The following is a 40,498-nucleotide window of genomic DNA, read 5'->3' on the forward strand; positions in this document are numbered from 1 at the left end:
ACGCCGTGCGCGGCGCGGTGGAGTCCGCGGCCGGCTTCGTCGGCGGCGGCGGGGCCGGCACGGTCGACTGGGACGGCGCGGGCTGGCGTCAGGTGCGCGCGTCCGTGCCGGTCGGGGCTGCGGCCCGCTGACCCGCCCCCGGCCCGTCCCCGTCGAGGACGAGCGCCGCGGCGGCCAGCACCTCGTCGATCCCGATCGCGGTCAGCGCGGGGTCCGGCTCTTCCCCGAACCGGTCCCCGCGCCGCAGCTCGGCGTGGGTGAGGCTGCGGTGCGGCCCCGGCGGCGGGCCCCAGCGTCCCGGCCCCACCGGCCCGAACAGCACCACCGACGGCGTCCCGTACGCCGACGCCACGTGCGCCACCCCGGTGTCCCCGCAGACGACGAGGACGGCCCCGGCGACCACCGTGCAGAGCTCGGTGAGCGACGTCCGCCCGGCCAGCACCCGCTCCGCCGGGAGTCCCGCCGCGGCGGCGACCTCCAGCGCGAGCTCCCGCTCCGGCGCCGTGCCGGTGAGGACCACCGGGGCCCGCCGCTCCAGCGCACGCGCCACCGCGGCGAACCGACCCGCGGGCCAGCGCTTGGCGCCGAAGGCCGCGCCGGGATGCACGACGATCACCGGTGCGCCCAGGCCCGGCGGGGGCAGCCGCAGGTCGTCGGGGTCCGCGGGGATCCCGTGGTGTTCCAGCAGGGCGCACCACAGCGCCCGCTCGTGGGGGTACCGCGCGGACGCCTCGGCGTAGGTTGGTCCGGTCCAGCCGTCGACGCCGGCGCAGCGGAACCCGATCCGGTGCGACGGCCGGGTCGCGTCGAGGGCCCGGTGGCTCTGCGGGCCGGCCCCGTGCAGGTTGACGGCCACGTCCGGCGGCCCGGAGGGCGACGTCGGAAGGTCGGCGGGGGACGTCACCGGCAGCACCTCGTCGACGGCCCCGCTGGCGAGGGCGAGCGGGGCGAGCGGGCCCGCGGTCGCGAGCAGGACCCGGTGCCCGGGATGGGCCCGGCGCAGCGCGCGGAGCGCGGGCACCGCGACGAGCAGGTCGCCCAGGGCGAGGGCGCGCAGCACCAGCAAGGTCGGTGCCGGCACGCCGCCTCCTCCCGCACGGACCCGGTGTCCGCCGTCAGGGGACTGGTACCCGGGTGCCCGCGGATCACACCTGGCGCCGTTTCGCCGGGACCGGCACGGGTACCGCGACCGGTGGAGCCGCTCCGGGCGCCGCCCGGGGCACGACGGCCGGGCCGTCCGGCGGCCCGGGAGAGGGAGATCCGATGCGACTCGACTGGTTGCGCACCGTCGCCGAGCAGAGCGGGCCCTGCGGCACGGTCCTGCTCGACGCCACCCACGAGACCCACGACGCGGAGCACATCGACCGCGTGCAGTGGCGTGGCATGCGGGAGACCCTCACCGGTCAGGGCGCGGACGACGCCACCGTGGCGGCCCTCGACCGCGCCGTCACCGAGTCGGATCCGCCGTCCGAACCCTCCGGGCGGGTCCTCGTGGCCGCCGGCGGCGGGGTCGTCCTCGACACCTCCACACCCCGGCGGCCGGACCCGCAGGAGGCCGTCTGGGGGCCGATCGCGGACCTGATCCGGATCGTGGCCAACGTCCCGGAACCGGTGACGACCGTCGTGGTGCGGATCGACGAGACGGGCGGGGAGATCCTCGCGCCGGACACCGACGGCGTGGAGGCGGTCGAGGGGCGCGACCGCCCGGTCCACAAGGTCCGTGGCGGCGGGTGGTCGCACATGAACATGCAGGAGCGCGTCGAGGAGTCCTGGCGGCGCAACACCGCCCAGGTCGCGGAGCGGGTCGACGAGCACGTCCACCGCACCGGCGCGCGCCTGCTGGTGATCGCCGGGGAGACCCGCTCCCGGTCCCGGCTCGTCGACGCCCTGTCGGAGCGCTCGGCAGGGATCGCGGTGGAGGTGGAGCACTCGGCCGGCAGCAGCGTCGACGAGCTGCACGACGTCGTCGACCGCGCCGTGGAGGACTTGCGCCACCGGGACCGGCAGGCCGCGCTGGAGCGGTACCGCGAGCTCGAGGCGAAGCCGGACGGCCTGGCCGCCGCGGGCCTGCGCACCGCGGCCGCCGCCTTCCGCGAACAGGCCTGCGACACGGTCGTCGTCGATCCCGAGGTCCTCCGCGGCGCGCGGCTCTGGGCGGCCGGGCCCACCGAGGTCGCGATCACCCGGGACGAGCTGACCGGCCTCGGCCTCGAGCCCGTCGAGGTGGACGCCGGATCGGCCCTGGTCCGGGCGGCCGCCTGCTCCGGCGCCGAGCTCGTCGTCCTCGACGAGGCGCTCCGGGGGGAGAATCCACCGGTCGGGGACGGCGTCGGCGTGGTCCTGCGGCACGCCCTCTGACTCCGGCGGATGCGGCCGGCCGGCGAACGGGCGATTGGCCGGCGCCGCGGTGGGTACCGGCACCGACATGCGACGTCAGCTTCTGCGCGGGGCGGCGGCCGGCGCCGCCGGCACGACGGCCCTGAACGCGGCGACCTACCTGGACATGCTGGTGCGGGCCCGGCCCGCGAGCACCACCCCCGAGGAGAGCGTCCGCCGGCTCGTCGAGCGGGGTCACCCGACCGCGCTGTCGGCGAAGGGCCCGGACAGCGACGAGGCCGCCAACCGGCGGACTGCGCTGGGGGCGTTGATGGGGATCGCGACCGGGGTCGGGGCGGGAGCGGTGCTCGGGGCGGTCCGGCCGCTCCTGGGCCCGCGCCGGCCCGTGCGGGCGATGGTCGTGGCGGCGCTCGCGGCGAACCTGGGCGGCGTGCTGCCGATGTGGGCGCTGGGGATCAGCGACCCGCGCGAGTGGTCGGCGGAGTCGTGGCTCTCCGACCTCCTGCCGCACCTCGCCTACGGCGTCGTCACCGCGGTGGTCTACGACCAACTGGACCACGACGGGCGCGGAAGGCGTTCGGCGGCCCGGTCAAGGCTGCGGCGGATCAGTCCATGACCAGCACCGCGCCGGCGAGCTGGCGCTCGGGACCCACGAGCGGGGTGACGGTGACGGTGACCTCGACCGTTCGGCCCCGCCGGTTGACCGCCTGGAGCGTGATCTCCGCGCCCGTGCCGGCGTCGCCGAGGGCGTCCCGCACCACCGGTCTCAGCTTCTCGAGCGGGAGCCCGATGTCCAGGTTGAGCAGGTGCTCGCCGCGCACCTCCTCCCGGCGCAGTCCCCAGAGCTCCTCCGCCCCGGAGTTCCAGACGGTGACGTGCATCTGCGCGTCGACGACGACGACGGCGGAACGCAGCGAGGTGAGGATGGACTCCAGGAAGTCGTTGACGCCGTCCAGCTCACCGCTGTGTTCCCGGACGTCGTCGTTGATGCGCTGGAGCTCGTCGTTGGTCGACCGCAGCTCCTCGTTCATCGTCTCCAGCTCCTCGTTCGTGGACTGGAGCTCCTCGTTGGTGGTCTCCAGCTCCTCCACGGTGGACTGGAGCTCCTCGTTGGTCGTCTCCAGCTCCTCGCTGGTGGACTGGAGCTCCTCGTACGCCGACTCGAGCTGCAGGTTGGCCCGTTCCAGGTCGACGAAGAGTCGGTGCGCGGCGGTGACGTCGTGGAAGACGACCGAGACGCCGAGGAGTTTGCCCTCGGCGGTCGCCAGCGGGCTGACGTGCACCTCGAACCAACGGACGTCCCCGTCGGCGCGTTCCAGCCGGACGTCGGTCAGCCGCTGGGCCCGCCGTTCGATCCGGACCTTCTCCACGACGGAGCGCAGCTCGACCGGCCGGTAGGAGAGTTCCAGGTCCCGCAGCGGCCGCCCGACGTCCCGGGCCCCGACCCCGAGGAGCTCCTCCGCCTGCCGGTTGGCCAGGGCCACGACGTCGTCCCCGGTCAGGACGATGTGGGGCACCGGGCCCGCGCTGAAGGCGTGGTCCCGCAGCCGGTCGATGTTGCCGGCCCCGCCCCGGCTGTCCAGCACGAACTCCGGCGAGAACGACGTGGCCCCGGCGACCGCCGCGCCGGTCTTCCGGAAGATCCGCCGCCTCAGGTCGATCGGCTCGAACGAGCGGGCGTGGCTGAGCAGCATCTCGGCCTTGCCGAGGACGAGGACGCCGTCCGGGGCCAGGGCGAACCGGAACCGGCTCAGCGTGCCGGCCTGGGTCTCGGGAGTGAAGTACATCAGGGTGTTGCGGCAGGTCAGCAGGTCGATGCGGGAGATCGGAGCGTCCCGGACGAGGTCGTTGCGGCCGAAGATGACCGAGCGGCGCAGGTCCTTGCGGAAGGCGAAGCTGCCGGCCGCCGGTTCGAAGTACCGGCGTCGCAGGTCCTCCGGGACGCCCTCGACGTCACGCTCGCTGTACAGGCCGGCCCGGGCGTGGGCCAGGGCGTCCTCGTCGACGTCGGTGGCGTAGATCTTCACCCGCTCGCGGAACTCGTCCGCGCCGAGGAGCTCGGCGAGCACGATCGCGACGGTGTAGGCCTCCTCACCGGACGCGCAGCCGGCGCACCAGACCCGGATCGGCGCCCCGTAGGGCCTGCCCTGCAGGAGCGCCGGCAGCACGTCCGCCCGGAGGTGGTCCCAGGTGTCGGGGTCCCGGAAGAAGGCCGTCACGTTGATCAGGATGGTGGTGAACAGCGCGGTGAACTCGTCCGGATCCACCTGCAGGCGGTCCAGGTACTCGCCGAAGTCCCGGACGCCGACCTGCTCCATCCGCCGGCGTACCCGGCGGCGCAGGCTGGCGCGCTTGTAGCCGGTGAAGTCCGAGCCGCGGGACTCGCGCAGGTGTTCGAGCAGGGCCTCGAAGCCGTCGTCCGGCTCGGCCGGCCCGGGGCCCGGCTCGTCGACCTGGTGCTGGCTCACACGCCAACGCTACCGAGGCGCGTCGCCCGCGGCGGCGTCACGGTGGGCCCGGTGTCCCGGGGAGGATCGCCGGGAGGTCGAGCGGGCCCTCCGGGCCGCCCGGGAGCGGGACGACCGCCCAGACGACCTTGCCCCCGTGCAACCTCGGGCCGTGTCCCCATGCCCGGGACAGGCCGTCGACCAGCCCGACCCCGCCCACCTCCTTCGCGTGCTCGACGAGCACCGGGGGGGTCGGGTCGTCGTCGTACACGGCGATGGACAGCCCGGTCGGCCGGAGCTCGAGCCGGACGGTGAAGTCCACGCTGGCCGCGTGCACGACCGTGTTGGTGACCAGCTCGGAGACGACGACCAGGGCCTCGTCGCACACCGGGAAGTGCCAGTGCGCCAGTCGTTCCCGGGTCCAGACCCGGGCGGCCGCGGGGCTGGCGGGCTCGGCGGGCAGCGTCGTCTCGGCACGGCGCCGGAGCACGCGGGAGCCGACGACGGCGAGCGCCTCGTGGACAGTGCGGAGAACCGGGACGAACCGGGGGACCGCGCTGCGGTGCAGGAGCGCGGAGAGCTCGGCGCCGGCTGCGGCGAGGGCCATCGGGATGTCCGGCCAGGACGAGATCCGCAGCCACACCGTCGGGAACACCGAGAGCGTCGTGACCCGGTCCGCCGTGAGCCCGGAGAGGTCGACCACGAGCGCGTCCGGGATCTCGGCGGCGTGTTTGAGCAGGGTGTCGCGCAGCTCCGGATAGGCGCGCACGTCGAGCAGGCCCTCCGGCCGGACGACGGCCGTCCGCCCCGCCGCCTCGTGCGTCACGCTCAGCAGGCTCATGAGGCCTCGTCCCGGTCCGGCATGACGACGCGGTGCGGCGGGAGCCCCGAGAGCAGCAGCTCGCGCAGCACCTCGGCGGACTCCGCGGCCTCTCGCGCCGTGCCGGCGTGCCGGCGCTCCATGGCGGGGATGCGGCTCTCCGCCGCCGACTGCTGCATGCGACGCGCGAAGCTCGACTTCTCCTCCAGCAGCCGGTAGGCGGTCCACAGTGCCCGTTCCAGCTTGTCGTGCTGGGCGTCGAGCAGGGCCTCGGCGGTCCACGCGTGGCCGACGCGGCAGCGGAACCGTTCGGTGTCCCGCAACGCGACCAGGGCCCCGTCGCAGTCCGGGCAGCCGAACCCGGCCACCTCACCCAGCGCCGCGAGATCGTGACCGGTGCCGCTGTCCCCGTTCATCGCGATGTCCGCCTCCGCCTCGTCCAGCTCCGACACCTGACTCGGGCCGGCCGCGACGTCCTCCTTGGCCAGCGTGCCCAGCAGCGGCCCGAGCTCGTTCGCGGGCACCAGGTGGTCCGGCTGCAGGAACCGCAGGACCGCCTCCGGCATCGCGGGGTACAGGGCGTCCGTCGGGTCCTGCACGACGACGGTGCCGCCCGCGGCGGCGATCGCCACCATCCCGGCGGCGCCGTCGTCGAGGACCCCGGAGAGCTGGACCCCGATGGTCCGGTGCCCGTGGGCGCGGGCGGCGGACCGGAAGAGGGCGTCGATCGCGGGACGGTGCCCGCTCTCGGTCGGCCCGTGGGACAGGACCGTGGTGCCGTTCCCGACCAGGAGATGATGGTCCGGGCGGGCGACGATGATGGTGCCCGGGGCCAGTTCCGCGCGGGGCTGTGCGGCCGCGGCGGGGAGCGGACCGGAGCGGTCGAGGATCGTGCCGAGGGCGCTGGTGCCCCCCGCCTTGAGGTGCAGCACCACCAGGACGGCGGCCGGCAGGTCCGCGGGCAGGCCCGCGACCATCGCGCGGAGCGCCTCCACCCCTCCGGCGGACGCCCCCACCACGATCAGATCGCGTCGTGCCACGCTCACCGCCTCCCCGCGCCGTGTCCGGATTCCGACGGGTTCCCGCGTGGGCTATTCGTACACCCGCGACCCTCAGATGTGCGCCTCGCCGTTCGCCAGGCTCTCCGCGATCACGGCGAGCTTGATGTTGAGCGACTGCGACGCCTCGCGGAGGATCGCGAAGGCCTCGTCCTCGCCGACGCCGCGGCGCTCCATGAGGAGCCCCTTGGCCTGCCCGATCACGTCCCGACTGCGGATCGCCCGGCGCAGCTGGGCCTTCTCCCGCTCCGCGGCGTTCCGGGCGAGGACCGCCGCCAGGGCGATCGAGGTGTGGGCGGCCAGGACGACGGCCCGGTCCAGGTCGACCGGCTCGAGGTCCCCCGGCCGGATCCGGTGTATGTCCAGGATGCCGAACGCGCCGATCCGCGAGCGCCGGAGCAGCTCCAGCGACAGGACGGAGCGGGCCCGCCGATCGGCCGGGTCGGGCGTCCGCCAGCTCTCGCCGTCCGCGTGGACGCTCATGCTGACGTGGTCGGCGCCCGGCACGACGCTCGGGGCGGCCGCGACGATGCGCGCGAGCACGTCGTCGACGGTCGAGGCGTCGAGCAGGTCCCGGGCGAGCCCGACCAGCCCGGTCAGCGGCTCGTCCGGCACGTCCGCGGGGCCGGCGGCGAGCGCGTCCTCGACGGTCTCGTGGACGGTGAACAGCTCCTGCACCCGGGCGAGGGCGAGGACCCGCCCGACCACACCGTCCCCGAGCCCGACCAGGTCGACGTCGCACGCGCCCGCCCGCGCCCGGTCGCGGAGCCGCATCAACGCCCACACGCCGGCGGAGGAGAAGAAGGTGACGCCACCGAGGTCGACCACCACCCGCTCGGCCGAGTCGGCGGCGTCGACGAGGGTCTTCAGGAAGCGTGGAGCCGTCGCCAGGTCGATCTCCCCGCAGGGCATGACGACGGCCACCCCCGGGCACGGGCGGCGCAACCCCACGCCGGGACGACAGGGGGCGACGGGTCGCCGGGAAGTGGCCATCGCTCGTCCTCACCTACCGGGGCAGGGGTCCAGGTCGTGGCGCTGGAGGTTCAACGTCGTACGCACCGTAACGCCGAACCTGCCTGCGGGGCAGGGTCGAGGGCGAAGTGGGCCCGTTCGCGCGGCCACCGGTGCGGCCGCGCGCACGGATCCGGCTCAGGCGACGCCGACGGCGTCCTTCGCGAGCGCGGCGATCCGGGTCTGGGCGGCAGACACGACGCCGGAGCGGTTCTTGTGCTGCTCCTCGTAGCGGAGGACGGCCTGCAGGTCGTCCGGGGAGTCCAGCTTCTTCACCGCGGCGACGGCGTCCTGCACCGACAGCTCGTCGTAGCGGCGCACCGGGAGCTCGTCCGCGGACAGCGCGCCGAGGTCCCGGCGGGCGGTGTGCACGGCGCGGGCGGCGTCCCGGCCGGCGTCGCGGCGGGCTACCCCCTCGGCCCGCTCCAGGGCGGCGTCGATGCCGGTGGTGACGACGTCCCGGGTGTCGGCGGCGAGCCGGCCGACCTGTCCGGCGACCTCCTCGACGCGCCGGCGGGCGTCGTCCCGGGCGCGGGAGACCTCCTGTGCGGCGCGGTTCACGCCGCCCACGGTGAGCCGGGTGGGCAGCTGGACGGCGCGCGTCACGCCTGCGGTGACGGCCTGCAGCGGTGTCGCCCGCAGGGCTGCGGGGCCGCCGAGGGCCTCCTCGGCGAGGACGGTGGTCAGCCAGTCGACGGTCGCGGTGTGCGCGGTGACGAGCTGCTCGGCGAGGCGGTGCACGGACGCCGGCCCCCCGCGGTCGGTGAGCGCGAGCAGGTGGCGGGCGCGGTCGAGGAGCCGGTGCTCGAGGGCGAGGTCGCCCAGCAGCGCCTCGTCGAGCGGCTGGGCCTGCTCGACGGTGCTCTTGACCAGGGCGGTGGCCCGGCCGACGACCGGCGCGACGACGTCCGGCACGGCGTCGAGATCGCGCAGCGCCGCGGCGAGGCGCTCGGCACGGCGCTCGGCGTTGTCCCCGTTCTCCTCGAGCTCGCGGCGTACGGCGTCCGTGCGGGCCTGCGCGACGCGGATCCGGGCGATCCGGATCTCGGTGCGGGTGAGCTGCTCGAGGGTGCGGAGCTGGGCGATGACGGCGGCGGTGTTCGCCATGGGCATGTCGACCTTCCGGTGGGTGGTGCGTGCCTGGTGCGTTCTCCGTAGGGGCTTCCCGCCACCGGGGGAGGCGCACACGGCCTTGTGACCGCAACCACGGTAGGAACCGAGGTTTGACGCCGGACGCCGCGAGGTAGCGACCGTACGGGGGCAGCGAGCTGCCCGCTCGCCGTCGAGACGAAGGACGCGGTCATGTTCCTGATCTCCCCGCCCGGGGTGTACCGGGCCCAGAGCGACACCGCCGTGATGGCGGGGGTCCTGTCCCGTGCCGGTTATGCGGCCGGCCGGCACGTCCTGGACGTCGGGACCGGCTCCGGGGCGCTCGCCCTGGCCGCGGCCCGCGCGGGCGCCGCCTCCGTCACGGCCGTGGACCTGTCCCGGCGCTCCGTCGCGGCCACCTGGCTCAACGCGCGGCTGCACGGAGCCCGGGTGGACGTGCGCCGCGGCGACCTGTACGGGCCGGTCCAGGACCGGCGGTTCGGTCTGATCGTGGCCAACCCGCCGTACGTCCCCGCCGAGACCACGACACTGCCCCGGTTCGGCGTCGCCCGCTGCTGGGACGCCGGTCTCGACGGCCGGGCCCTGCTCGACCGCATCTGCGACGGCGCCGAGTCCCGGCTGACCGACGACGGCCGGCTGCTCCTCGTCCACTCCGCCGTGTGCGGGGCGGACGCGACGGTCGAGCGGCTCGCCCGGCGCGGGCTCGTCGCCGAGGTCGTCGAGCGGGCGCGGATCCCGTTCGGCCCGGTCATGCGGGCCCGCGCCGCGATGCTGGAGGCCCGGGGGCTGATCGAGCCGGGGGACGACGTCGAGGAGCTCGTCGTGGTCGGGGCCCGCCGTGCCCGCTGAGCGGCGCCAGGTGGTGCTGACCGACGAGGGCCCGGTCCTGGTGTCCGGGCCGGTCGAGCTCGTCCTGCCCGGCGGTGAGCGCGTCACCTCGGACCGGCCCGTCACCGCGCTGTGCGTCTGCCGGCGCAGCCACCGCTACCCGTTCTGCGACACCAGCCACCGCCGCAAGGTCCGCACCGGCCAGGGAGAGGGGTCCTGATGCTGGGCACCGCACCCGTCCGGCCCGTCGAGTCGGCGGCGGTCCCCGAGCCGCGGGGCCCGCTGTCGGCCGCGGTGGTGACCGCGTTGCGGGGCGGGCCGGTGGGCCTCCCGGCCGTGGACGGGGCCGATCCCTATGGGGACGACCTGCAGCTCGCCCTGCACTGCTGCTACGAGCTGCACTACCGCGGCTTCGTCGGGGTCGACCCCGAGCTCGAGTGGGACCCGGACCTGCTCCGCCTGCGCCGCGATCTGGAGCGGGTGTTCCTCGCCGCGCTCCGCCGGGACGTCGAGCCCGGGGACGACGTGGCCGCGGAGGTCGGCGCCCTGCTCGTCGAGCCGGTGGGACCGGACGTCGGCGGCGTGTCCCACCACCTGCGGCGTGACGGCGAGCTGTGGCAGCTGCGCGAGTACGTCGCGCACCGCTCGATCTACCACCTCAAGGAGGCCGACCCGCAGGCCTGGGTGATCCCGCGGCTGGCCGGGCCGGCGAAGGCCGCCCTGGTCACCGTGGAGCACGACGAGTACGGGTCGGGCGATCCCGACCGGATGCACGCCCGGCTCTTCGCGGACATGATGCGCGAGCTCGGCCTGCCCGACACCTACGGCGGCTACGTCGAGCACGTGCCCGGCGCGACGCTCGCCGAGGTCAATCTGATGTCGCTCTGCGGGCTGCACCGCAGCCTGCGCGGCGCGTTGGTGGGCCAGTTCGCGATGGTGGAGCTGACGTCGTCGCCGGGGTCGGAACGGCTGGTCAGGGCCATGCGCCGGCTCGGCTGCGGACCCGCCGCCATCCGGTTCTACGACGAGCACGTCGAGGCGGACGCGGTGCACGAGCAGATCATCCGGCGCGGGGTGCTGGACCCGATGCTGGCCGCCGAGCCGGACCTCGCCGCGGACGTCGTGTTCGGGATCCGGGCGAGCCTGATGCTCGGCGACCGGCTCCGCGAGCATCTGTTGGGCCACTGGAGCGCCGGCCGGAGCAGCCTGCGCCGGCCGCTGCCGGACCTTGCGTGAGCGACCTCCGGACCTCGCGCACCTGAACCGGCGCTTCGGCGCGGACTTCCGGCCGGACCGGTTCGTGCCGCGGGCCCGCCACGAGCCGGTGGGCACGGCTGTCGAGGGGCGACACCCTGCGCGAAGTGCGGGGCTGGTTCGCCGACGCCCTGGAGCAGGATCGCCGCGGCCCGGCCGCTCTACCGGACCTGACCGGCTCTACGGGACCTGGTCGGCGGGGTCCGAGCCGTCCAGGTCGGGGACCAGACGGAAGAGGCTGTCCACAGCCGTGATCTGGAGAGGCCGCAACACGGCCCGATTGCCCGGCCCGGTCACGACGGTCAGGGCCGCGTCCGCGTCGTCCGCCGCGCGCTGCACCCGCACCAGGGCAGCGATGCCGCGGGACGCGAGGAACGTGACCCCGCTCAGGTCCAACACCACGGACCGGTGCTCGTGCAGCAGCTCGATCGCGGCGTCCTGGAACGCGGTCGCCTCCGCCTCGTCGATCTCGCCGGACACCGCGAGCACCCGGGTCGGGGTGTCGCGGGTGCTGGGACACACGGGTGGGATCTCCGTCCTCGACGCGGTCGGTCGGTGGGCAGCGGTGGGAAACGTGGGAACGAGGGTACCGGGGGAGGTGGACATCGGAGCAGGGTTCTCGACTCGGACGATGACCTCGACGACCGTAGCGGGCCGGCACGCGGTCCGCGCGCCGAGTCGACCGCCGAGCCGGGCGTCGGGGCGTCAGCCGCTGGTCGAGCGGCCGGTGTACACCAGCACCCCGCCGACCGGCCGGCCCTCGGCCAGCTCCGCCACCCGCTCGCAGAACGTCGCCCAGACGTGGGTCTGCATCACCCGGGCCAGCCCCAGCCGGTCGTAGAGGAGGTCCGCCCGCCGCCCGCTGCTCCGCGCCCAGGACTCGATCTCGAACCCCAGGTCGTCCCCGAGCCGGCCCGCCCGGAACCGGATGAGGCCGGCCTCGGGGTGCCCGCGGCGGGTCGCGAGCAGGAGACACGTCGGGGTCCGGGCGGCCACCCGGACCGGTCCGTCCCACGGCCCGGGCAACCGCACGACGTAGTCGTCGCCCACCTCCGGCTCGCCGGGCCGCCCGCTCTGCCGGTGGAACGCGGCGACCTCCCGCGGGGAGAGCGAGTGCAGGTCGTCGACGACCGCCCGCATGAGGCGGGCGGGCCCGAAGGGGCTGTGGCGCAACCGGATCCGGTACCGGCGGTGGAACAGCGGGCCGGTGCCCTCCTCGGCGCGCTGGATGTCCGGCCCCGTGAGCGGGACCGGCGGCATCTCGACGTCCGTGACGTCCGCGTCCACGAAGTGCAGCGGCAGCGGCCGCCACAGGTAGCGCCAGGCGGCCAGCGCCGTGCCCGCCGGGTAGCGGAACAGCCAGTTCGTCGCGGAGGGCAGCACGGTGCCGGGTGCCCACGGCGTGCGCCACCGAACCCTGCTCCGCCCTCCGGGGGTCGGCCGCGCCCCGAACGGCGGCGGTTGACGGCCGCGACAGCGGGAATCCTGCGAACTCCAGCCGACGACGAGAGCGAGCGCATGACCACGACACGGACGACCGGAGCTGACCGCGAGAAGACGACGGTCCCACCCGGTGACGACGCCGACACCCCCGCCCAGATCCCCCCGCGGGGCTGGATCCAGGTGACGAAGCGGGCCTTCGCCGAGGCCAAGTCGGACAACGTGCCGATCCTCGCGGGCGGGGTGGCGTTCTTCGCGTTCCTCGCCCTGTTCCCGGCGATCATCGCCGCGTTGACCCTCTACGGCATCGTCGCCGATCCTGCGCAGGTCGCGTCGCAGGTGCAGAGCCTCACCGCGCTGCTGCCGGAGACGGCCCGCCCGCTCGTCGCGGACCAGGTGAACGCGGTGACGGCGGGGAGCGACGGCGCACTCGGCGTCGGGCTGATCGTCTCCCTGCTCGCGGCGCTGTGGAGCGCGTCCGGCGGGACGATGAACCTGATCAAGGCGACGAACCTGGCCTACGACGAGGACGAGACCCGCGGCTTCCTGAAGCTCCGGGGCACGGCCCTGGCCCTCACCCTGGGTTCGGTCGTGTTCGTGCTGCTGGCGGTGGCGCTGGTGGCCGGCGTCCCGGTGCTCTTCGACGCCCTCGGCCTCGGCGGGATCGGCCTGGTGCTCGCGCAGGTGCTGCGCTGGGTCCTGCTCGTCGGGCTCGTAGTCGGCGCGCTCGCCGTCGTCTACCGGGTGGCCCCGGACCGGGACGCCCCGCGCTTCTCCTGGGTGAGCGTCGGCGCGATCGTGGCCACGGTCCTCTGGGTGATCGGCAGCGTCGCCTTCAGCCTCTACGTGTCGAACTTCGGCAGCTACAACAAGACCTACGGTGCGCTGGCCGGCGTCATCGTGCTCATGCTGTGGCTCTACCTCACCAGCTACATCGTGCTGCTCGGCGCCGAGATCAACGCCGAGAGCGAGCGGCAGACCAGCCGGGACTCGACGAAGGGCCCGGCCGAGCCGCTGGGCGAGCGCGGCGCGGCCGCGGCGGACTCAGTCGCGGACCGCGGCTGAGGACGAGGACTCCCGCATCAGCCGCTGCCGGGCCTGCTCGCGGTGGCTGTACGCCGCGTCCCGGACGGCGGAGTCGTCCTCGAGCCCGCGCCCACCGCGCCCGCCACGATGCCGAGCACCGAGGCCATCAGCGGGACGCGCAGGAACTCGGCGACGCCGACAGGTTCGGCGATCGTCCTGGACAGCAGGGCGGGAGGCACCACGACCAGCGCGGCGACGATGTTGAACGCGAACAGGGCTGTCGTGAACAGCGGCGCGCCGAGCCCGATGGTGATCAGCGTGGCGAGGTTGAGCAGCCGGGCGTGCCCGCCCGCGGCGGTCCGGCTCTCCCACAGCCCGTGGCCGAAGACGAGCCAGACGATCAGCAGGGCGACGGCCCCCGCGCATGCGGCGGTCAGCCGGACCGGGCCGAGCGCGGCCCCCAGGGACCAGATGCTCGTGTAGAGCAGCCCGAAGGCGCTGCCCGCCGCCGCGGCGGCCAGCGGCTTCGACAGCCCGAGCGCGAGCCGCCACGGCCGCACGGTCCGCACGAGCCCGGCCAGCAGCCGGCCCCGCCCGCCCCGGCGCACTGCCAGCTCGACGTCCACGTCGTCGTCGGACGGCGCCACCCGGTGCAGCGCGCGGACGCTGCGGCCGTGGGCCCGCTCCCGGCGCGGCCGGTCGGTGCCGACGACGGTCGCGGGGCCGTGCAGGACCGGCAGCAGCTCGCCCACCAGGGCGGCGATCAGGTCCACCGTGCGGCGGCGCAGCGTGAGCCCGCCCAGCGCCGGCAGCGAGCACAGCGCGGTGCGGTGCCGCAGGTCGACGGCCGCCGCGAGCACCCGTTCGACGTGGTCACGGGCAGGTCGACGAGGCAGACGGCCATGTCCCAGCCCGTCCCGTCGACCCGGGCCCGCGCCTTGTCCATCAGCCGTTCGTGGTCCGGGGCCGTCTCGACGGGCTCGGCGTGGGTCCGCACGACCCACCGGAACCGGCCGTCGACGCGCTCGTCGAGCACCTGTGGCAGCCGCTGCGCCGCCTTCCGGGCGACGTCGGCCGGCAGGCTGGGATCGGTGAGCAGGCCGACGACGATCGTCGGCGGCTCCGGGATCACGTGGCGGGGTACCTGCTCGCGGCGAGCAGGCGGGCGAGGTGTACCGCGTTGGCCGTCATCGTCGACATCGTCGTAGCGACGGGGTCCGGGATCTTGTCCAGGTCCTTGTAGTCCGTGCCGCTCATGGCCTCGCCGTTCCAGTACACGCCACCCTGTGCGGCCACGCTGAACCCGATGTCGTTGAGGGACTGGAAGAGATCGGCCGTGATCTTGTGACCGCCGTCCTCGTTGCCGACGACCGCCGTGATCGCGACCTTGCCGAAGATGAACGGCAGGCCCTCGTCGTCGGTCTCGCCGATCTCGGCGTCGAGCCGCTCGAGCACGCGCTGGGTGACGCTGCTCGCGTGTCCCACCCAGGTCGGGGTGGAGATCAGGAGGATGTCCGCGGCGAGGATCCGCTCGCGGATCGCCGGCCACGCGTCGCCCTCGCCCATGTCCTTCTGCACACCCGGCTTGACGTCGTGGTCGACCACCCGGACGAACTCGCCGGTGACCCCGTGGCCGGCCAGGGAATCGAGCACCTGCCGCGCCATGAGGTCGCTGCTGGACTCGGCCGGGACGGGGACAGCGTGCAGACGAGGGCGAGGGCGCGGAGGTCCGGTGTGGAGTCCCCGGGTGCGGAACTGGTCATGATTCCCGGATACCCGGGTGCGGCGCCGGCCACGCCTGCCGTGGGACACACCACCGCCCCGGCCGTGGACACCGCCGCCCATCCCCTCCGTTCGGTCGGTGCCAGGGAGCGCGCGCCGCTGCATGCTGGCCTGGTACGCCCGGCCGAGGGTACGACCGGAGACGTTCGGACGAGGAGGACCCGATGCCCGCTTTCCCGGCCATCGCCCACGTGGCGATCACGGTGACGGACCTGGACCGGAGCACGCGCTGGTACACCGCGCTGTTCGGCGCGGAGCCGGTGCTCGACGAGGACGAGACGACCGGCGGCTTCCACCACACGGTCTTCGCCCTCGACGGCGGCCAGCTGTTCGGCCTGCACACCCATCCCGCGGGCCCCACCGGCGGGGACTTCGACGAGCGCCGGACGGGCCTCGACCACGTCGCGTTCGCCTGCGCGGACCGGGCCCAGCTCGAGGAATGGGTCGCGAAGCTGGACGAGCTGGGGATCAAGCACGGCGGGATCGTGGACGCCCACTACGGCTCGGGCGTCTCGTTCCGGGACCCGGACAACATCGCGCTCGAGTTCTTCGCGCCCCCGGCCTGATCGTCCGGGCTGATCAGCGCGTCACGATCACGGCGTCCAGCGCGCGGCATCCCTGGCCGGCCGGCAGGACGAGCAGCGGGTTCACCTCGACGGACGCCAGGTCCGCCCGGTGGGCCGCGGCGAACTCCGACACGGCGACGACGGCGGCCGCCAGCGCGTCGACGTCCGCCGGGTCGGTGCCCCGCGCCCCGGTGAGCAGGGTCGCGCCCCGCAGCGCGGTGACCATCGCCGCCGCCTCGTCCCGGGTGACCGGGGCGGGCCGCAGCACGACGTCGCGCAGGACCTCGACGAACACCCCGCCGAGACCGAGCGCGACGACCGGCCCGAACACCGGGTCGATCCGCGCGCCCACGATCGTCTCGACGCCCAGCGGGGCCAGCGGCGTGACCAGCACGCCGTCGATCCGGGCGGCCGGTGCCTTCTCCCGCACGGCGGCGAGGACCGAGCGGTGGGCGGCGCGGACGGCGCCCGCACCGGACAGCCCGAGGGCGACGCCGCCGACGTCGCTCTTGTGCCCGATGTCCGGGGACACGATCTTCAGCGCCACCGGGTGGCCCAGCTCCTCGGCGGCGGCGACCGCGCCGTCGACGTCCGGCGCCAGGCGCTGCGGCAGCGTCGGCACGCCGGCCGCCGCGAGCAGCGAGGTGGCCTCCACCTCCGTGTAGGCCCGGCGCGGCAGTGCCCGGGCGGGCGGCAGGGGAGTGGGCAGCGGCCGGTCGAACGTCGCCCCGAGCCGCGCCAGGGCGGCCACGGCCCGCACCGCGCGGTCCGTGTCCTCGAAGACCAGGAACCCGCTGCGCTCGTACTCGCGCACGGTCTCGGGCTCGGCGACGAAGCTCAGCACGACGAGCCGGTCCCCGCGGTCCGCCGTGCCCGCCTCGATGCTCTCCCGCAGCCGGCCGGCGAAGTTCGCGGACAGCGGCATGGTGGTGAAGAAGCCGACGAGCGCGTCGAAGCCGCCCTCGGCCAGCATGACCTTCCAGGCCGCGACGAACACGTCCATGTGGTTCAGCGCTTGCGCGGTGCAGTCCACCGGGTTGGCCGCGGATGCGTACGGGATCAGGTCCAGGACCGCGCGCTGCGCCTGGATCGGCATCGGCGGGACGGCGAGGCCGTGGCGTTCCGCGGAGTCGGCGAGCTGGATGCCCACCCCGCCGGAGACGGTGACGATGCCGAGCCGGTCGCCCGCGCGGGGCCGCGCGTGCGCGCAGGCGTAGGCGATGTCGAGCTGCTCCTCCGTGCTCTCGGCGCGGTGGACGCCGTAGCGGGCGAGGACCGCGTCGTAGACCTGGTCCGAGCCCACGAGCGCGGCGGTGTGCGAGCGGGCGGCCTCGGCGCCGACCGCGGAGCGGCCCACCTTGAGCAGCACGATCGGCTTCCGCGCGGCGTGCGCCACGCGGAGCGCCTCGAGGAACCGCGGCCCGTCCTTGACGCCCTCGGCGTAGGCCAGGATCACGTCGATCTCGGGCCGCCCGGCCATCCACAGGAGAGCCTCGGCGAGGTCGACGTCCGGCTCGTTCCCGGTCGTCACCAGGTAGCGGACGCCGAGGCCGCGCTGCCCGGCGAGGTAGGCGACGTGGGCGCCGTAGGCCCCGGACTGGCTGACGATCCCGACGGACCCGGCGGTGGGGATCGCTCCGTCCAGGGCGGTGGCGAAGGTGGCGGCCAGCCCGGTGCCGGAGTTGAACGCGCCGATGCAGTTCGGGCCGAGCACCCGGACCCCGCCGGTCCGCGCCGTGGCGAGCAGCTCGTCCTGCAGCCGGGCGCCCTCCGGCCCGGACTCGGCGAACCCCGCGGAGAGGACGACCGCGGCCCGGACCCCGACCTCGGCGCACTCGCGCATCGCCTGCACCGCGGCCCGCGCCGGGACGGCGAGCACGGCGAGCTCCGGCACCTCGGGCAGGGACGCGAGGTCCGGCCAGCACCGTTCCCCCTGGACCTGCGCGCGGCGCGGGTTGACCGGGTAGACGCCGCCGGTGAAGCCCCAGTCGCGCAGGTAGCGCAGCACCCGGCCGGACACGCCTGCCCGGTTGTCCGAGGCCCCGACCAGGGCCACCGACCGTGCCTCGAGCACCGCCGCCACCCCGGATGTCGCCCGCTCCGCCATCGACGCCTCCTGCCTGTCGCCCCGGTCCGGACGCTACTCGGCGTCGTGCACGGCCTCGCCCCCGATGATCGTCGCCCGGACGCACCCCGGGTCGAGGACCTCGAGGGCGTCGTCGAGCGGGCGGTCGAGCACGATCAGGTCCGCCGCGGCCCCTCGCTCCACCCGGCGGGCCGGTCCGCCCGCGCCGGAGCCGGGCGGCTCCTGTCACCGCCTCGCGGACCGCGTCGAGGCGCGCGTCCACGGCCCGTGCGTCGGCGCCGGGATCGAGCTGCCCGCCTTCGCCGGACGCGTCGTCGCGGCCCCGGACACGACGTTCCGGCTGCCCGAGATCGGCATGGGCCTCATCCCGGGCGGGCGGGACCGTGAGCATCCCGCGCCGGATCGGGCGCTGGCGCACCCTGCACCTGGCGCTGGGCGGCGGCCCGCTCGGCGCCGCGGACGCCCTGGAGTGGGGACTCGTCGACGCCGTCGGGGCCTGGGCCGGCCCCGACGCCGTCAGCCGCGCAGGAAGGCCGCGACCAGCTCGGTGAACTCCGCGGCCCGCTCGATCTGGGTCCAGTGCCCGCACCGGGCGAAGACGTGCAGGTCTGCGTCCGGCAGCAGGTTCACCATCGTCCAGGACACCCCGGGCGGGACCACCTTGTCCTCCCGGCCGTGGACCAGCAGCGACGGCGTCCGGATCCCGCGGACCTGCTCCTCGGTGATCGAGAGGTCGTTCCCGGCGTGCTTCGGGTCGAAGAACATCGCCCGGTACGCGTCGTAGGTCTCGACGCTGGCCTCGTACCGGATCCGCACCAGCTCGTCGGTGATGATCGACCTGTCGACGGCGAAGTAGTCCAGCAGCAGGGCCCGCATGTTCTCGGGGGAGGGCTCGTAGGCCCGCAACGCCTTCAGCCCGTCGGTGATCGTCATGCCGACGCCGGGGGAGCCCATCAGCACCATCCGGGAGACCCGGTCCGGGTGCTGCTCGGCCAGCGCGAGGGAGATGCGCCCGCCCAGGGAGTTCCCGACCAGCGACGCCCGCTCGATCCCGAGCGCGTCCATGAACCCGACGACGTGGTCCGTCCAGGTCTGCAGCGAGTACCGGACGTCGTCCGGCCGGGAGGTGGCGCCGTACCCCACGATGTCCGGCGCGAGGACCCGGAACTCCTGGGCGAGGCCGGGGATCGTCTTCTGCCAGTTCGCCCACCCGGAGACGCCCGGCCCGGAGCCGTGCAGCAGCAGGACGGGGTCGCCCGCGCCGGCGTCGAGGTAGAAGGTGTCGATCGGCCCGACGGCGATCCGGTGGCCCGTGCTGATGTCCGTGGTGGCGGTCACGACTGCTCCCCGAAGACGGCGAAAACCTTGTTGGAGTTGAAGACGTCGGTCTCCACGAAGGTCGACCAGTCCAGCGTCATGCCGAGCTCCTTCATGGCCCCGACCAGGCAGAACCAGTTCAACATCTCGTGCTGGCCGGCGTCGACGATCGCCGGCCCGGTGACGGCGCGCCAGGTGTCGGTGTCCCCGCGCACGAACGCGTCGTAGAGGCGGCGGTCCGCCGCGGTGTCCGGGCGGAGGTGCCAGTCCTTGTCCACGAGGAACGCGTGCGACCAGCTCGACGACGCGACGAGCGCGACGCGCTTCTCGGTGCCGGCGAGCGTCCGCGCGACCGCGGCGCCGAGGTCCATGCACCGCGCCGGCGACGGGCCGACCGGGTCCAGCTGCTCGTCCCTGATCTCGGCGAACCGGGCCAGGCCGCCGCGCCGGGCGATGGCGTGCTGGCCGTAGCAGTTCACCGTGATCGGGACGATCGGGTACGGGAACTCGGTCCCGGCGTTGTCGTAGTCCAGGAACAGCTGGGTGTTGGCGATGGCGTGGGGAAACGGCGCGTTCTCCCGCTTGGCGTAGGAGTACGCGACGTCGAAACCCTCATGGAGCAGGCCGTCGGCGAGCCGGCGGGACACGCCGCGGTCGCCTTTCAGCGTGAACGTCATGTGGTCCGGGCGGCCCCAGGCGTTGGGGCTGCCCCGGTTGTTCATCAGCTCGAACGGCTCCACCTCGGTGTCTCCGTAGGCGAGCACGCAGAACGGCGGGACGACCTCCTCGCGGAAGTTCTCGTACTGGTCGTCGCCCCAGACCAGGACGAAGTCCGGCCGGAAAGCGTCGAGCTCCTTGCGGGTGCGGGCCAGGCCCTCCCGCAGCTCGGCACGGTGCCGGGCGGCGGCCGCGACCCCGCCGTCGTCACCCCACTCCTGCTGCATGCGCGCAGGCCAGGTGGCCGGGTCCTTGAGCTCGGCCGGGATGTCCGGGTCCGTCAGCGTCCAGCGCAGCAGGCCCGCCATTTGCTCGTCCGTACCCGCCAGCAGGGGATAGTGGGTCAGTCCCAGTCCGAGGAACTCCGCCATGACCGCCTCCTCGTCCCCGACGTCGTCGCCGGGACCCCTGCGACCCTAGACAAACCTGCATACAGGTTTCAAGGGTGGCCCGGGATCAGACCGGCGAGCGGGACGGGTCCTCCGCGCGCACGAGGTCGTGCCGGTGCAGGCTCATCAGCTTCGTCAGGGCCTCGCGGTCGCCGTCCCGGATCGCGGCGACGATCTCGCCGTGCACGGCGATGCTGTGCGCGTACATCTCCTCGTGCCCGGGGATCAGCTCCACCCGGGTCAGGGTTCCGGTGATGATCGCGGCGATCGCCTCGTACATCCCGGCGAGCACGGGGATCCGGGCGGCGCGCGCGATCGCGAGGTGCAGCCGCATGTTCGCCTCCAGGAACGCCCGGGCCCCGGCCGCCGCCCGCATCTCCTCGACCGCCCACTCCATGTCCCGCACGTCCGCGGGCCCGGCGCGGTCCAGCGCCACCGAGGTGAGGGTGTCCTCCAGGTGCGTCCGGGCCTCGAAGAGGCCGAGGGGATCCGTGCTGCTGCCGGAGAACCAGAGGTCGAGGGCGCCCAGCCGGACCTGCGGCGGCCGGCTCGATACGAACACGCCACCGCCGGGCCCGGGCCGCACGATCACCAGCTCGCGGTCCCGCAGGATCCGCAGTGCCTCGTTCATCACGGTCGGGCTGACCCGGTGCCGCGCCATGAGGTCCGTGCGCCGGCCCAGCGAGGTGCCGACCGGGGTGCGCTCGGCCAGCAGCGTGTTCTCGATGTCGGCGGCGACCTGCTGGGCGCGTGACGGCATGGCGGGAGCCTACACGGGAGAAAATGCAATGTCTTGAATCATGTGTGCAGGATTGTTAGCGTCACACCGCCCTGACGCCGACGTCCCCGGGGGTCGAGAAGCCCATGCCCACCACGATTCCCGAGGGCGTGATCGACGTGCACACGCACGCGATCGCGGACCGGCTCCCGGACCTCGCCGGGCGCCCCGGCCGCTGGCCGTCGGTGGAGCGCACGGCCGAGGACAGGGCGAACATCCTGCTCGACGGCCGCATCTACCGGGAGATCGACGACCGGTGCTGGTCCGCGGCCCGGCGGCTGCGGGACATGGACGCCGAGGGCGTCGCCGCGCAGGTGGTCTCGCCGATCCCGGTGACGCTGTGCCACGACCAGCCCGCCGACGGGGCGGCCGTCCTCGCCGCCGCCCAGAACGACTTCCTCGCCTCACTGGTGGCCGAGGCGCCGGGCCGGCTCCTCGCCCTCGGCGCGGTTCCGCTGCAGGACCCGGAGCGGGCCGTCGCCGAGCTCGCGCGCTGCGTCGACGAGCTGGGCTTCCTCGGCGTCGAGATCGGCACCCGGGCCGGGGACACCGAGCTGAACGACCCGTCCCTCGACCCGTTCTTCGACGCCGCCGCCGAGCGCGGGGCGTTCGTCCTCGTGCATCCCGTGGACCTCACCCTGGACCCGCGGCTCGCCGCGCTCGGCATCGGCTTCGGGCTCGGCATGCCGGTGGAGACGGCCACCGCGGCGGCCGGGCTGCTCACCGGCCGCCCCCGCCGGCCCGGCGTGCGGCTGTGCCTCGCCCACGGCGGGGGAGCGCTGCCCGCGATCCTGCCCCGGCTGGACCGCGGCGCGGTGCTCGCCGGGCGCGGGGACGAGCCCCTGCCGAGCGAGCGGGCCCGCGAGCTGTGGTGCGACTCGCTGACCTACGAGTCCGCCAGCCTCGACCTCGCCGTCACCCGGTTCGGCGCGGAGCACGTCCTGCTCGGCACGGACTACCCGTTCGCCGCCCGCGAGGCCCCGCCGGGCGCCGTCCTGTCCGGCGTGGACCCGTCCCTCGCCGCGGCGGTCCGCCGCGCCAACGCCCTGGACGTGATCGACGCCGTCCACCCCCTCCTCGCCTGATCCCGCCCCTGAGCCGGCCGAACTGGAGCCCACCATGACCGCGACGTTCGACCCCACCCGGCAGCTGGCACCGTCCGGCCCGCTCGTCGAGGAGGACCGCGAGCACCACCGCTTCAGGGTGCACCGCTCGACCATGACCTCGCCGGAGATCCACGCGCTGGAGCTGGAGCGGGTCTTCGGGCACAGCTGGCTCTACGTCGGGCACGAGTCAGAGATCCGGGAGCCGGGGGACTACGTGCGCCGCCCCGTCGGCAACCGCGCCGTGTTCATGGTCCGGAACAAGGCGGGCGAGGTGAAGGTCTTCCACAACAGCTGCAGCCACCGCGGCGCGGTGGTGTGCCGCAAGGACTCCGGCAACGCCAAGGTCTTCCAGTGCTTCTACCACGCCTGGTCGTTCGACACGGACGGGAAGCTGGTGGGGGTCCCGGACCGGGAGGCCTACGGGGACGGGCTGGACTTCGGCGCGCTGGGCCTGCGGCCGGTCGCGCGGGTGGAGAGCTACCGCGGCTTCGTGTTCCTCAGCTACGACCCGGACATCATGGGCCTCGTCGACTACCTGGCGGGCGCGGCCGAGTACCTCGACCTCGTCGTCGACGCCACCGGGGACGCGGAGATCATCCGCGGTACCAACGAGTACGCGATCGACGCCAACTGGAAGCTGTTGGCGGAGAACAGCATCGACGGCTACCACGCCGTCCCGACCCACGACACGTACTTCAAGTACCTCGTCTCGCTCGGGACGGACCTGTCCGGCGGGGTCGCGGGCACGGCGAAGTCGCTCGGCAACGGCCACGCGGTGCTGGAGTACGCGGCGCCGTGGGGACGGCCGGTGGCGAAGTGGGAGCCGCTGTTCGGCGAGGACTCGCGCGAGGAGATCGGCCGGCTGCGGGCGGACCTCGTCGAGAAGTACGGGGAGGCGCGGGCCCGGCGGATGGCGGACACCAACCGCAACATGTTGATCTACCCGAACCTGGTGATCAACGACATCATGGCGATCACCGTGCGCACCTTCATGCCCACCTCCGCGGACCGGATGGAGGTCACCGCCTGGGAGATGGCGCCCCGGGACGAGCTGCCCCAGCTGCGCCAGCGCCGCCTGGACAGCTTCCTGACCTTCCTCGGCCCGGGCGGGTTCGCGACCCCGGACGACATCGAGGCCCTGGAGTCCTGCCAGCAGGGCTTCCACAGCGGGGGCCTGGAGTGGAACGACCTCTCCCGCGGCATGGCCCGGGATCCCCTGGCGAACGACGAGGAACAGATGCGGGCCTTCTGGCGGCAGTGGAACTCCCAGGTCACGGGGGTCGAGCGATGACCGCGCTCGAGCCCGCACCCGTCGTGACCGGCGTCCGCGACGTGACCCGGGCCGACGTCGAGGACTTCCTCTACGCCGAGGCCGAGCTGCTCGACGCCTGGGAGCTCGACACCTGGATCGCCCTCTTCACCGCCGACTGCCGCTACGTCGTCCCCTGCAACGACACCCCGGAGGGCGACCCGACCCGGGACCTCGTCCTGATCGACGACAACGCGCTGCGGCTCCGCTCCCGGGTGGAGCGGCTCAACAGCCGCAAGGCCCATCGCGAGTACCCGCACTCGACGACGAGCCACCAGGTCTCGAACGTGCGCCTGCGGCCGGTCGAGGGGGAGGAGCTGCCGGTCGTCGCGGAGTTCACGGTGTGGCGGTTCCGCGGTGAGCGCTCGACCACCTACGTGGGCCGCTACGCCTACCGGCTCCGCGTCGTCGACGGGCACCTGCGGATCGCCGCGAAGCGCGCGACCCTCGCCATGGGCTCGCTGCGCCAGGTCGCCGACGTGGCGATCATCCTGTGACCGATCATCCTGTGACCGGGCATCCTGTAAGCGGGCATCCTGTGGGCGGGCCGCTCGACGGGCATACCGCGATCGTCACCGGCGGCGCCACCGGGATCGGCCTGGCCATCTCCCGGCGGCTGCTCGCCGACGGCGCCCGCGTGCTGGTCGCGGCCCGCACCGAGGCCGAGCTCAAGACCGGCCTCGACGATCTCGACGGCCCGGTCGCGGGCTTCGTCGGCGACCTCTCCGTAGCGGGGACGGCCGAGGACATGCTCGCCGCGGCCGTGGAGGCGTTCGGCGGGGTGGACGCGCTGGTCAACAACGCCGGCGGGGGCGTCATCCTCCCGACGTTGCAGCACACCGAGGAGACGCTGCGCGCCACGATCGACAACAACCTCTGGACGACGCTGCGGGCCACCCTCGCGCTGCTGCCGCACCTCGTCCAGCGCGGCGGCGGCCGGATCGTCAACATCGGCGCGGAGTCCGTCCGCAACGGCCTCACCGCGCACGCGGTCTACAACGCGGCGAAGGGCGGCGTGCACGGGCTGACCAGCGGGCTCGCCCGGGAGTTCGCCGGGGCCGGGATCTCGGTCAACACCGTGGCGCCGTCGTACGTCGAGACGCCCGAGATCGCGGCGGCCGTCGAGGCCGGCACGCTGCCGGAGGCGCTGCGCCCGGTGCTGGAGGACGCGGTCGCCCTGATCCCGTACGGCCGGGCCGGCACGCCCGACGAGGTCGCCGGCACCGTCGCCTACCTGCTGCGGCCCGAGGCGGCCTTCGTCACCGGGCAGGTGATCAGCGTCAACGGCGGCAGCAGCATGGGGTGACCGGCCTCCCGAGCTCTCCCAGGCGCCCCGGAGTGGCGTCGGGGGCCCGCACACGACACCCTCAGGCGGTGATCCGCGCTCACGGCAAGTCCCTCCTCGTCCGGACCGCGATCGTCGTGGAGGGCGTCGTCGACGGCCTGGTGACGCTCGTCGTCCTCCTGCGCGGGCGGCGCCGGCCGCTGGTCCTGCCGTTCGTCGGGCACGGTTCGCCGCAGCGCATCCGGGTCGGCGCGCGGGTGGTGCTCGGCCGCTCGGAAGCCGTCCCGGACGCGATCCCGGCCGGGGAGCCGGCCCGGCCCGCCGCGAAGCGGCGTTCCCGGCGGGCCGTGTTCCTGGCGAGCGTCAGCCGGTTCTTCACCATCGAGCTCCCGCGCGCCGCGGTCGTCGTGCGGACCCCCGCCCGGGCGAGCGAGTTCCGCGCGGACCGGGACGGGTACCTCGACGTCGTCGTCGACGACCCGGGGTTCGAGCCGGGCTGGCACGACGTCGAGCTGGCCCTGGACGACGGGACGTCCGCGACCGCGCCCGTGCTGGTCGTCGATCCGCGGGCGGACGTCGGGCTGGTCAGCGACGTCGACGACACGATCCTCGAGACCGGTCTGACCCGAGGGCTGGCGTTCCTCCGGGCGACCCTGCTCACCGAGACCGCGGACCGGGCGCCGCTGCCCGGCGCCGCCGCGCTGTACCGGGCGCTCGTCGCCCCGCGGGGCGGTGTGGGCCGCCCGGTCTTCTACGTCTCGACGAGCCCGTGGAACCTGCACGCGTCCCTGCTGGAGTTCATCGCGCTGCGCGCCTTCCCCCTCGGCCCGCTGCTGCTGACGGACTGGGGACCGGGCCACGGCAGCCTGTTCCGGATCGGGGCCCGCGAGCACAAGACCGGGCTGATCCACCGGATCCTGGAGGAGCACCCGGGGCTGAAGCTCGTGCTGATCGGGGACACCGGGCAGCTCGACCCGGAGATCTACGCGGCGGTCGCGCAGGCCTTCCCGGACCGCGTCCGGGCCGTCTACGTCCGCCGCGCGGGTCCCTGGGAAGCGCGGCGCGACGCCGAGGTCCAGGCCCTCGCCGCCCGGGTCACCGCCCAGGGGGTGCCGATGCTGGTGGTGGAGGACAGCACGGCGATCGCCGAGCACGCCGCCACGATCGGGCTGCTGGAGGGCGGCGCGATCGACGCCGTCCGGTCGGAGACGGGGTCGTAGGAGCCTCCCCGCCGGGGCCGCTCAGCTCTGCCGGCCCCGCGCCGCGCCCGCCAGTTGTCGCCCGAGCCGGGCCCGCTGCCGGGCGGTGAGCCCGGGCAGGTAGGCGGTCGCCAGCGCGTTGCCGATGGCCGGCAGCCCCGCGGGATCGGGGTAGGCCAGGAACCACGGCCGGTACTCGGGCTGGAACTTCGCCTTGAACGCCAGCAACGAGCGGAAGCCGTAGACGGGTTCGAGGGCGCGACCGGTGCCGTCGAGCAGGCGCTGCAGCCCGTCGGGGGCCGCACCGCGGTCGAGCCTGGCCAGAGGTGCGCCGGACAGCGAGAGGAACTCCAGCCCGTCGTCCTGGCAGCGCCGCACGGTGGACGCCACGAGGAACTCGACGACGCCGGCGGACCCGCCGGCGCGGCGGCGCATGAAGTCCATGGTGTAGCCGACGACGGCGCCGTCGCGGCGAACCGGGAGCCAGCTGGTGACCCCGTGCAGCAGCCCGTCCGCGTCGACCGCGAGCATGAGCCGCACGTCGTCGTCGGCGAGCTCGTCGAGGCCGCCCAGGGTGAACCCCAGCTCGGGCAGGTCCTTGTCCGAGACCCACTCCTCCGACAGCGTCCGGATCTGGGCGACGGTGGACCGGGAGCACTCGCCGTACCGGGTCCACACAGGCGTGATGCCGCTCCTCGTGGCGCGGTTCAGCGCCGTCCGGACGTCCTGCCACTTCTTGCCGGTGAAGGCCAGCCCGGGCAGGGACAGCACCGTCTCCTCGGCCACCTGCACCGTCGACCAGCCGAGCCCGCGGGCGATGTCCGCGACCTCGGCTCCGACCGAGTACAGGCACGGCGTCCAGCCCTGCTCGTGGCAGAAGCGGACGAACCCGTGCACCGCGGCGGCGCGGTGGGCGGGCTCGCAGCCGGGCTCGCCGACCGTCAGCGCCGTCCGGCCGACGACGTGGAAGCCGATCACCGCGAGGTCCCGGTCCGGCCCGCCGGGGACGTCGGCCCCGCGGAGGAACCAGTACGACCGGCCGGGCCACGTGATCATGTGCGACAGCGAGGAGCCGCCGGTGTGCGCGAGCACGCGGCGGGCCCGCCCGAGGTCCGAGCCGCTCGACGCGGGTGCGGCCCGGCCGAACGTGCGGACCGCGACGGCCAGCACGACCGTCCAGAACACGACGCCGGTCCAGCCGTACAGAGCGGTGGCCACGGCTCCGACGGGCCGGAACGGCACCTCGACGCCCCGCAGGTAGCCCGGCGGGAGGAAGCGCTCGGGCAGGCCGCGCACCAGCTCGACGAGACCGGGCGGCCGGTCGTACTGCGCGCCGGCGGCGAGACTGCCCAGCACGTACACCGTGCACACCGCCACGCCGGTGCCCAGGATCTGCGCCGCCCGGCGCCGCAAGGCTTCCGTGGCCCGCCCGGCGCTGAACGCGTGCCGGGCCGCGACGAGCGCGCCGACGACGGCGAGCGGCTGCAGCGCCGGGAGCACGAGGGCGAGCCATCCGTGCAGGTGCGACGGCGTCGTCGAGCGCGCCACGAGGAACAGGCCGAGGGCCCCGAGGGCGGTGTTCAGGGCGACGGCGGCGGTCCACGCCGCCCGACGTCCCCTGCGGAGGCCCTCGGCGGCGGCGAGCAGGAGGAGCACCGGCATCACCGACATGATCCCGGGGCCGAGGCCGGACAGCCGCAGCCGGGCGTGCGCGCGGGCGCACTCCCGCGCGGTCCCGCCCGCGCACGCCTCGGCGAGGTTCGCCGGGTCCGGTGCGGGCTCGACCACGAAGCGGAGCACGGACAGCGGCCCGACCCGGGTCTGCGCGACGGCGGCGATCAGCGGGCCGACGGCCGAGGCGGCGACGATCAACGCCAGCAGCACCCGCGTCTCGGGCCGGGACGGCGCCGACGGCCGGGAGCCCGGCGGGAACAGGATCCGGCCCACGGCCAGCCCGGTCACGCCGACCACGAGGCGGAGCACGTCGGGCAGCAGCCCGGAGTAGAGCGCCATCGTCGCCAGGCCGACCAGCGCCAGGAGTCGGACCCGGCGGCGCCAGAGCACCGGGAGGGCGGCCGAGCCGGCGAGCGCGGCGCCGATCACCGCCGCTCCCGGACCGACGGCGACGGAGGCGGCGAGCTGGTCCGACCACCGGCCGCCGGAGAGGCGGAGAAACGCGACCGCGCCGATCCCCGCCGTGGAGCCGAAGACCTGGACGAGTAGGAGGAGTGCCGCGGTCCGCCGGCTGCCGAGGCGCCGTTCCAGGACCGGCAGCACACCCACCAGCACAAGGGTGGCGGTGGCGTAGGCCCCGGGCCCGGAGGCGAAGAAGGGTGCGGTGAGCAGGAACCACCAGCGTCCGGCCGCGGCCGGGCCGAGGCCGGCGCCGACCTCGGCGAGCAGGTTCCGGGAGGGGCCGTGGGCCAGCGACCCGGTCAGCGCCCCGGCTCCCCAGAGCGTGAGCAGCAGGGCGACGGTGAGCGGAAACCTGCGCAGTGTTTCCCACGCGGCGGCGGAGCGGGAGGGCTCGGGCGGCTGTGGAGCCGCGGTCACCCGAGGCGTGTCGTCGGTCAGGTTCACGGTGTCGGCCCGATCCGGGTGCCGAGCCAGGGCAGGGCGGCATCGAGGCCGGGACCCCAGACCCTCCAGGCGAGATTCGCCTGGTTCGCCGGCGGCACGCCCAGCGCGGCGCCGACCGGCGGGAACTGCCCGTAGTAGCGGTTGACCCCCGATGCCGCGGCGACGACGACGGCCGCCGCGGCGAGCCCCAGCCCGAGCGCCCGGCCGACCGCGGCCGCCCGGGACCGTCGTCTCCCGGTGAGCCGCTGCGCCAGGAGCGCGAGGGCGAGGGCCGTGACGCCGAGGTACACCAGCGCGTCGACGGGCAGCGGGTCGGGGAACGGCCGCCAGATGCGGTCGACGACGACCGCGGTGGCCACGGGCACGAGCAGCGCGACCAGCACGGCGCGCGGGACGCTCCGGCTCCACCACGTCGCGTCCCGGCGCGCGAGCAACGCGACCAGCCCGGCGGCGCCGAGCACCGTCAGCGTCGCCGGGACGGCGCCGGTCAGCACCGACCACCCGAGCACGGCGGAGGTCACGGCCCGGCGACGTTCTCGTGCTGTTCCACGGTGACGGCCATGGCATCCCCCTCGGCGTCCGCGACGCGGATCCGGCTGCCCCGAGCGCTTGCCCGAGGGGAGTCCGGCGCGGCCGACGACGACCCGCGCGGCTCCTGCACCAGGCTCGCGCGGGGGCCGTCCGGGGACCATCGTGCGCACCCCCGGGACGGGGAGAGCACACCCCACTCAGGGCGTAGGGCGTGCACCCCCGTCCCGCGAGGTCCGCGGGCCGGGCGCGGCCGCGCTCAGTCCGCCGCCGTGAACCCCTTCGCCCGGCCCGGGTCCTGCGGCCCCCAGAGCGTGCTGAAGACCTCCCGGCGGACCAGGGGCGCGACCTCCTCGGCGAAGCGCGTCAGCACCTCCTGCTGCTGCGCCCACGGGAGCACCGGGTTCACCGAGACCGACTGGACGTCGTGCCGGTAGGTCTTGTGGTAGTCGAGGATCTTCGCCGCGACCCGCTCCGGGGTCCCGACGAGGGCGGGCCCGTGGGCGACGGCGTCCTCGATCGTGGTGAACGCCATCGTCTTGCCGGCGCGGGCGTCCCCGGCGTGCGCGGCGGCGAGCTTGGCGGCCATGAACTCGTAGAGCGGCCGGTACTGCGTGATCGCCTCCTCGTCGGTGTCGGCGAGGAAGAGGCCGCCGGAGCCGGAGCCGACGTAGCCCAGCGCAGGATCGTGCCCGTGCGCCGCGAGCTGCTCGCGGTAGCGGTCGATCAGGACCAGGTAGTTCTCCCGCGGCTGCAGGGCGTTCGCGGTGAAGATCGGGTCTCCCCACTTCGCGGCGAGATCGACGGCCGCTGTGGAGGTCGCCGAGCCGTGCCAGATCCGGAACGGGCCGTCGAACGGGCGCGGGAACGTCGTCGCGGCCGTCAGATCCGCGTGGTGCGTCCCCTCCCAGGCCACGTCCTCCTCGCGGAGCAGTCGGCGCAGCAGCTCGTAGTTCTCCGTGAGGTACTCGTACTGCTCGCCGATGTCCAGGCCGAAGAGCGGGAAGTGCTTGTCCTCGTTGCCCTTGCCGATCACGATCTCCAGCCGGCCGCCGGAGAGCTGGTCGATCGTCGCGTAGTCCTCGGCGACGCGGACCGGGTCCAGCAGGGACAGCACGGTGACCCCGGTGCTCAGCAGGATCCGTTCGGTGGCGTTGGCGAGGGCGCCGAGCAGGACGGTCGGGGCCGACGACACGAACTCGCCCGCGTGCCGCTCACCCACGGCGTAGGAGTCGAAGCCCAGCCTCTCGACGAGGACGGCGGTCTCCACCACCCGTTCCAGCCGCTCGTGCACCGAGATCAGCTCCCCGGTCACCGGATGCGGGGAGTGGGGGACGATGTCCAGGACCTGGAACCTCATGAGCCCACTCCGGGGATGGCGTCGGCCGGGGGCCGCGCGTCGCCCAGGCCGAGGTGGTCGCGCAGGGTGGTGCCCTCGTACTCGGTGCGGAACGACCCGCGCTCCTGCAGCAGCGGGACCACGGTGTCCGCGAATTCGTCGAGGCCGCCCGGGGTGAGGTGCGGGACGAGCACGAAGCCGTCACTGGCGTCCGCCTGGACGAACTCGTCGAGCGCGTCCGCGACCTTCTCCGGCGTCCCGACGAACGACTGCCGGCCGGTGACCTCGATGATCAACTCCCGGGTCGAGAGGTGCTTGGCCTCGGCCAGCTCGCGCCACTGCCGGGCCGTCGCGATCGGGTCCCGGTACATCCGCACGCTCGCCCGGCCGCGGGCGATGGTGTTCTCCCCGACGAGCGGGTCGGCCTCGGGCAGCGGGCCGTCCGGGTCGTGGTCCGACAGGTCCCGGTTCCAGAGCTGCTCGAGGAACTTGATCGCGGTCTGCCCGCTGACCTGCTGGTGCCGGATGACGTCCGCCTTCTCCTGCGCCTCGGCGTCCGTGTCCCCCAGGACGAACGTGGCCGCCGGGAGGATCTTCAGGTCGCCGGCGGCGCGGCCGTACTTCGCCAGCCGCCCCTTGACGTCCGCGTAGAACTCGCGGCCGGCGTCCAGGGTGCCGTGCCGGGTGAAGATCGCGTCCGCGCTCGACGAGGCGAACTCGCGGCCCTCCTCGGAGTCCCCGGCCTGCAGGATCACCGGACGGGTCTGCGGGCTGCGGGGTACCGAGAACCGGCCCCTGATGTCGAACTGGTCGGACGAGACGTCGAACCGGCCGGCGTCGGGGTCGGCGAGGAAGACGCCGGACTCCTTGTCCGCCACGATCTCGTCCCCGCGCCAGGAGTCGAACAGCGCCCAGGTGGCGGCCAGGAACTCCTTCGCGCGCAGGTAGCGCTTCTCCTGCGGCAGGAACCCGCCGCGGCGGAAGTTCTCGCCGGTGAACTCGTCCCAGGACGTGACGACGTTCCACGCCGCCCGGCCCGCCGACAGGTGGTCCAGCGAGGCGAACTGGCGGGCGATCTCGTACGGCTCGTTGAACGTCGAGTTGATCGTCCCGGCCAGGCCGAGGCGCTCGGTGACGGCGGCGAGCGCGGCCAGCACGGCCATGGTGTCCGGCCGGCCGACGACGTCCAGGTCGTAGATCTGCCCGTTCTGCTCGCGCAGCCGCAGCCCCTCGGCGAGGAACAGGAAGTCGAACTTCGCCCGCTCGGCGGTCTGCGCGAAGTGCACGAACGACCGGAAGTCGATGTGGCTGCCCGCCGCCGGGTCGCTCCAGACGGTGGTGTTGTTGACGCCGGGGAAGTGCGCGGCGAGGTGGATCTGCTTCTTGGCCATGATCGTCGTCCCCTCAGACGGCCGCGTAGCGGTTGGCGGGCCGGGTCAGGCCGAGCAGCCCGCGCAGGGTGTCCGCCTCGTAGGCGGTGCGGAAGGCGCCGCGGCGCTGCAGCTCGGGGACGAGGCCGCGGGTGATCTGCTCCAGGTCGTGGGGGAGGCCGCCGGGCCGCAGCCGGACGCCGCCGAGCCCCGCCTCCCGCCACTCCAGCACCAGGTCGGCCAGCTCGACCGGAGTCCCGACGAAGATCCGCGCGTCGCTGATCAGCTCCCGGCCGAGCAGCGCGTCGAGCCGCGCCTTGCGGTCCGCGGCCGCGGCCGCGTCGTCGTCCAGGAAGACGACGACGTCCCCGAGCACGTGCACAGTCTCGTCCGCCCGGCCGGCGACGGCCTGCTCGGCGCGGACCTCGGCGAGGATCGCGCGGGCGTCCGCGGCGTCCCGCGGGGTGACGAACCCGAGGTCCGCCGAGCGGCCGACGAGCCGGTAGGCCACCGTGCGGTGCGCGAGCGCGGCGACGATCGGCTGGCCCTGCGGCGGCCGCGGGGTGATCGAGGGGCCGCGGACGGAGAAGTGCGGGCCCTCGAAGTCGATGTAGTGCAGCTTCTCCCGGTCCACGAATCGGCCGGTGGCCGCGTCGCGGATCTCGGCGTCGTCCTCCCAGCTGTCCCAGAGCCGGCGCACGACCTCGACGTAGTCCGCGGCCTCGTCGAACAGGTCCGTGATCGGGCCCCCGTCCGTGTCGGCGGAGTCCGCGCGGCCCGGCTCGAAGGGCTCGACCGTCCGGCGGCCGAACAGCGCCGCCTCGTCCGGCCGGCTCGACACCCGGACCCGGACCCCGGCGCGCCCGGTGCTCACCCAGTCCAGCGTCGCGACGGCCTTGGACGCGTGGAACGGCTCGGTGTGGGTGACGACGGCGGTCGGGACGATCCCGACGTGCTCGGTCAGCGGGGCGACCCGAGCCGCGACCAGTACCGCGTCCAGCCGGCCGCGGACCTGGTCGGTGCGGTCGTCCGGCCTGCCGGGGTTCGACGACTGGAGGCCGAAGGAGTCCTCGATCGTCACCAGGTCCAGCAGGCCGCGCTCGGCCTCCTGGACGAGGTCGGTCCAGTACCGGGCGTCGAGGAGCTCGGTAGGTCTGGCCTCGGGCTCACGCCAGGCGGCGGGGTGCCAGCCGGCGCCGTCGAGGGCGACCGCGATATGGAGGGGGGTGAGGGGGAGGGGATTTCGTGGGTCGCTCACGGGCGAGGTCCTTCACGGGAGGATTCGCACACAGCTCTCCCCGGAAGACGGGGACATCGCCGGTGCCGGGCCGGGGCGGTTACGCCGGACAGTGGCCGGGAGGCGAGCCGACGCCGTCGAGCCACAGCCGTGCGACGAGCACAACGGGCATCGGACGTCTCTTTCCGTGAGGCGACGAGGTCCCCACCACAGTAACCAGCAGGGGGGCCGGCAGGGCAGCGTGAAGCACCGCACAGGCAGCCGGGGAATAGATCGACTGCGCTGTGCGGACACTGCCGGACGACGCGACTACGCCTGCGCGGACTCCTCGGCCGGCCGCTGGACCAGCAACGACATCCCCTGGTGCTCCTCCAGCTCGAGGGTGAAGCTCCGCAGGTCGTCGACTGCGGCGATCACCTCGCCGGTGAACATGTCCGACACCTGGGCGCCGGGGGGCAGCTCCACCGAGTGGACGGTGCCGGCGATCGGCTCGTTGGCGAAGTTCAGCACGGTGAGCTGCAGCTGCGCCGGGTCGTCGAGCTGGTGGACGAGCACGAGCATCCCCTTGTGCGAGACGTCCGGGACGTCCACCTGGCGGCTGACGGCGATCCGGTAGTGCGAGCGGACCTTCAGGATCGCCTGCAGCTGGCGCAGGAAGCTGGCCTCGTCCGCGAGCTGGTCCGGGATGGTGCCGTAGAGGCTGCGGCCCCGGGGCATCCCCGCGGCCGACTTCGTCGCCTTGGGATTGACGCCCATCAGGTCGTGCGCGGCGCGATGGATCCAGCGCGTGTCCCCGGTGTCCAGCAGGTCACCGACCTCCTCGGGGGGCAGCGTGAGCATGCCGCAGAGGTCCCAGCCGGAGAGCGCGAAGACCCCCGGCTGCAGCGCGTTGAACATGGCCAGCAGCAGGTGTGCGCGGCGGATCCGGTCGATGTCGTCGATCTCGTCGAGGTCCGTGACCCCCAGTGTGGCCGCGATGACCGTGGCCGTGGTGCAGGCGATGCCGTTGGTGGTGAACACCAGGTTGTACGGGGCGTTCGGACCGGTCAGGTGCTCGCAGAGGTCCCGGCGCACGGAGTCCCCGAGCTCGCCGCCGGTGATCTCCGCGCCCTTGTAGGTGTAGACGTCGTGCTGGTGCCCGGTCGACCAGTGCACGAGCTCGTAGGTGAGCTCGTCGTGGTTCTGCATGGCGTGCACCAGGGACGCCGGGTCCACGCCGAGCTCGAGCGAGGTGCGCAGGGTGAGCCGGAGGAACTCGGTGTCCGCGGTGGCCAGGGCGTGCTGGTAGGCGGGCCAGTTGATGAAGTCGTAGGACAGGTCCGCGCCGGCCTCGGAGGTGACGCGGATGTCGTCGATCGTCAGGTTCAGCTCCTGGAAGGTGAACCCGCCGACCTTGCGGACCATGCTCGCGATGAGGTGATTCGCGGCCTCGGAGAGCGGGTGGCCCTCCGACCAGGCCGGGTTGCCCTCCGACGCGCTCTTCTCGACGCCGAGGAAGCCGTTCGCGTCCAGCCGCAGCGCCCCGGATCCGAGGTCCGCCAGCGAGTGCAGCGCGTCGCCGATGACCATCCGCATCCCGGCGAACGACGGGTCCAGCCAGTTGATCGACGGCTGGCCGTCCTTGAAGTAGTGCAGGTAGACCCAGCGGCGCTCGACGCCGTCGATCCCGACGACCGGGCGGGTCACGCTCCAGTTCGTCTCCTTGACGCCCTCGGCGTAGAAGATCACGCGCTGCAGCGGGCCGATGATGTAGCCGGCCTTGTCCAGCCACTCCTCGCACGCCGCGTCGATGTTGACCGAGTCCTTCCCCGGCGGGACCTCCGGCAGCGCGCTCCAGTCGTCCTGGTCGATCTCGACCATGTGGTAGATGCCGGGGTAGTCCGCGTACTTCATCTCGGCGAGCCGGAAGTCCGCGCCCTTGCCGGTGTGCCCGGGGACGACGTCGTCGATGATCGTGCCGCCCCACCAGGTCGCCGCGCCGCACATGGCCCGGAACTCGGCCTCGGTGCCGAAGGCGGGATCGATCTGGGTGCTGATCCGGTCGAAGTGCCCGTCGACGCTCGGGGTGTACTGCCAGCCGGAGATGCCGCCGGCGCGCTTGACCGGGCCGGTGTGCACGGCCTCGATCCCGATGCTGGAGAAGGCCTCCCACATCGCGTCGTCCGCCATCACGGCGAGGAACGACTCACCCGGCCGGGTGATCAGTGAGAGCGGGTAGGCGGTGAACCAGACCGACGCCGTCTCGACGGCCTGGCGCGGGCCGGGGTTGGCGAACGGGTTCTGCCACATCGAGCCCTGGCCGGAGAACTGCCGGCTGATCTCGTTGGCGTCCGAGAGCATCGACTGGTTGAGCAGCCAGGACACGTAGGCCGGGTTCTCCCCGGTCGCCGGACCGTCCTGGGCCACGGAGTGGCGCGCGAAGGGCGACTTGACGCGGGCGCGGTGCCGGAGGCTGCGGGGACGGGCCGGATGGAAGTGTTCGACGTAGGTGATCTCGCTGGGCTCGTGCGCCTGCTCCTCCTGAGCCTCCGGCGTGTCCGACATCCGCTCTCCCCACGATGATCGTCCCTGGTCAGCCGACCATGCGAGGTGGCGCGCCCCACCGCGCCGGCACCATGATCCCCGGCAAGCTGGGTTACCGGTTCGGCTGATCACCAATCATCGCTTCCACCCGTCGAACGCTCGCATCCGAGGTGGTCCACGTTCTCCCGCGCCGCGGGGGTGCTAAGGGGGTCCGGCGCTCCCTCGGCTCGGAGCTCGCTCGGCTCAGGGCTCCCTCGGCTCAGCGCTCCGCGGACTCCGCCCAGAGGTTGATCCCCGCGTCCACCGCGTGCTCGTCGATCCGCGCGAGCTCGGCGTCGTCGAAGGTGGGGTTCTCGAGCGCGCCGAGGCTGTCGTCGAGCTGCGCGACGCTGCTGGCGCCGATGAGGACCGACGTGACCCGGGGGTCCCGCAGCGCCCAGGCCAGCGCCATCTGCGCGAGCGTCTGGCCGCGGTCCTTCGCCATCGCGTCGAGCGCGCGGACGTGCGCGAGCGACTTCTCGGTGAGCAGGTCGGGGGACAGCGACTTGCCCTGGGCCGCGCGGGAGCCCGTCGGGACGCCGTCGAGGTACTTCGAGGTCAGCATGCCCTGCGCGAGCGGGGAGAAGGCGATGCAGCCGACGCCGGTGTCGCCCAGGACGTCGAGCAGGTCGTCCTCGATCCAGCGGTTGAGCATCGAGTACGACGGCTGGTGAATCAGCAGCGGCGTCCCGAGATCCTTCAGGATCGCGGCGGCCTCGCGGGTGCGCTCGGCGCTGTAGGAGGAGATGCCGGCGTAGAGCGCGCGGCCGGAGCGGACCGCGGTGTCGAGCGCCCCCATCGTCTCCTCGAGCGGCGTGGTGGGGTCGTAGCGGTGGCTGTAGAAGATGTCGACGTACTCGACGCCCATCCGGTCGAGCGACTGGTCGAGGCTCGCGAGCAGGTGCTTCCGCGAACCGCCGCCCTGGCCGTACGGGCCGGGCCACATGTCGTAGCCGGCCTTGGTGGAGAGGACGAGCTCGTCGCGGTACGGCCGGAGGTCCTGGGCGAACAGCGTGCCGAAGTTGCGCTCGGCGCCGCCGTAGGGCGGACCGTAGTTGTTGGCCAGGTCGAAGTGCGTGACGCCGCGGTCGAACGCGCGCCGCAGGATCGCGCGCTGGGTGTCCAGCGGCATGTCGTCGCCGAAGTTGTGCCACAGCCCGAGGGAGATCGCGGGCAGGTCCAGCCCGCTGCGCCCGCAGCGCCGGAAGGTGACGGAGGTCGGCGAGTCGTAGCGGTCGGGGGCGGCGAGGTAGGTCACGCCGCCATCCTGCAGCACACGGTGCCCGTGTGAAGGGCGACCACGGGCCGGTGTCGATCGGGCCGGGTCGCCACCACACGGAAGCATCGGGGCCCACCTCTTGACGCAATCCAAAGGTTGCCATACTGTAGCAATCACTCAGTTGCTACTTGTGGAGGTTGGCATGGGATTCCCCGATCGCATCGAGCGGGTCGTCGAGATCGCCCACCCGCCGGCCAAGGTGTGGGCCGCGCTCACCACGGCCGAGGGCCTGAGCACCTGGTTCGGCAACCAGGCGACGATCGACCTGCGTCCGGGCGGCTCGGCCCAGATGTCCTGGACCGGCGGCCACAAGGCCGACATGCGCGTCGAGCGCGTCGAGGAGCCGACGGTGTTCGGCTTCACCTGGCAGATCTTCGGCCTGCCCGAGGACGACCCGCGTCGCACGTATGTCGAGTTCACGCTCGAGCCGGTCGGTGCGGGGACGCGGCTGACCGTCGTCGAGACCGGCTTCGCCCAGTTGCCGGAGGACGCCCACAGCAAGGCGTACGGCGGCAACACCGAGGGCTGGGCGAGCGAGCTTGGCGAGCTGGTCGACTACCTCGATGCCGCCTGACATCGAGGCGACCGCCGAACAGGTCTTCGTCGCCCTGGCCGACCCGAGCCGGCGCGCCATCCTGGCCGCGCTGGCGTCGGGCGGTCCCGCCACGGCCACGGACCTGGCCGGTCTCCTGCCGATCACGCGGCAGGCGATCGCCAAGCATCTGGCCCTGCTGGCCGAGGCCGGCCTGGTGACGGCCGAACCGGGGGAGCGGCGCCGGGTGCGGTACCGGCTCCGCTCCGCCCCGATGCAGGTGGCGCAGCAGTTCCTGGCCGCGCTGGCCCGCGACTGGGACAGCTCGCTCGACGCGTTGAAGGACCACCTCGATCGATGAGCCCGGCCCTCAACCCACGGGCACGCACATTCCACTCCTACACACGACGCGAAAGGCGAGGAATCATGAGTGACCACGGTTTCACCACCGGCTTCTCGGTGGAGCGAACGACTGCGAAGGAAGCCTTCGACGCCATCAGGAACGTTCGTGGATGGTGGTCGGAAGAGATCGACGGCGGCACCGCCGAGCTCGGTGACGAGTTCACGTATCACTACGAGGACGTTCACCGCTGCACGATCCGGGTGACGGAGGTGGTCCCCGACCGGAGAATCTCCTGGCTCGTGGTGGAGAACCACTTCGACTTCACCGAGGACGAGACCGAGTGGACGGGCACCACGATCAGCTTCGACATCTCCGAGAAGGACGGCCGGACCGAGGTCCGCTTCACGCACGAGGGCCTGGTTCCCGAGTACGAGTGCTTCGACGTTTGTGCCACCTCATGGGGTTTCTACGTCGACGGCAGCCTGCGAAACCTGATCACCACCGGTGAAGGGCAGCCCAACGGCCGCGGTCGCCCGCGCGTTCCCGCCGAAGAAGCCGCAAGTACGACGTTCACGAGCGCATGAGCTCGGACCCGAACCGGAAGGCGGACATCATGATGAAGACACCCCCGATCGTTCCGCTGCGGGAGTGGGAGGCTGCGCGCCGGCAGCTGCTCGTGCAGGAGAAGGAGATGACCCGCGCCCGTGATGCCCTGGCCGCGGAGCGTCGGCGGATGCCGTGGCTGGCCGTCGAGAAGGAGTACGAGTTCGACGGGGCTGAGGGTAGGTCGACACTGCTCGACCTGTTCGAGGGTCGTCGTCAGCTGATCGTCTACCGCGCCTTCTTCGAGCCCGGTGTGTTCGGCTGGCCCGACCATGCTTGCAAGGGTTGTTCACTGGTGGCCGATCAGGTCGCCCACGTCGCCCATCTGAATGCCCGTGACACCACGCTCGCCTTCGTCTCGCGCGCGCCGCAGCCGGACATCGCGCGGGTGAAGGCGCGGATGGGCTGGACGATGCCCTGGTACACCATGACCGACGAGTTCGACACCGACTTCGGTGTGGACGAGTGGCACGGCACGAACGCGTTCCTCCGCGACGGCGACCGCGTGTTCCGCACCTACTTCATCAACAACCGTGGCGACGAGGCATTGGGGAGCACCTGGAGCTACCTCGACATGACCGCCCTCGGGCGGCAGGAGGAGTGGGAGGACTCGCCCGAGGGCTATCCCCGGACGCCGCCGTACGAGTGGTGGAACTGGCACGACGAATACGGCGACGCCGACCCGTCGCAGGGGCGGCTCACACCCGCCGAGGCGGCGGGTCCGTCGTAGCGCGACGTCCGGCGCGCCCCCACCGCAAGCCGGTCCACCTTCCGGGTCGCTGGTCAGTGGCCGTTCGGCGACTCTCGTCGATCAAGGCCAAAAGGGGCGTCAATCGATCACCACGAGCGCCCTTCTGTCCTTGATCGCCCCAGCGGGGCGACCCTCTATCCATGATCGCCGAGCCACACTCCTGGCGGCCGGACAGGCGTTGTCCTTCCGGTCGTCGGCGCGGTTCGCGCGGCCCGGCGGCTCAGCGGCGCTCCACCCGGCCGTGCGGCGAGCTGAGCCGTCAGCCAGCCGAACATCGTCGCCTGGCCGAACCGGGGCGTGAGGGGCTGGCAGTGCTGGTTCGCGCCGTCCTCCCGGGTGAAGCGCACGATCTGATGGGGGCCGGTGAGCAGGGTGGCGAGTTCGACGGACTGGCCCGGCCAGAACTGCTCGTCCTCGGGCTCGGTGATCAACAAAGGGGTGCGGATCTGTCCGGCGACGTCGCGCAGTTGGTATCGGCGGACGGCGGTGAACAGGTCGTAGGGGTCGTCGATGTCGAACGGGCGGGCCCGGAAGGCGAAGGTGCGTGCGGTGTCGGGATCCTGCCCGGCCTGCGACATGTAGTGGTCGAAGACATCCTTCTGCCCGCTGTCGAGGAGCTCGATCATCTCCGGAGGGAGGTAGGCGGTCCACGAGGTGGACACGTCGACGACGCCGGGGTCGGCGACCGCGGCGACGAACCGGTGCTCGAAGGCCAGCGCACGGGGCAGCCAGAACCCGCCCTGGCTGAGGCCGTAGGCCGTGAGTGCGGCGGCGTCGACGTCCGGACGGGCGACGAGCGCGTCGACGACCGGGGTGAGCACGGCCTCCCAGTCCGGCCGGAACGGCACATGGCGCTCGAAGAGCATCGACTGCTGCCCGGGCCCGTCGTAGACGAAGGCGTTCCAGCCGCGGTCCAACGCCTCCGCGGCGCCGCTCGCCCACAGGTCCGCCACCGAGCCGTCGCTGCCGTTGGTCATCACCAGGGTCGGACGCGCGCTGCCGGAGGTGTCCGGGCGCAGCAGGTAGCCGGGGAGGGTGGTGTCCTCGTACGGCACGTCGACCCGGACGAACCGGCCACCGGAGGCGTCGATCATCGCGTCCCAGCAGCGCCGCGAGCTGCGGAAGGTCGGCACGGCGACCGCGTCGGCCTGCTCGGCGGGCAGGCCGTCGACGGCGCCGAGGGCCCGGGAGTAGGCGGCCGACGCGGAGAGGTACGCCCAGGACGCGCCGACCGGATCGGCCGCGACGGTCGCGTCGGCGAGCCGGACGAGCTGATCGGCCCGCTCGGACCATGCGGTGAACCAGCTCTGCCGGTCGCCGTCGACGATCCGCGCGGCGGTGGCGAGCCACATGCCGAGATCCCCGGCGCCGTAGCCGGTGGCCCCGAGGGCGCAGCGGAAGGCGTAGTCGAAGTCGGCATCAGCGAAGAACGGCCGGACGACCCCGGTGGTGACGGTTCGGGTCGGGTCCGCGTTCGGCGCGACGGGCATGAGGCGTTCCCTTCGAAGA

The 40,498-nt window shown here is 73.7% G+C and carries 41 protein-coding genes; 17 read left to right on the forward strand and 24 right to left on the reverse strand.

Annotated features, from left to right (window positions below):
- Positions 1–88: 88 nt before the first annotated feature.
- Entirely contained in the window at positions 89–1,081 is a 993-nt protein-coding gene (locus JWP64_RS23120) for a glycosyltransferase family 9 protein (RefSeq protein ID WP_297500805.1), read from the reverse strand.
- A gap of 182 nt (positions 1,082–1,263) precedes the next feature.
- Between JWP64_RS23120 and JWP64_RS23125 the strand changes: the two genes are divergently transcribed.
- Complete coding sequence (locus JWP64_RS23125) at positions 1,264–2,358, forward strand: Vms1/Ankzf1 family peptidyl-tRNA hydrolase (RefSeq protein WP_297500808.1); 1,095 nt, start codon at positions 1,264–1,266, stop codon at positions 2,356–2,358.
- A gap of 67 nt (positions 2,359–2,425) precedes the next feature.
- Positions 2,426–2,953: a hypothetical protein gene (locus JWP64_RS23130; RefSeq protein WP_297500811.1), complete on the forward strand. Its 528-nt coding sequence runs from the start codon at positions 2,426–2,428 to the stop codon at positions 2,951–2,953.
- Here the strand turns inward: JWP64_RS23130 and JWP64_RS23135 are convergent.
- The 5 genes from JWP64_RS23135 to JWP64_RS23155 form a co-directional block, all read right to left on the reverse strand.
- Positions 2,943–4,805, reverse strand: coding sequence for a CheR family methyltransferase (locus tag JWP64_RS23135; protein WP_297500814.1), 1,863 nt, complete (start codon positions 4,803–4,805; stop codon positions 2,943–2,945). The two genes, JWP64_RS23130 and JWP64_RS23135, sit on opposite strands and share 11 nt — an antisense overlap.
- A 37-nt stretch (positions 4,806–4,842) precedes the next feature.
- Positions 4,843–5,625 carry an STAS domain-containing protein gene (locus JWP64_RS23140; RefSeq protein WP_297500817.1) on the reverse strand — a complete coding sequence of 261 codons (783 nt, stop codon included), beginning with the start codon at positions 5,623–5,625 and terminating at the stop codon, positions 4,843–4,845.
- Complete coding sequence (locus JWP64_RS23145; RefSeq protein ID WP_297500820.1) at positions 5,622–6,644, reverse strand: chemotaxis protein CheB; 1,023 nt, start codon at positions 6,642–6,644, stop codon at positions 5,622–5,624. Before JWP64_RS23145 ends, JWP64_RS23140 begins: the two co-directional genes overlap by 4 nt.
- 72 nt (positions 6,645–6,716) lie before the next feature.
- Positions 6,717–7,655, reverse strand: coding sequence for an ANTAR domain-containing protein (locus JWP64_RS23150; RefSeq protein WP_297500823.1), 939 nt, complete (start codon positions 7,653–7,655; stop codon positions 6,717–6,719).
- Between the two features lie 156 nt (positions 7,656–7,811).
- The gene (locus tag JWP64_RS23155; RefSeq protein WP_297500827.1) at positions 7,812–8,780 is read right to left on the reverse strand and encodes a ferritin-like domain-containing protein; all 969 of its coding nucleotides are present in this window, start codon (positions 8,778–8,780) and stop codon (positions 7,812–7,814) included.
- Positions 8,781–8,975: 195 nt separating this feature from the next.
- Between JWP64_RS23155 and JWP64_RS23160 the strand changes: the two genes are divergently transcribed.
- Genes JWP64_RS23160 through JWP64_RS23170 form a run of 3 tightly spaced genes read left to right on the forward strand, consistent with a single transcriptional unit; the run spans position 8,976 to position 10,847 of the window.
- On the forward strand, positions 8,976–9,632 hold the full coding sequence (locus tag JWP64_RS23160; RefSeq protein ID WP_297500830.1) for a HemK2/MTQ2 family protein methyltransferase: 657 nt from the start codon (positions 8,976–8,978) through the stop codon (positions 9,630–9,632).
- The gene (locus JWP64_RS23165; protein ID WP_297500833.1) at positions 9,622–9,831 is read left to right on the forward strand and encodes a CDGSH iron-sulfur domain-containing protein; all 210 of its coding nucleotides are present in this window, start codon (positions 9,622–9,624) and stop codon (positions 9,829–9,831) included. The genes JWP64_RS23160 and JWP64_RS23165 overlap by 11 nt, the downstream gene beginning before the upstream one ends.
- Positions 9,831–10,847 carry an iron-containing redox enzyme family protein gene (locus tag JWP64_RS23170; RefSeq protein WP_297500835.1) on the forward strand — a complete coding sequence of 339 codons (1,017 nt, stop codon included), beginning with the start codon at positions 9,831–9,833 and terminating at the stop codon, positions 10,845–10,847. Before JWP64_RS23165 ends, JWP64_RS23170 begins: the two co-directional genes overlap by 1 nt.
- 198 nt (positions 10,848–11,045) lie before the next feature.
- On the opposite strand, the gene JWP64_RS23175 is transcribed toward JWP64_RS23170, so the two are convergent.
- Both JWP64_RS23175 and JWP64_RS23180 read right to left on the reverse strand, forming a co-directional pair.
- Positions 11,046–11,387, reverse strand: coding sequence for an STAS domain-containing protein (locus tag JWP64_RS23175; RefSeq protein WP_297500838.1), 342 nt, complete (start codon positions 11,385–11,387; stop codon positions 11,046–11,048).
- A 183-nt stretch (positions 11,388–11,570) separates the two neighbouring features.
- Entirely contained in the window at positions 11,571–12,248 is a 678-nt protein-coding gene (locus JWP64_RS23180; protein ID WP_297500841.1) for a DUF1990 domain-containing protein, read from the reverse strand.
- A gap of 135 nt (positions 12,249–12,383) precedes the next feature.
- Between JWP64_RS23180 and JWP64_RS23185 the strand changes: the two genes are divergently transcribed.
- Positions 12,384–13,370: a YihY/virulence factor BrkB family protein gene (locus JWP64_RS23185; RefSeq protein ID WP_297500844.1), complete on the forward strand. Its 987-nt coding sequence runs from the start codon at positions 12,384–12,386 to the stop codon at positions 13,368–13,370.
- 17 nt (positions 13,371–13,387) lie between these two features.
- Here the strand turns inward: JWP64_RS23185 and JWP64_RS23190 are convergent, their stop codons facing one another.
- Genes JWP64_RS23190 through JWP64_RS23200 form a run of 3 tightly spaced genes read right to left on the reverse strand, consistent with a single transcriptional unit; the run spans position 13,388 to position 14,996 of the window.
- Positions 13,388–14,191 carry a hypothetical protein gene (locus tag JWP64_RS23190; RefSeq protein ID WP_297500846.1) on the reverse strand — a complete coding sequence of 268 codons (804 nt, stop codon included), beginning with the start codon at positions 14,189–14,191 and terminating at the stop codon, positions 13,388–13,390.
- Positions 14,095–14,463 (reverse strand): hypothetical protein, encoded by a 369-nt coding sequence (locus tag JWP64_RS23195; RefSeq protein ID WP_297500849.1) that lies wholly within the window; start codon positions 14,461–14,463, stop codon positions 14,095–14,097. Before JWP64_RS23195 ends, JWP64_RS23190 begins: the two co-directional genes overlap by 97 nt.
- On the reverse strand, positions 14,460–14,996 hold the full coding sequence (locus JWP64_RS23200) for an NAD(P)H-dependent oxidoreductase (protein ID WP_297500851.1): 537 nt from the start codon (positions 14,994–14,996) through the stop codon (positions 14,460–14,462). Before JWP64_RS23200 ends, JWP64_RS23195 begins: the two co-directional genes overlap by 4 nt.
- Before the next feature lie 281 nt (positions 14,997–15,277).
- Between JWP64_RS23200 and JWP64_RS23205 the strand changes: the two genes are divergently transcribed.
- Complete coding sequence (locus JWP64_RS23205) at positions 15,278–15,679, forward strand: VOC family protein (protein WP_297500854.1); 402 nt, start codon at positions 15,278–15,280, stop codon at positions 15,677–15,679.
- Between the two features lie 13 nt (positions 15,680–15,692).
- Here the strand turns inward: JWP64_RS23205 and JWP64_RS23210 are convergent, their stop codons facing one another.
- Complete coding sequence (locus JWP64_RS23210) at positions 15,693–17,786, reverse strand: acetate--CoA ligase family protein (RefSeq protein WP_297500858.1); 2,094 nt, start codon at positions 17,784–17,786, stop codon at positions 15,693–15,695.
- Positions 17,787–17,819: 33 nt separating this feature from the next.
- Positions 17,820–17,948: a hypothetical protein gene (locus tag JWP64_RS23215; protein WP_297500861.1), complete on the reverse strand. Its 129-nt coding sequence runs from the start codon at positions 17,946–17,948 to the stop codon at positions 17,820–17,822.
- Between the two features lie 200 nt (positions 17,949–18,148).
- Here JWP64_RS23215 and JWP64_RS23220 point away from each other — a divergent pair, with 200 nt between their 5' ends.
- Positions 18,149–18,316, forward strand: coding sequence for a hypothetical protein (locus JWP64_RS23220; protein WP_297500863.1), 168 nt, complete (start codon positions 18,149–18,151; stop codon positions 18,314–18,316).
- Here JWP64_RS23220 and JWP64_RS23225 read toward each other — a convergent pair.
- From JWP64_RS23225 to JWP64_RS23235, 3 genes are all read right to left on the reverse strand, one after another.
- Entirely contained in the window at positions 18,282–19,103 is an 822-nt protein-coding gene (locus tag JWP64_RS23225) for an alpha/beta fold hydrolase (RefSeq protein ID WP_297500866.1), read from the reverse strand. The genes JWP64_RS23220 and JWP64_RS23225 overlap by 35 nt on opposite strands.
- A complete protein-coding gene (locus JWP64_RS23230) occupies positions 19,100–20,170 on the reverse strand; it encodes an extradiol ring-cleavage dioxygenase (protein ID WP_297500868.1) in 1,071 nt (356 codons plus the stop codon). The genes JWP64_RS23225 and JWP64_RS23230 overlap by 4 nt, the downstream gene beginning before the upstream one ends.
- Before the next feature lie 85 nt (positions 20,171–20,255).
- A complete protein-coding gene (locus tag JWP64_RS23235; protein WP_297500871.1) occupies positions 20,256–20,948 on the reverse strand; it encodes an FCD domain-containing protein in 693 nt (230 codons plus the stop codon).
- A gap of 104 nt (positions 20,949–21,052) precedes the next feature.
- Between JWP64_RS23235 and JWP64_RS23240 the strand changes: the two genes are divergently transcribed.
- From JWP64_RS23240 to JWP64_RS23260, 5 genes are all read left to right on the forward strand, one after another.
- Entirely contained in the window at positions 21,053–22,051 is a 999-nt protein-coding gene (locus JWP64_RS23240) for an amidohydrolase family protein (protein WP_297500874.1), read from the forward strand.
- Positions 22,052–22,085: 34 nt separating this feature from the next.
- A complete protein-coding gene (locus JWP64_RS23245; protein ID WP_297500877.1) occupies positions 22,086–23,363 on the forward strand; it encodes an aromatic ring-hydroxylating dioxygenase subunit alpha in 1,278 nt (425 codons plus the stop codon).
- Positions 23,360–23,878, forward strand: a complete 519-nt coding sequence (locus tag JWP64_RS23250) for an aromatic-ring-hydroxylating dioxygenase subunit beta (protein ID WP_297500880.1) — start codon at positions 23,360–23,362, stop codon at positions 23,876–23,878. Before JWP64_RS23245 ends, JWP64_RS23250 begins: the two co-directional genes overlap by 4 nt.
- Before the next feature lie 41 nt (positions 23,879–23,919).
- Positions 23,920–24,687, forward strand: coding sequence for an SDR family NAD(P)-dependent oxidoreductase (locus tag JWP64_RS23255; protein ID WP_297500883.1), 768 nt, complete (start codon positions 23,920–23,922; stop codon positions 24,685–24,687).
- 68 nt (positions 24,688–24,755) lie between these two features.
- Complete coding sequence (locus tag JWP64_RS23260; RefSeq protein ID WP_297500886.1) at positions 24,756–25,886, forward strand: phosphatase domain-containing protein; 1,131 nt, start codon at positions 24,756–24,758, stop codon at positions 25,884–25,886.
- A 21-nt stretch (positions 25,887–25,907) separates the two neighbouring features.
- Here JWP64_RS23260 and JWP64_RS23265 read toward each other — a convergent pair whose 3' ends face one another.
- From JWP64_RS23265 to mgrA, 7 genes are all read right to left on the reverse strand, one after another.
- Positions 25,908–28,418, reverse strand: a complete 2,511-nt coding sequence (locus tag JWP64_RS23265) for a bifunctional lysylphosphatidylglycerol flippase/synthetase MprF (RefSeq protein ID WP_297500888.1) — start codon at positions 28,416–28,418, stop codon at positions 25,908–25,910.
- Between the two features lie 23 nt (positions 28,419–28,441).
- The gene (locus JWP64_RS23270) at positions 28,442–28,966 is read right to left on the reverse strand and encodes a hypothetical protein (RefSeq protein WP_297500890.1); all 525 of its coding nucleotides are present in this window, start codon (positions 28,964–28,966) and stop codon (positions 28,442–28,444) included.
- Between the two features lie 266 nt (positions 28,967–29,232).
- Complete coding sequence (locus tag JWP64_RS23275) at positions 29,233–30,333, reverse strand: LLM class flavin-dependent oxidoreductase (RefSeq protein ID WP_297500894.1); 1,101 nt, start codon at positions 30,331–30,333, stop codon at positions 29,233–29,235.
- Positions 30,330–31,703, reverse strand: coding sequence for an NtaA/DmoA family FMN-dependent monooxygenase (locus JWP64_RS23280; protein ID WP_297500896.1), 1,374 nt, complete (start codon positions 31,701–31,703; stop codon positions 30,330–30,332). Before JWP64_RS23280 ends, JWP64_RS23275 begins: the two co-directional genes overlap by 4 nt.
- A gap of 13 nt (positions 31,704–31,716) precedes the next feature.
- The gene (locus JWP64_RS23285; protein ID WP_297500899.1) at positions 31,717–32,940 is read right to left on the reverse strand and encodes an LLM class flavin-dependent oxidoreductase; all 1,224 of its coding nucleotides are present in this window, start codon (positions 32,938–32,940) and stop codon (positions 31,717–31,719) included.
- A gap of 288 nt (positions 32,941–33,228) precedes the next feature.
- Positions 33,229–35,463: a maltose alpha-D-glucosyltransferase gene (treS, locus tag JWP64_RS23290; protein WP_297500902.1), complete on the reverse strand. Its 2,235-nt coding sequence runs from the start codon at positions 35,461–35,463 to the stop codon at positions 33,229–33,231.
- A gap of 238 nt (positions 35,464–35,701) precedes the next feature.
- Positions 35,702–36,739, reverse strand: a complete 1,038-nt coding sequence (mgrA, locus tag JWP64_RS23295; protein ID WP_297500905.1) for an L-glyceraldehyde 3-phosphate reductase — start codon at positions 36,737–36,739, stop codon at positions 35,702–35,704.
- A 163-nt stretch (positions 36,740–36,902) separates the two neighbouring features.
- Between mgrA and JWP64_RS23300 the strand changes: the two genes are divergently transcribed.
- Genes JWP64_RS23300 through JWP64_RS23315 form a run of 4 tightly spaced genes read left to right on the forward strand, consistent with a single transcriptional unit; the run spans position 36,903 to position 38,968 of the window.
- Positions 36,903–37,334: an SRPBCC domain-containing protein gene (locus JWP64_RS23300; RefSeq protein ID WP_297500907.1), complete on the forward strand. Its 432-nt coding sequence runs from the start codon at positions 36,903–36,905 to the stop codon at positions 37,332–37,334.
- Positions 37,324–37,653: a metalloregulator ArsR/SmtB family transcription factor gene (locus JWP64_RS23305; protein WP_297500910.1), complete on the forward strand. Its 330-nt coding sequence runs from the start codon at positions 37,324–37,326 to the stop codon at positions 37,651–37,653. Before JWP64_RS23300 ends, JWP64_RS23305 begins: the two co-directional genes overlap by 11 nt.
- Positions 37,650–38,219 carry an SRPBCC domain-containing protein gene (locus JWP64_RS23310; RefSeq protein ID WP_297500913.1) on the forward strand — a complete coding sequence of 190 codons (570 nt, stop codon included), beginning with the start codon at positions 37,650–37,652 and terminating at the stop codon, positions 38,217–38,219. The genes JWP64_RS23305 and JWP64_RS23310 overlap by 4 nt, the downstream gene beginning before the upstream one ends.
- 32 nt (positions 38,220–38,251) lie before the next feature.
- On the forward strand, positions 38,252–38,968 hold the full coding sequence (locus tag JWP64_RS23315) for a DUF899 domain-containing protein (protein ID WP_297500917.1): 717 nt from the start codon (positions 38,252–38,254) through the stop codon (positions 38,966–38,968).
- Between the two features lie 155 nt (positions 38,969–39,123).
- Here JWP64_RS23315 and JWP64_RS23320 read toward each other — a convergent pair.
- On the reverse strand, positions 39,124–40,498 hold a 1,375-nt coding region (locus tag JWP64_RS23320; protein WP_297500915.1), incomplete at its 5' end, for a prolyl oligopeptidase family serine peptidase.

Origin of the sequence: Pseudonocardia sp. (assembly GCF_025465255.1) — a bacterium.
GTDB lineage: Bacteria > Actinomycetota > Actinomycetes > Mycobacteriales > Pseudonocardiaceae > Pseudonocardia.

What these genes read in the sequence shown, in the direction of transcription:
- JWP64_RS23150 (WP_297500823.1), bottom strand. Translation starts at nt 7,655, where the DNA reads ATGGCCACTTCCCGGCGACCCGTCGCCCCCTGTCGTCCCGGCGTGGGG.
- JWP64_RS23200 (WP_297500851.1), bottom strand. Translation starts at nt 14,996, where the DNA reads ATGGCGCGGCAGGTGCTCGATTCCCTGGCCGGCCACGGGGTCACCGGC.
- JWP64_RS23205 (WP_297500854.1), top strand. Translation starts at nt 15,278, where the DNA reads ATGCCCGCTTTCCCGGCCATCGCCCACGTGGCGATCACGGTGACGGAC.
- JWP64_RS23300 (WP_297500907.1), top strand. Translation starts at nt 36,903, where the DNA reads ATGGGATTCCCCGATCGCATCGAGCGGGTCGTCGAGATCGCCCACCCG.
- JWP64_RS23275 (WP_297500894.1), bottom strand. Translation starts at nt 30,333, where the DNA reads ATGAGGTTCCAGGTCCTGGACATCGTCCCCCACTCCCCGCATCCGGTG.
- JWP64_RS23140 (WP_297500817.1), bottom strand. Translation starts at nt 5,625, where the DNA reads ATGAGCCTGCTGAGCGTGACGCACGAGGCGGCGGGGCGGACGGCCGTC.
- JWP64_RS23155 (WP_297500827.1), bottom strand. Translation starts at nt 8,780, where the DNA reads ATGGCGAACACCGCCGCCGTCATCGCCCAGCTCCGCACCCTCGAGCAG.
- JWP64_RS23230 (WP_297500868.1), bottom strand. Translation starts at nt 20,170, where the DNA reads ATGGCGGAGTTCCTCGGACTGGGACTGACCCACTATCCCCTGCTGGCG.
- JWP64_RS23130 (WP_297500811.1), top strand. Translation starts at nt 2,426, where the DNA reads ATGCGACGTCAGCTTCTGCGCGGGGCGGCGGCCGGCGCCGCCGGCACG.
- JWP64_RS23125 (WP_297500808.1), top strand. Translation starts at nt 1,264, where the DNA reads ATGCGACTCGACTGGTTGCGCACCGTCGCCGAGCAGAGCGGGCCCTGC.
- JWP64_RS23305 (WP_297500910.1), top strand. Translation starts at nt 37,324, where the DNA reads ATGCCGCCTGACATCGAGGCGACCGCCGAACAGGTCTTCGTCGCCCTG.
- JWP64_RS23250 (WP_297500880.1), top strand. Translation starts at nt 23,360, where the DNA reads ATGACCGCGCTCGAGCCCGCACCCGTCGTGACCGGCGTCCGCGACGTG.
- JWP64_RS23185 (WP_297500844.1), top strand. Translation starts at nt 12,384, where the DNA reads ATGACCACGACACGGACGACCGGAGCTGACCGCGAGAAGACGACGGTC.
- JWP64_RS23210 (WP_297500858.1), bottom strand. Translation starts at nt 17,786, where the DNA reads ATGGCGGAGCGGGCGACATCCGGGGTGGCGGCGGTGCTCGAGGCACGG.
- JWP64_RS23235 (WP_297500871.1), bottom strand. Translation starts at nt 20,948, where the DNA reads ATGCCGTCACGCGCCCAGCAGGTCGCCGCCGACATCGAGAACACGCTG.
- JWP64_RS23240 (WP_297500874.1), top strand. Translation starts at nt 21,053, where the DNA reads ATGCCCACCACGATTCCCGAGGGCGTGATCGACGTGCACACGCACGCG.
- JWP64_RS23160 (WP_297500830.1), top strand. Translation starts at nt 8,976, where the DNA reads ATGTTCCTGATCTCCCCGCCCGGGGTGTACCGGGCCCAGAGCGACACC.
- JWP64_RS23315 (WP_297500917.1), top strand. Translation starts at nt 38,252, where the DNA reads ATGAAGACACCCCCGATCGTTCCGCTGCGGGAGTGGGAGGCTGCGCGC.
- JWP64_RS23310 (WP_297500913.1), top strand. Translation starts at nt 37,650, where the DNA reads ATGAGCCCGGCCCTCAACCCACGGGCACGCACATTCCACTCCTACACA.
- JWP64_RS23170 (WP_297500835.1), top strand. Translation starts at nt 9,831, where the DNA reads ATGCTGGGCACCGCACCCGTCCGGCCCGTCGAGTCGGCGGCGGTCCCC.
- treS (WP_297500902.1), bottom strand. Translation starts at nt 35,463, where the DNA reads ATGTCGGACACGCCGGAGGCTCAGGAGGAGCAGGCGCACGAGCCCAGC.
- JWP64_RS23280 (WP_297500896.1), bottom strand. Translation starts at nt 31,703, where the DNA reads ATGGCCAAGAAGCAGATCCACCTCGCCGCGCACTTCCCCGGCGTCAAC.
- JWP64_RS23245 (WP_297500877.1), top strand. Translation starts at nt 22,086, where the DNA reads ATGACCGCGACGTTCGACCCCACCCGGCAGCTGGCACCGTCCGGCCCG.